30 protein-coding genes (1 of these 30 only partly in view) are annotated in these 40,429 nt (G+C 54.6%); 25 read left to right on the top strand and 5 right to left on the bottom strand.

Annotated elements, in window-relative coordinates; translation table 11 throughout:
* The 11 genes from ACMHLI_RS08060 to ACMHLI_RS08010 form a co-directional block, all read left to right on the top strand.
* Positions 1 to 128 (top strand): IS3 family transposase (locus tag ACMHLI_RS08060; RefSeq protein WP_413529025.1); only part of this gene is annotated, 128 nt, incomplete at its 5' end.
* Between the two features lie 787 nt (positions 129 to 915).
* Positions 916 to 1,986: a porin gene (locus tag ACMHLI_RS08055; protein WP_413529006.1), complete on the top strand. Its 1,071-nt coding sequence runs from the start codon at positions 916 to 918 to the stop codon at positions 1,984 to 1,986.
* 284 nt (positions 1,987 to 2,270) lie between these two features.
* Complete coding sequence (gene dgcN / locus ACMHLI_RS08050) at positions 2,271 to 3,281, top strand: N-acetyltransferase DgcN (RefSeq protein ID WP_413529005.1); 1,011 nt, start codon at positions 2,271 to 2,273, stop codon at positions 3,279 to 3,281.
* Positions 3,281 to 4,246 carry an N-acetyl-D-Glu racemase DgcA gene (dgcA, locus tag ACMHLI_RS08045; RefSeq protein WP_413529004.1) on the top strand — a complete coding sequence of 322 codons (966 nt, stop codon included), beginning with the start codon at positions 3,281 to 3,283 and terminating at the stop codon, positions 4,244 to 4,246. The genes dgcN and dgcA overlap by 1 nt, the downstream gene beginning before the upstream one ends.
* 47 nt (positions 4,247 to 4,293) lie before the next feature.
* The gene (locus ACMHLI_RS08040; protein ID WP_413529003.1) at positions 4,294 to 6,177 is read left to right on the top strand and encodes an ABC transporter ATP-binding protein; all 1,884 of its coding nucleotides are present in this window, start codon (positions 4,294 to 4,296) and stop codon (positions 6,175 to 6,177) included.
* Between the two features lie 45 nt (positions 6,178 to 6,222).
* On the top strand, positions 6,223 to 7,767 hold the full coding sequence (locus ACMHLI_RS08035) for a glutathione ABC transporter substrate-binding protein (RefSeq protein ID WP_413529002.1): 1,545 nt from the start codon (positions 6,223 to 6,225) through the stop codon (positions 7,765 to 7,767).
* Positions 7,768 to 7,918: 151 nt separating this feature from the next.
* Positions 7,919 to 8,839: an ABC transporter permease subunit gene (locus ACMHLI_RS08030; RefSeq protein ID WP_413529001.1), complete on the top strand. Its 921-nt coding sequence runs from the start codon at positions 7,919 to 7,921 to the stop codon at positions 8,837 to 8,839.
* A 9-nt stretch (positions 8,840 to 8,848) separates the two neighbouring features.
* Entirely contained in the window at positions 8,849 to 9,760 is a 912-nt protein-coding gene (locus tag ACMHLI_RS08025; RefSeq protein WP_413529000.1) for an ABC transporter permease subunit, read from the top strand.
* A 32-nt stretch (positions 9,761 to 9,792) separates the two neighbouring features.
* On the top strand, positions 9,793 to 10,902 hold the full coding sequence (locus ACMHLI_RS08020) for a P1 family peptidase (RefSeq protein ID WP_413528999.1): 1,110 nt from the start codon (positions 9,793 to 9,795) through the stop codon (positions 10,900 to 10,902).
* A complete protein-coding gene (locus tag ACMHLI_RS08015; RefSeq protein ID WP_112168928.1) occupies positions 10,899 to 11,720 on the top strand; it encodes a M55 family metallopeptidase in 822 nt (273 codons plus the stop codon). Before ACMHLI_RS08020 ends, ACMHLI_RS08015 begins: the two co-directional genes overlap by 4 nt.
* Positions 11,721 to 11,728: 8 nt before the next feature.
* The gene (locus tag ACMHLI_RS08010; RefSeq protein ID WP_413528998.1) at positions 11,729 to 12,628 is read left to right on the top strand and encodes a LysR family transcriptional regulator; all 900 of its coding nucleotides are present in this window, start codon (positions 11,729 to 11,731) and stop codon (positions 12,626 to 12,628) included.
* Positions 12,629 to 13,335: 707 nt separating this feature from the next.
* On the opposite strand, the gene phoA is transcribed toward ACMHLI_RS08010, so the two are convergent.
* Both phoA and putA read right to left on the bottom strand, forming a co-directional pair.
* Positions 13,336 to 14,760, bottom strand: a complete 1,425-nt coding sequence (phoA, locus tag ACMHLI_RS08005) for an alkaline phosphatase (RefSeq protein ID WP_413528997.1) — start codon at positions 14,758 to 14,760, stop codon at positions 13,336 to 13,338.
* Between the two features lie 843 nt (positions 14,761 to 15,603).
* Entirely contained in the window at positions 15,604 to 19,578 is a 3,975-nt protein-coding gene (gene putA / locus ACMHLI_RS08000; RefSeq protein WP_413528996.1) for a trifunctional transcriptional regulator/proline dehydrogenase/L-glutamate gamma-semialdehyde dehydrogenase, read from the bottom strand.
* Between the two features lie 535 nt (positions 19,579 to 20,113).
* Between putA and putP the strand changes: the two genes are divergently transcribed.
* From putP to efeB, 4 genes are all read left to right on the top strand, one after another.
* The gene (gene putP, locus ACMHLI_RS07995) at positions 20,114 to 21,598 is read left to right on the top strand and encodes a sodium/proline symporter PutP (protein ID WP_413528995.1); all 1,485 of its coding nucleotides are present in this window, start codon (positions 20,114 to 20,116) and stop codon (positions 21,596 to 21,598) included.
* Positions 21,599 to 21,858: 260 nt separating this feature from the next.
* Positions 21,859 to 22,710 (top strand): iron uptake transporter permease EfeU, encoded by an 852-nt coding sequence (gene efeU, locus ACMHLI_RS07990; protein ID WP_413528994.1) that lies wholly within the window; start codon positions 21,859 to 21,861, stop codon positions 22,708 to 22,710.
* Between the two features lie 45 nt (positions 22,711 to 22,755).
* Positions 22,756 to 23,895, top strand: a complete 1,140-nt coding sequence (gene efeO, locus ACMHLI_RS07985; RefSeq protein WP_112168922.1) for an iron uptake system protein EfeO — start codon at positions 22,756 to 22,758, stop codon at positions 23,893 to 23,895.
* Between the two features lie 151 nt (positions 23,896 to 24,046).
* On the top strand, positions 24,047 to 25,342 hold the full coding sequence (gene efeB, locus ACMHLI_RS07980) for an iron uptake transporter deferrochelatase/peroxidase subunit (RefSeq protein ID WP_413528993.1): 1,296 nt from the start codon (positions 24,047 to 24,049) through the stop codon (positions 25,340 to 25,342).
* 34 nt (positions 25,343 to 25,376) lie between these two features.
* On the opposite strand, the gene ACMHLI_RS07975 is transcribed toward efeB, so the two are convergent.
* Both ACMHLI_RS07975 and ACMHLI_RS07970 read right to left on the bottom strand, forming a co-directional pair.
* On the bottom strand, positions 25,377 to 25,706 hold the full coding sequence (locus tag ACMHLI_RS07975) for a HigA family addiction module antitoxin (protein WP_413528992.1): 330 nt from the start codon (positions 25,704 to 25,706) through the stop codon (positions 25,377 to 25,379).
* A gap of 53 nt (positions 25,707 to 25,759) precedes the next feature.
* Positions 25,760 to 26,074 carry a type II toxin-antitoxin system RelE/ParE family toxin gene (locus ACMHLI_RS07970; protein WP_413528991.1) on the bottom strand — a complete coding sequence of 105 codons (315 nt, stop codon included), beginning with the start codon at positions 26,072 to 26,074 and terminating at the stop codon, positions 25,760 to 25,762.
* A 373-nt stretch (positions 26,075 to 26,447) separates the two neighbouring features.
* On the opposite strand from ACMHLI_RS07970, the gene ACMHLI_RS07965 reads away from it, so the two are divergent.
* Together ACMHLI_RS07965 and phoH are read left to right on the top strand one after the other, a co-directional pair.
* Positions 26,448 to 26,690 carry a hypothetical protein gene (locus tag ACMHLI_RS07965; protein WP_413528990.1) on the top strand — a complete coding sequence of 81 codons (243 nt, stop codon included), beginning with the start codon at positions 26,448 to 26,450 and terminating at the stop codon, positions 26,688 to 26,690.
* A gap of 680 nt (positions 26,691 to 27,370) precedes the next feature.
* Positions 27,371 to 28,159, top strand: coding sequence for a phosphate starvation-inducible protein PhoH (gene phoH, locus ACMHLI_RS07960; RefSeq protein WP_112168917.1), 789 nt, complete (start codon positions 27,371 to 27,373; stop codon positions 28,157 to 28,159).
* An 85-nt stretch (positions 28,160 to 28,244) separates the two neighbouring features.
* Here phoH and chaA read toward each other — a convergent pair whose 3' ends face one another.
* Positions 28,245 to 29,345, bottom strand: a complete 1,101-nt coding sequence (gene chaA / locus ACMHLI_RS07955) for a sodium-potassium/proton antiporter ChaA (RefSeq protein WP_413528989.1) — start codon at positions 29,343 to 29,345, stop codon at positions 28,245 to 28,247.
* Positions 29,346 to 30,134: 789 nt separating this feature from the next.
* Between chaA and ACMHLI_RS07950 the strand changes: the two genes are divergently transcribed.
* From ACMHLI_RS07950 to ACMHLI_RS07915, 8 genes are all read left to right on the top strand, one after another.
* Positions 30,135 to 30,824 (top strand): gamma-glutamylcyclotransferase, encoded by a 690-nt coding sequence (locus ACMHLI_RS07950; RefSeq protein WP_413528988.1) that lies wholly within the window; start codon positions 30,135 to 30,137, stop codon positions 30,822 to 30,824.
* 265 nt (positions 30,825 to 31,089) lie between these two features.
* On the top strand, positions 31,090 to 33,336 hold the full coding sequence (locus tag ACMHLI_RS07945; RefSeq protein ID WP_413528987.1) for a TonB-dependent receptor: 2,247 nt from the start codon (positions 31,090 to 31,092) through the stop codon (positions 33,334 to 33,336).
* Positions 33,337 to 33,622: 286 nt separating this feature from the next.
* A complete protein-coding gene (locus ACMHLI_RS07940) occupies positions 33,623 to 35,191 on the top strand; it encodes an ABC transporter substrate-binding protein (RefSeq protein WP_413528986.1) in 1,569 nt (522 codons plus the stop codon).
* Positions 35,191 to 36,243 (top strand): ABC transporter permease, encoded by a 1,053-nt coding sequence (locus tag ACMHLI_RS07935; RefSeq protein ID WP_213050507.1) that lies wholly within the window; start codon positions 35,191 to 35,193, stop codon positions 36,241 to 36,243. Before ACMHLI_RS07940 ends, ACMHLI_RS07935 begins: the two co-directional genes overlap by 1 nt.
* A 10-nt stretch (positions 36,244 to 36,253) precedes the next feature.
* Positions 36,254 to 37,132, top strand: coding sequence for an ABC transporter permease (locus ACMHLI_RS07930; RefSeq protein WP_413528985.1), 879 nt, complete (start codon positions 36,254 to 36,256; stop codon positions 37,130 to 37,132).
* Positions 37,122 to 38,027 carry an ABC transporter ATP-binding protein gene (locus ACMHLI_RS07925; RefSeq protein ID WP_413528984.1) on the top strand — a complete coding sequence of 302 codons (906 nt, stop codon included), beginning with the start codon at positions 37,122 to 37,124 and terminating at the stop codon, positions 38,025 to 38,027. The genes ACMHLI_RS07930 and ACMHLI_RS07925 overlap by 11 nt, the downstream gene beginning before the upstream one ends.
* Positions 38,020 to 38,697: an ABC transporter ATP-binding protein gene (locus ACMHLI_RS07920; RefSeq protein WP_413528983.1), complete on the top strand. Its 678-nt coding sequence runs from the start codon at positions 38,020 to 38,022 to the stop codon at positions 38,695 to 38,697. Before ACMHLI_RS07925 ends, ACMHLI_RS07920 begins: the two co-directional genes overlap by 8 nt.
* Positions 38,698 to 38,956: 259 nt before the next feature.
* Positions 38,957 to 40,429, top strand: partial view of an ABC transporter substrate-binding protein gene (locus tag ACMHLI_RS07915; RefSeq protein WP_413528982.1) — the 5' portion only. 105 nt of this gene lie beyond the right edge of the window; 1,473 of the gene's 1,578 nt are visible here — the first part of the coding sequence; the start codon lies at positions 38,957 to 38,959; the stop codon falls past the right edge of the window.

The following is a 40,429-nucleotide window of genomic DNA, read 5'->3' as shown; positions in this document are numbered from 1 at the left end:
GTTACGCGGGCACAGAAGAACTGGCAGCGTCGATAGAGGAATACATCGGGTACTACAATCACGACAGGATTAAAATGAAACTAGGCGGTATGAGTCCGGTAGAATACCGGACTCATATGTTCCCCTGACGTAAATCTGAAGTCCAACTTTAAGGGTTCAGTTCACAAAGGGGAGGGGTGGGTATCAATAGCCACTCAGAAGGTCAAAAAGTTCTTAAAATCTCTCAGTCGCCCTTCAAAGATTATCTCTCTTTTAATCCTTCGTATTTAATCAAAGCCCGTATCGAATAAAAAACATTCGAATCGGGCAATTGAAATTATGATTCTTCGTTCAATTTAATCACCTGCGTAATTATATTTTCTTTTAATCTGTCTTTATTTTAATCAGCAGCATTATTAAAAATCCTAAACGCAATGAAATTGCGTAGTACAAAAATCTTATGGCTGCTTTTCCTATTTATTAGATAAGGAAGTTCACAGGAAAATAATTACCCTGCTATGCACTATTAAAAGGCAACAGGGGGGTATTTTTCAGATAATTCCTTAACGATTGTTAACGGAAATAATCCCTGGAGAATGGTGATCTGGCTTGCAACTACTTTACAAATCGCAACGCAATTTGCACCAATATAATGCATTGCATCATATTGGTGCAAAACGTTATGCGGAAACCGCATATAATCAGTGGGTTAGCGGCTTATGGTAGAAACATTATGTTACATATCTTTACGTAAAAAAGACTCAGAACGCCGAACTTTTCCATTTTAACTTTTTGTGCGCAGTGTTAAGGTTCAAGTCGTTTTACAGACAGACGCATTTAAAAACATGTACAAATACTCATAGTCCTATATTCCCGTCATATAAAAGAAAGCGGACATGAGAAATCCTTTATAAAAAAATCAAGGAAATTTAAATAATGATGAAGCGCAGTGTGCTGGCCTTAGCGGTCTCTTTAATTGCAGTGGGTTCTACCGCGAATGCAGCCGAGATTTATAATAAAGACGGTAATAAACTGGACCTCTACGGTCGCGTTACTGCTAAGCATTATTTCTCCGATGACACCGGTTCTGACGGCGATATGACCTATGCACGTCTGGGCTTCAAAGGCGAAACTCAAATTAACGACACACTGACCGGTTATGGCCAGTGGGAATATAACATTCAGGCTAACCACGCTGAATCTCAGGGCGACCTGGGCAATAAAACCCGTCTGGGCTTTGCGGGTCTGAAAGTGAAAGATTTCGGTTCTATCGATTACGGCCGCAACTACGGTGTTGTCTATGACGCACTGGGCTTCACCGATATGCTGCCAGAGTTTGGTGGTGATACCGCTAACTCCGATAACTTCATGGTAGGTCGTTCTAACGGTCTGGCCACTTACCGTAACCAGGACTTCTTCGGTCTGGTCACTGGTCTGAACCTTGCCTTGCAGTATCAGGGTAAAAACGAAAACGACGGTCGCGCTTCCAACAAAGCGAACGGCGACGGTTACGGCGCATCCATCGATTATGAAGATATCGCAGGTTCCGGCATCGGCGCGGTTATCGCAGGCTCTTCTTCTGACCGTACTAACGCACAAGCCAACTCCGCTATCGGCGGCGGTGACAAAGCGTCAGCATGGGCAACCGCTCTGAAATATGATGCAAACCAGATTTATCTCTCTGCAATGTATAACGAAACCCGCAACCTGGCGTCAATCCCGGGCGGCTTCGCTAACAAAACTCAGGGTTATGAATTAGTTGCACAGTACCAGTTCGAAAATGGTCTGCGTCCGTCAATCGGTTACGTGCAGTCCAAAGCGAAAGACGTTGAAAACGGCGTGGGCGATGCTGACCTGGTTAAATACTTCGAAATCGGTGCGACTTACTACTTCAACAAAAACATGTACACCTATGTTGACTACATGATCAACCAGATCGACGACAACAACAAACTGGGCGTGAGCTCTGACGACGTTGTTGCTGTAGCGCTGACTTACCGCTTCTAAGTTAGTGTACGAAATTATTACCCCATTCTGTGTCTGAAAAAGGTAATCGCAAAGGCAGAGTTCATTGGCTCTGCCTTTTTTTATGCCTGCTGTTGCGCTGCCCGTCTGATTTACCCTGCCACATTGTCTCTTCAAATAACCACAATAAATTCAATGCGCTAAACCTATAGCTTCAGGTTATACCCCCTCGTTAAACAAGTATTCGTCAGCCGGAACTTCGCATGGAATAGTCTGCGTACGCATTACAACAACGCATTCTAAAAAACCTTTACGGAGAAACTGACATGCAGCAAATACCGAAGCCGTACCTGTTATTCCTGGGCGATGTGATGGATCCGCTCGCAGCCAAAACGGCGCGTGGTATTCACGTCTGGCGTCCTGAATCTTGTGTCGGACAGATTCGTCTGGCGACGGATTCCGTTTCGCTCGGTTTACCGGATCTCGATATCGCCACCGCCAAAACGCAGGGCGCGAAAACTATGGTGCTGGGCACCGCAAACTCCGGCGGCAAACTGCCGAAGCACTGGATCGATTCCATCAAAACCGCCATCCGCGCCGGACTGAACGTCGCCAACGGGTTGCATCAGGGGCTCAATGATATCCCTGAGCTGGTCGAACTGGCCGCAGAACACAACGTTCAGTTGTTCGACGTGCGTCATATGCGCCCGGAGCTGGACACCGGTACCGGTATTAAGCGCAGCGGCAAACGGATTCTGACCGTCGGCACTGACTGCTCGGTCGGCAAAATGTACACCTCACTGGCGCTGGAAGCGGCGATGACGGATCTGGATCTCAACGCTGATTTTCGCGCTACCGGCCAGACCGGCGTGCTGGTTGCCGGTGCGGGTATCGCGATTGATGCGGTGATTGCCGACTTTATCTCCGGCGCGGTGGAGCTGCTCGCGCCCGCCAATGACGACGATCACTGGGACATCATTGAAGGACAGGGCTCGCTTTACCATCCGTCTTTCGCCGGTGTCAGCATGGGGCTGATCCACGGTGCACAGGCGCATTTACTGGTGATGTGTCATGAGCTTGGCCGCCCGCATATGCGCCATCTCCCGCATCAGTTTATGCCGACGCTGCGCCAGTGCCTCGATACCAACCTGGCCGCGGCCAGCCTGACCAGTCCTGACGTTAAAATCGCCGGTTTCTCCCTTAATACCTCCGGCGTGAGTGAAGAAGAAGCCAAAGCGGCGCTGGCTCAAATTAGCGAAGAGTTTGGCGTGCCTGCCACCGATCCGGTGCGTTTTGGCATTAAAAACATTGCGCAATGGATCAAGGACAACGGCTGATGATGCACATGAGTTTCGGCGCCGTCGAATTGCCGCTGGCGAAGCCTTTTGTAATTTCACGCGGAACGCGCACTGCCGTAACGGTGGTGCGGGTGACCCTGACCGACGGCGAGTTTACGGCGACCGGCGAATGTACGCCCACCGCGCATTATCAGGAATCGCCGGAAAGTGTGTGCGAACAGCTCGAACTGATCCGCCCGCAGGTGGAAGCCGGTCTGAACCGCGACGCACTGCAACAGGCCTTGCCGATAGGTTCTGCGCGCAATGCCCTCGATTGTGCAATGTGGCATCTCGATGCGGCAAAACAGGGCAAGACGGTGTGGCAACTGCTTGATATGGCAGCGCCGGTGTCCGTCATTACCGCAGAAACGCTCAGTCTAGATTCGCTGGAAAACATGGCGAAGGCAGCTGAAGTGGCGGTAGCGGGCGGGGCAAAACTGCTGAAAATCAAACTTAACCGTGAGCAGATTATTGAGAAAGTGGCGGCTATCCGCGCAGCCGCGCCGGGCGCAACGCTGGTGGTCGATGCCAACGAATCCTGGCTGGGATTGGATCTCGAAAGCCTGTTCCACGCGCTGCACGAATTCAACGTGGCGATGATCGAACAACCGCTTCCCGCCGGCAATGACCAGGATCTGGTGCGTTGTTTGCATCCTGTTCCTGTCTGCGCCGACGAAAGCTGTCATGAACGCACCGATATCGCCGGGCTGACTGACCGCTACGAGATGATCAACATCAAGCTCGACAAGTGCGGCGGGCTGACCGAAGCGCTGGCGATGACCGCCGAGGCGAGACGGCTCGGTCTGCGGATTATGGTCGGCTGCATGCTCGGTTCGTCGATTGCGATGGAAGCGGCATTGCCGGTGGCGGTGCAGGCGGAACGTGTCGACCTCGATGGCCCAATCTGGCTGGCGCAGGACGCTGAACCCGCGTTGCGCTATGAGCACGGCGAAGTCTGGCTGTAATTGCCCAAATCACACATTACTGACCTCAATAAAGGAGACGTTTTTTGATGAATGAGCCCGTAACCATCTTACAGATTAACGATTTATCGGTGACGTTCTCCGGGCGGCAGGGCAAAACTCAGGCGCTGAAAGGCGTTTCCTTCTCTATTAATAAAGGTGAAGTGGTGGCGGTGGTTGGTGAAAGCGGCTCCGGCAAGTCCGTCACTTCACTGAGCGTGATGGGATTACTGCCCGATTCCGCGCACATTGATGCGGGCAGCATTGATTTCTTCGGGCGCAACGGCACGCGGCATACGCTGAATTCACTGTCGGCAGAGGCGCGTCGTAAGCTGCGCGGCCAGGAAATGTCGATGATTTTTCAGGAGCCGATGACCTCGCTTAACCCGGTGCTGCGCGTCGGTGACCAGCTCACCGAAGGGCTGCTCGATCACGGCATGGCGACCAAAGCTAACGCGTTGATCAAAGCCCGAGAACTGCTGACGCAGGTTCGCATCCCGGACGTTGAACGAATTCTTAAATGTTATCCGCATGAACTTTCTGGCGGGATGCGTCAGCGCGTGATGATAGCGCAGGCGCTGGCCTGCGACCCGGCGCTGTTAATCGCCGACGAGCCGACCACGGCGCTGGACGTCACGGTGCAGGCGCGCATTCTGCAAATCCTGCGCGATCTGCAAAAAGGCACCGACATGTCAGTGCTGTTTATCACGCACGACATGGGCGTGGTGGCGGAAATCGCCGATCGCGTGGTGGTGATGTATCAGGGCAAGGTGGTGGAACAGGGTAGCGTGACCGATATTTTTGCCAACGCGCAGCATCCTTATACCCGCGCATTGCTTGCTGCCGTCCCGAAACTGGGCGATATGCAGGGGCTGAAGTGGCCGCGCCGTTTCCCGCTGCTGAGCACTCAGGCCGGTGCCGCCATGAGCCCAAAAAATGGCGCGGAAAGGCAATCGGTTGCAGGTGATGAGGCTCACATTTTGTTGCCTGATGACGATCAAAAGACCGCGAATTACGATGCACCTCCGCTGCTCGACGTACGCGGGTTGCGGGTCTGTTATCCAATCCGCTCCGGTCTGCTTTCCTGTATCACCAAAGAAGTTCATGCCGTTGAGCAGATCGATTTTTCCATCTGGCCGGGGGAAACGCTGGCGCTGGTCGGCGAGAGCGGTTGTGGCAAATCCACCACTGGCCGGGCGATTTTGCGGCTGGTCGGCAGCGAATCCGAAAGCATTCACCTTAAAGGCAAAGAAATTACGCTGATGCGCGACACGCCGTTTCAGGCCGTGCGTCGTCAGATCCAGATGGTGTTTCAGGATCCGTATGCGTCGCTGAATCCGCGACTGACCGTCGGTTTTTCCATTGCCGAACCTTTATTACTTCACGGCCTGAAAAAGTCGCTGGCCGACGCCACGCCGACCGTTAACCAGCTGCTGAAAAGTGTCGGATTGGATCCGTCCTTCGCCCGCCGTTACCCCCACGAATTTTCCGGCGGTCAGCGTCAGCGCATCGCGATTGCGCGTGCGATGGCATTACAGCCGCAGGTCATTATCGCCGACGAAGCAGTCTCCGCGCTGGATGTATCAGTTCAGGCGCAGGTGGTGAATCTGATGATGGATTTACAGCGGGATACCGGCGTCGCGTGGCTGTTTATCTCGCACGACATGGCGGTGGTGGAACGTATCGCCAACCGCGTGGCGGTGATGTACAGCGGGCAGATCGTGGAAATTGGCCCGCGAGATTCGGTGTTCAGCAACCCGCAGCACCCTTATACCCGACGGCTGCTCAGCTCCGTGCCGGTCGCGGATCCTGCCCGGCGTGCGTTACGCAATTTTGACGAGGCGGAAGTGAAATCGCCGGTGCATCCGGCCGGCGTTCAGATAGAAAAAATTAAATACAGTCAGGTCGCTCCGCACCACTGGGTGTCTGTCTAAGTTATTCATCACTATGTTAATTATTTGAATACACAGGGGAATACTATGCACTCGACGTTTCTACGTAAAAGCCTTATCGCGGCCGGTCTGGCGCTCTGTTTCGCCGCTTCAGCACAGGCCAAAGACCTGCGCATTTCCATGTATGCAGACGTGACCGGTTTCGACCCGCACGACACCACGGATACACTGAGCTATTCCATTCAGAGCGGCATCTTTGAACGCTTATTCCAGTTCGACAGCAAAATGGCTGTGATACCGGTGCTGGCCACCGATTACTCCAGCAACGCCGATGCGACTGAATTCACCCTCAATCTGCGCCACGACGTGACGTTCCAGGACGGCACGCCGTTCAACGCCGAGGCAGTAAAAATCAACCTCGATCGTCTTGCCAATCCGGCCAATAAACTCAAGCGTAATTCGCTGTTTAGCATGATCAAATCCGTGGACGTGCTGACGCCGTATCAGGTCAAAATCACCCTGAACAAACCGTTCGGCGCGATGATCAACACGCTGGCACACCCTTCAGCGGTCATGCACAGCCCGGCCTCGTTAAAACAGTATCCGAACGAGCAGGATCTGAGCGTGCATCCGGTCGGTACCGGTCCGTTCAAATTCGTCGAATGGCAGCAGGGCAAAGACGTCAAGCTGGTGAAGTTCGACAACTACTGGCAGAAAGGCTGGCCGAAAGTCGATTCCGTGACGCTGTACCCGACGCCGGAAGACTCCACGCAGGTGGCGAAACTGAAATCCGGCGGCGTGGAAGCGGTCTATCCGCTGCCGTCTGACCTGGTAGATACCGTGAAAAGCGATCCGAAGCTGGATATTTCGCAAAATCCGGGCATCTATTTGTACTACATCGCGTTTAACACCCAGAAAAAAGAGTTTTCAGACGTGCGCGTCCGACAGGCGATCAACTACGCCGTGGATCGCAATCTGTGGCTGAAAGTCGGTTTCGCCGGGATGGGTTCACCTTCAACGTCGCCGCTGCCGAAAAACGTTCAGTTCTACCAGAAGCAATCCACGCCGGATTACAGCTACAACATCGCCAAAGCTAAAGAGCTGATGAAAGAAGCTGGATACGAGAAGGGCTTCGACGTGGAAATGTGGAGCTCGAACAAAACCGATCGCATCCGCAGCGCGCAGTTCCTCAAACAGCAGCTGTCGCTTATCGGCGTGCGCGTCAAACTGGTGCCGATGGATTCCGGTACGCTCAACCAGCGTCTGTGGAGCACGCCGAAACCGGCTGATGCCAAAGTCGAAATGTACTATGGCGCGTGGTCGGCCTCTACCGGCGACGCCGACTGGGCGCTGCGTCCGCTGTTTGCCACTGAATCCTGGATCCCGTCTGCCTACAACGTCTCTTACTACAGCAACAAACAGGTCGATGCGGCCATTACCGCCGGGCTGCAAACGGCCGATATCGAAAAACGTAAAGCCGCTTATGCCGATGCGCAGAAACTGCTGTGGGCCGATGCCCCGGTCGCCTTCCTCGGCGTGCCGGACAATCTGGTGGGCAAAAGTAAGGATCTGACCGGCGTCTACATGCTGGCGGACGGTTCGCTTGTCTTCAATCAGGCACAGTTTAAGTGATTTTTTTGCTCCTCCCACTGCGAAGGGGGAGGTTGGGAGAGGGTTTAGCAGACAACTTCAGATTCAGAGTTGCCATTAATACCCCACCCCAACACTCCCCTTCGCAGGGGAGGGAGTTAACTGAATTCAGGGAAACCAGGGAAACACATCTATGCTGACCTATTTTATTCGCCGGATACTGGAGATGATCCCGGTTTTACTGGTGGTCTCCTTGCTGGTCTTTGGTTTTATTAAGCTGCTGCCGGGTGACCCTGCGCGTATTTACGCCGGACAGGATGCGCCGATTGAGGCGGTTGAGTCCGCGCGGGAACTGCTTGGCCTCAACGATCCGCTGCCTGCACAGTACTGGCACTGGCTTAATGGCATGGTGCATGGCGATCTGGGGACGACCTATCGCACGCGTCAGCCGGTATCAGGTGTGATCGAAAGCGGATTTATGCCGACGCTTTTGTTAGCGCTGGCGGGTTTCGCATGGTCGGTGGTGCTGGGGCTGGTGATTGGTGTCGTGTCGGCGCTCAAACGCGGAAAATGGCAGGACTGGACGCTGATGAGCATGGCGGTCGGCGGAATTTCCATGCCGCCGTTCTGGCTCGGACTGCTGCTGATTCAGTTTGTCGCGATGCCGTTCGGGCTGTTTGCGGTCAGTGGATTTAATCAGCCTACCGACATCATTTTGCCGGCGATCACCCTCGGTTCCTCGGTAGCGGCCGTCATGGCGCGCTTTACCCGTTCGGCATTTCTCGACGTCGCGCAGGAAGACTATGTGCGCACCGCCAGAGCCAAAGGATTACGCGCCCGGCTGGTGATCTGGAAACACATCATGCGCAACGCACTGATCCCCATCATCACCATGCTGGGCCTGCAGTTTGGTTTCCTCCTCGGCGGGTCGATCATTGTCGAAAGCGTGTTCAGCTGGCCGGGACTGGGCTGGTTGCTGATCGAGTCGATCAAGACACAGGATCAGCCGGTAATTCAGGCGCTGGTGATGCTGTTCGTGTTCGAATTTATTCTGATTAATCTGCTGGTTGATATGCTGTACGCCGTTGTCAATCCTGCTATCCGCCTGCGCTAGGAGCTGCACATGACCGATCCCGTCTCTCCGCTGGGAGAAACCCAACCGGCTGCGGTTGCCGCGCACCACGACGATATCCGTTCGCCGTGGTATGACTTTTTCCACACGTTTTTACGCCATCCGATGGCGCTGGTTTCCGGCGGATTTATTTTGCTGCTGGTTCTGGTGGCGGTGTTCGCACCCTGGCTGGCACCCTATGACCCGATGACGCCTGACTGGATGGCGCTCGGCGTCGGTCCGACGGCAGAACACTGGTTTGGCACCGATGATTTAGGCCGTGACGTGCTCAGCCGCATTATCTTTGGCGCCAGGATTTCTCTGTATGTCGGCATTTTTTCGGTGACGCTCGGTATGATTGCCGGTGTGCTGCTCGGCTTGCTGGCTGGCTATTACGGCAAATGGCTGGATATGCTGATCATGCGCGGCTCCGACGTGCTGTTCGCATTTCCCGGCATGTTGCTGGCGATTGCGGTGGTGGCGATCCTCGGCCCTGGCCTGAACAACGTGATTATTGCCGTCGCCGTGTTCAGCGTGCCGGTCTTCGCCCGCATCGTGCGCGCCGCGACGCTTTCCATTAAACAAAGTGCCTACGTGGAAGCTGTGCGCTGCGTCGGTGCGCCGGATCGCGTGGTGATTTTGCGCCACATCCTGCCGGGCACGTTGTCGAACGTGATTGTCTATTTCACCATGCGCATCGGCACCAGTATTCTGACCGCCGCCAGCCTGAGCTTTATCGGCCTCGGCCCGGAACCGGACGTCCCGGAGTGGGGCAATATTCTGGCGATGAGCCGTAATATGATGATGGCGGGCAAATGGAACGTCAGCGTTTTTCCGGGGCTGGCGATATTTCTCACGGTTTTGGCATTTAATTTACTTGGCGACGCGCTGCGCGACACGTTGGATCCTAAACTGAAGAAATAGCCTGATGACTAACCCGCTGAAATGGAAGAGAGATGCATCCGCAATACCCAGAACCCGATGAATTCACGCAGCAGGCACTGGCCGCGCTGCTGCAACGCTGGCGCTCGACGCGTCAGATCTTTCGCCCACGCTTTCCGTGCGGGGCGACTAACTCGATAACTGACGTCGCCGGTGTCACCGTCGGTCACAGCACGCTGGCGGCGGGGGACGTACAGACCGGCGTTACGGCAATCGTGCCGCCCGGCGACAATCTCTATCAGCAGCCTTTACCGTGCGGCGTGGCAGTGCTTAACGGCTTTGCCAAACCAATGGGGCTGATTCAGGTGATGGAGCTGGGGCAGCTGCAAACGCCGGTTCTGCTCAGTAATACCTTTGCTACCGGCGCGTTGTTTAATGCCATGATAAAACGCAGTTGCCATCAGTTTCCGCAGATTGGCCGCCCAGATGCGACTATCAACCCGGTGATCCTCGAATGTAACGACTTCTGGCTCAACGATATTCAGGCCATGGCGGTGAGCGAAGATGATGCACTCACCGCACTCGACGGCGCGACAAATACATTCGCCCGTGGCAGCGTGGGAGCAGGGCGCGGCATGAGCAGCTTCGGCCTGAAAGGCGGCATCGGCACCGCGTCGCGCTGGTGCGAAGAGCTCAATGCCACGCTTGGCGTACTGGTACTGGCCAACTTCGGTACACTCTCTGAACTGACGCTCGACGGCGTGCGTGCCGGTGATGCTATCGCCGATGTCTTGTCAAAGATCGCGCCAGTGATTTCGCCGCAAACCGCGCCGCCGATTGATGCCGGTTCAGTCATCATCATTATGGCCTGCGATCGTCATCTCAACAGTCGCCAGCTCGGCCGCATCGCCAAACGCGCCGGTGCCGGGCTCGGGCGTCTGGGCAGCTACTGGGGGCATGGTTCAGGTGATATCGCGCTGGCATTTTCCACGCAGCGTGACGGTGTCACGCTCACCGATGATAAGCTCGAGCCTTTACTGGCGCTGGCCGCCGACGCCACCGAGCATGCAGTTATTGACGCCATGCTCAGCGCCGAAACCGTCTGCGGCTTCGACGGACATTTCCGGCTGGGGCTGAGTGACGTCCTCGACAACCTGGCCAATTTAAAAGGGAACCTATCATGAAAATTTTTATCTCTGCTGACATCGAAGGTATTGCGGGCGTGATGCGCCCTGAACAATGCAGCCCCGGCAATGCCGATTACGACGCAGCGCGGGCGCTGATGGAACAGGAAGTGAACGCGGCGATTGACGGCGCGTTTGCCGGTGGCGCGACGGAAGTCACGGTAGCCGACAGCCATGCGATGATGCAAAACCTGCGCGCTGACAAAATCGACCCGCGCGCCCGTCTGGTGCAGGGCAAACCGCGCGGTCTCTCGATGGTGGAAGGGTTGCAGCAACAGCAGTACGACGGCCTGATGTTCGTCGGTTTTCATACTGCCGCGGGTGAAAATGGCGTGCTGGCGCATACCATTAATGGCCGCGCTTTTTACCGCGTCAAACTCAACGGTAACGTGGTCGGCGAAAGCGATTTGTACGCTGCCGCAGGTGCTGAACTGAACGTCCCGCTGTGGCTGGTGACCGGCGATGATCATCTCGAAACCTGGATCCGTCGCCATTATCCTGAATCGCAATATGTCTGCGTTAAACGCGCGATTTCCGCCAACGCTGCCGAATCCGACAGCCCGGCAATCGCACGTGCGAAAATCCGCAAACACGCCACGCTGGCGGTCAGTAAGCCCGCGCCGCTCACCGCCGGAAGATTCAGCCCGCCGTATCATCTCGAACTGATGACCGCCCGACCGGTGCTGGCCGATTTGTTCTGCCTGATCCCCGGGGTTGAGCGTCTGGATGCGGTCACCGTCGGCTATCACAGCCCGAACGTGGCGAACATCATCAGCTTGCTGAGTGCGTTTTCGTATCTGGCGACGACTCAGAAATAAGGCAACACATGCGCTTACGTCACATTGAAGTGTTTCAGGCGGTTTTGCAGGCGGGCAGCGTCAGCGGCGCGGCGCGCTTGCTGAATGTGTCGCAACCGAACGTCAGCCGTGTTCTCAATCACGCCGAGCAGCAGCTGGGTTTCACGCTGTTTGACCGCACGCCGCAGGGGTTAATCGTGACGCCGGAAGGGCGCAGGCTGATGCCGGAAGTCGAGGCGTTGTTCAGCCATATTCAGGCGATCGGTGCGCTGGCGGAGCAGTTGCGGCAGGGCGAAGGCCAGCATGTGCGCATCGGTTCCGCTCACGCGCTGGGTCACAGCGTGATGGCGCCGGTACTGGTCGATTTCCGCCGTCAGACCCCCGGCGGCAGCGTGGAACTGGTGACCGGACACTTCAACACGCTGAGTCAGGATTTACTGCAATACAAAATGGATTTCGCACTGGCCTTCGGTGAGCCCGCCACGCAGGAGCTGGTTTCGGAGTCCATCTATCAGGGCAATATGGTCGCATTGTTACCGAAGGATTGCCCGGTCGAAGGCCCGGTGTCGCTGGCGTGGCTCTGTGAAAACGACCTGATGATGCTACAGCAGCAGGATCCGCTCGGACTGGTGCTCAACCGCGTCCTGCGGGAAAACGGCCTGACCCCGCAGTCTTCTTTGCATATCAAAACCTATTCCGTCATCGCCGATATGGTGCTGGCCGGAGGTGGCGTTGGCGTAGTCGACACGTTTACTGCCCAGCGGTATGTCGGTCAGCTTAAAATTTGTGAGGTGACAGAGCCGTTACCCTTTGAGGTGATTTTGCTGAACAGGCGTGACCAGCCGGTATCCCAGGCGGCGCTCAAGCTTAAGCAACTGATAAGGCGGAAATTATGGGCGCTGGGGGAGGGGCAAAGGGGGGGCGCTTAAAACCACTTCAATTTCAACTTCAACGTCAAGGTCGTGGGTTGCCACCCACACTGGCCTTAAGGGCGGCTTATCGCCGCCGGCCTTAAGAATCCCTGGCTCTTTAAAACACGTGCCGTGCAGACGGGCTATGTTTCAGCAACCACCGCTATTGCCGCAAAATCCCGCCGCTGCGCGGTGCCCTCCGGTCGGGTTACAACCCGCGCAAAAAAAAGCGCGGTTTTCCACCGCTCCCTACGGCGTGATTTTTGAACGCGGCCAGAGCTATTAGGTCACAACTTCACCGGCTCAGGATGAGAAAAGAAAAGGGACAACTAAAAAATTAAAGACGACTCGTTTCTGTTTTTAAAAATGGTGAAATGGCGCGATTAAAAAATCCTGCCGAACGGAGCGGCCTGAAGACCATAGGCTTCAGGACCGAGAGAGGGCACCGCGAAGCGGCAGGGTTTTGTGCCACACGCTGGAGTACCAGAACACGTCCATCGTTCCAGCGAAAGCGCGTGTTTTAAAAAGCGGGGAGGAATCCAAAGGAGGGAAAGTACTTCCCTCCTTTGGGCGGTTTCGGCACAGTGAGTTAAGAGATCGCTGCAATTGAGAAACCGAAACTTACTCGATCCGTCTTAAACCCAACCTAATGCAATTGAGAAACCGAAACTTTCACGGTCCGATATAAACGCCGCCATTGCAATGGGTCCTCCCTGCATTAAAAACTATTCGATCCCCATTGCCCCTTTCATCGTAAAGAAGAGATCAGTCTGATCTGTCAGACCCACCACATTCCCCGCGTGTGGCCCAAATGCCGCAATGCGCAGCTGGGTTCCGGTGTGCCCCTGTGAATCGTCCTCGGAGTTACCATAGCTGATGGTCATTGGCGCGCCGTCTTTGGTGGTCAGCGTCTGCGTCAGGCCGGGAGCTTTGGCGTCGGCTTCGATGATTTGGCTGGAATGTGCGTGGTCGGCGGTCACGATCACCAGCGTGTTGCCGTCCTTGCGGGCGAACTCCAGCGCTTTCTGCACAGCTTCATCCAGGTCGACCGTTTCACCGAACTGTCCGCATGGATTGGCGGCATGATCCTGCTTATCAATTGACGCACCTTCTACCTGCAGGAAGAAGCCTTTTTCATTGGTTTTCAGCAGGTCGATGGCTTTTTCAGTCATAGCGGCAAGGGTCGGAATGTCCGCCGTGCGCTGTGGATTGGCTTCGCAGGTAACAGCGGGTTTGTCAATGTTGCCGTGATAAGAGGCTTTCGGCCCCTGCCAGCGCACCGGCATATTGCCTTCTGAGAACAGGCCCAAAACGGGTTTTTGCTGACCGGCCTGGGTAATGGCAGCGAGCTGGTCGGCGTTTTCAATCCACTGATAGCCCTGTGCCAGCGCCTGATCTTTCAGAGATTTGCCTGAGAACTCGCCGCTTTTCGCCAGCTGGCTGAACGATTTTCTGCCGCCGCCGAGCGTGACATCGGCGCGGGCGTGCAGCAACTGTTCGGTGATCGAGCCGCGTCCGCCATTTTCCAGCGCATTGGTGGCGCATTTTTCAGAGGTTTCTTCCGGGCCGTAGCATTTACGGGACGTAACGTGCGCGATTTGTGCCGCGGGCGTTGCATCCTGTAATTCAGCCGTCGAGACGTTGCCGGTGGCTCTGCCTGCGGCTTTGGCGATTTCGAGGATCGTCTGATGGTCCTTCCCGTTCACATCCACGCCGATTGCGCCGTTATAGCTTTTCACACCGGTGCTCCAGGCGGTGGCAGAGGCGGCAGAATCGGTGACGTAGTTAGGTTTTTGTGTTTTCTTATCGAGAGAATAGTGTGTGTACTGGCCAGTCAGCGGCAGGGCATCGATGCCTTTGAAATAGCCGCCCGCGCCTTCGGCATAATTTCGCGCGGAGGTGATTTCGGAATCACCCATGCCGTCGCCGATAAGCAGGATCACGTTCTTCACCGTTTTGTCAGAGAGCGATGCCTTAAGCGCGGCTGTCTGGTCACCGCTCAGACGGCGAGCGCCACCTTGTTCGGTCAGGACACCTTTTGCTGCGCGGTCAGACAACGCATTTTCTTCAGCGGCGTAGGAACCGGCAGAGGCGGAAAGCAGCAAAGCGGCAGCGATGGCGCGAGCGAGCAGAGATACAGGTTGTTGCATTGTCAAAACTCCTTTTTATAAAGCATCAGAAATAAAAATACACAGTTTGAGTTATTTTGTTACTGGGAGGGTAAATCAGGAGGATGACGGATTTATGACAAAGGGATCTGGGGGGCGGGGCAAAAATGGGGGCTTTAAAATCAACATCAACATCAATATCAACTTCAAGGTCGTGGGTTGCCACCCACACTGGCCTTAAGGGCGGCTTATCGCCGCCGCCCTTAAGAATCCCTGGCTCTTTAAAACACGTGCCGTGCAGACGGGCTATGTTTCAGCAACTACCGCTATTGCCGCAAAATCCCGCCGCTGCGCGGTGCCCTCCGGTCGGGTTACAACCCGCGAAAAAAAAAGCGCGGTTTTCCACCGCTCCCTACGGCGTGATTTTTGAACGCGGCCAGAGCTATTAGGTCACAACTTCACCGGCTCAGGATGAGAAAAGAAAAGGGAAAACTAAAAAATTAAAGACGACTCGTTTCTGTTTTTAAAAATGGTGAAATGGCGCGATTAAAAAATCCTGCCGAACGGAGCGGCCTGAAGACCTAAGGCTTCAGGACCGAGAGAGGGCACCGCGAAGCGGCAGGGTTTTGTGCCACACGCGGGAGTCACAGAACATGTCTATCGTTTTCGCGATAGCGCGTGTTTGGAAAAGCGTGGGAGATCAAAGAGGGAGGCGCTTTCCTCCCTCTTTGGCGGTTTCGGCACAGAGAGTTAAGAGATCGCTGCAATTGAGAAACCGAAACTTACTCAATCCGTCTTAAACCCAACCTAATGCAATCGAGAAACCGAAACTTCCTCGATCAGATACAAAAGCCGCCATTGCGACAGCCTCCGCCCTTAAGAAACTTACCCGATGGTCATCAAACTCGCATTTCCTCCCGCCGCCGCGGTATTCACGCTCAAAGAGCGCTCGTGAAGCAGGCGTTCGAGCAAGATATTGTCTTCGCCGCGGGCGAACCCTTGTACGGAGACAATCGGGCCTGGACGGTTGGCGATCAGCTGGCAGAGTTCACGTAACTGATCGGCATCACCGTGATAAATCACCGCATCGAAGACCGGCGCATCGTTCTGCCAATCTTTGGCGAAGTCCACGCGAGCCTGTACAGCTTTCGGCAACTGATTGAACAACTCGCGCTGCAACGGTGCTTCCGGCCACAGAATGCGGCAACCGGTCGCCGTGACGGCGGCCAGCTGAGTCAGCGCATCGTCCTGATTGTCGGCTAATGCCAGTACGCGTTCGCGCGGCAGGAGCGCGTAGGTGTTTCGCTCGCCGGTTGGCCCCGGCAGAGTGCGCAGAGTGCCACCCTGGCTGCTTTCTGCGAAACGTTCGCAGACCCCAATCAAGGCCGCACTTTGCTTCTGTCCGGTGGCCCATTGTTGCAGGGCGCGGTGCGGTGCGAGCAGTGCTTCACGCACGGAGGCATCGAGCGGAAGTTCGCGATCCTGACGCAGCAGCGTCTGCTGTACGGCAAATTGCGGACGGCTGCTCAGCAGACGATATAAGTACAGCGGACCACCGGCTTTCGGGCCCGTGCCGGACAGACCTTCGCCGCCGAACGGCTGAACGCCGACCACCGCGCCGACCATGTTGCGGTTCACGTACATGTTGCCAACGTGCGCCTGCTGCGTGACGCGGTGAATCGTTTCGTCGATACGGGTGTGAATCCCCAGCGTCAGACCGTAGCCGGCGGCATTAATCTGACCGATCAGCTTATCCAGATCCTGACGGGCATAACGCACCACGTGCAGCACCGGGCCAAAAATCTCTTTCTTCATTTCGTCGAAGCTGTCGAGTTCAATCAGCGTCGGTTTAACGAACGTCCCGCGTACCCATTCGCTCTGGTCAGCTGCGAAAGTTTGTGTTGCCTGATATACCGTGCGGCCCTTGGCGCGCATGGCGTCGATGTGTTTCTCGATGCCTTCTTTGGCTTCGCTGTCAATGACCGGCCCGATGTCCGTAGACAGACGTTCCGGGTTGCCCATCCGGCATTCGGCCATGGCGCCGCGCAGCATCTGCAAGGTATGGTCGGCGACGTCATCCTGAATGCACAGCACGCGCAGGGCGGAACAACGCTGACCGGCGCTGTCGAACGCCGAAGCTACCACGTCCATCACTACCTGTTCGGTCAGGGCGGAAGAATCGACGATCATCGCGTTCAGACCGCCGGTTTCAGCGATAAGCGGCGTCGGACGCCCCTGCGGATCGAGTCTGCCTGCGATGTTACGTTGCAAAATACCCGCCACGTCGGTGGAACCGGTGAACAGCACGCCGCGAACGCGTTCGTCATTCACCAGCTGCGAGCCGACGGTTTCGCCTTTGCCCGGCAGAAGTTGCAGAACGCCCGCCGGAACACCGGCTTCATGCAGAATACCGACGGCCAGCGCGGCGATAAGCGGCGTCTGTTCGGCAGGTTTCGCCAGCACGCTGTTACCCGCCGCCAGTGCAGCAGCAATCTGACCGGTGAAGATTGCCAGCGGGAAGTTCCACGGGCTGATGCACACCACCGGTCCGAGCGGACGATGCGTGTCGTTGGTGAAATCTTCGCGGATCTGCCCGGCGTAGTAGTGCAGGAAATCGACCGCTTCGCGCACTTCGGCGATGGCGTTATTAAAGGTTTTTCCGGCTTCGCGCACCAGCACGCCAAGCAGACTTTGCAACTGCGCTTCCATCAATTCTGCTGCGCGTTGCAAGATTGCTGCGCGCTCTTCGGGAGGCGTAGCAAACCAGATGGCGCCGGCTGCGGCGGAGGCGTCCAGCGCGCGGCTGATTTCCGCTTCTGTCGCTTCGCGCACGTGGCCGACGATATCGGAATTTTCAGACGGGTTGATGACCGGCATGAACTCGCCGTCATCCGTTGGTGCATCAATCATCGGTTGCGCGGTGATCGGATGGCTGGCGCTTTGCAACAGAGCGCTGGACAGGGAGGCCAGACGATGCTCGCTGGACATATCCAGACCGGCGGAGTTCACGCGTTTGCTGCCGTACAGATTGCGTGGCAGGGCGATGCGCGGATGTGGCAAGCCGACCTGTCCTTCGCTGGCGGCCAGCGCTTCAACCGCCAGTACCGGATCGGCGACCAGCTCTGCAATTGGCAGTGTGGCGTCGGCGATGCGGTTGACGAAAGAGGTGTTCGCGCCATTTTCCAGCAGACGTCGCACCAGATACGCCAGCAGGGTTTCGTGCGTCCCCACCGGGGCGTAAATGCGGCAAGGGCGGTTCAGTTTGCCTTCGGCAATTTTTCCGACTACCTGCTCGTACAGCGGTTCACCCATGCCATGCAGGCACTGGAACTCATACTGTCCCGGATAATAGTTGTTGCCCGCCAGCTGATAAATCGCCGCCACGGTATGGGCATTGTGGGTGGCGAACTGCGGATAAATCAGGTTCGGAACCGCCAGCAGTTTGCGGGCGCAGGCCAGATAGGAAACGTCGGTGTAAACCTTGCGGGTATAGACCGGATAATCTTCCAGACCTTCGACCTGCGCGCGTTTGATTTCGCTGTCCCAGTACGCGCCTTTCACCAGACGGATCATCAAACGACGACGGCTGCGCTGCGCCAGGTTAGTCAGGTAATCGATCACCATCGGGCAGCGTTTCTGATACGCCTGAATGACAAAGCCGATGCCGTTCCAGCCCGCCAGTTCCGGCTCAAAGCAGAGTTTTTCCAGCAAATCGAGGGAGATTTCCAGGCGATCGGCTTCTTCGGCATCAATATTAATGCCGATGTCATAGCTGCGTGCCAGCAAGGTCAGCGACAGCAGGCGCGGATAAAGTTCTTCCATCACACGCTCGTACTGCGCACGGCTGTAACGTGGGTGCAGGGCGGAAAGCTTGATGGAAATCCCCGGCCCTTCATAGATGCCGCGACCGTTCGAGGCTTTACCGATGGCGTTGATCGCTTGCTGATACGACTGCAAATAGGCCTGCGCATCTTTCTCGGTCAGTGCCGCTTCACCCAGCATATCGTAGGAATAGCGGAACCCTTTCTCTTCGTGCTTGCGGGCATTAGCCAGTGCTTCGGCAATGGTTTCGCCGGTGACAAACTGCTCGCCCATCAGGCGCATCGCCATGTCCACGCCTTTGCGGATCAGCGGTTCACCGCCTTTACCGATAATGCGGCTCAGCGATTTCGACAGGCTGGCTTCGTTGTGCGTTGCCACCAGTTTGCCGGTGAACAACAAACCCCAGGTCGCGGCGTTGACGAACAGCGACGGGCTGCGGCCAAGATGGGAATGCCAGTTACCGTTGCTGATTTTGTCGCGGATCAACGCATCGCGCGTTGGTTTGTCGGGAATACGCAGCAGCGCTTCGGCCAGACACATCAGCGCCACGCCTTCCTGCGACGAAAGGGAGAACTCTTGCAACAGGCTTTGCACCATTCCGGCGCGGCCATTTGCACTCTTCTGGTTACGCAGTTTGGTGGCGATGTCGGCGGCGAGCTTCTGCGCAGCGTCATTTAACGACGCGGGTAAACGTGCCTGTTCAAGCAGCATCGAAACCGCCTCCGGCTCCGGGCGGCGATAGGCGGCGGTGATGGCGGAACGACTGACGGACTGCGGCTGAATTTGCTCGGCAAAATCCAGGAATGGCTGATGTGATTCCTGCAACAGCGGCGCAGCGGCCTCTTCAGCGCTTTCAGTCACAGCGCCGTTCAGCGCCGGAATTTCCGGTAGGGCGTCGCCATTTTCCAGACGTTCCAGATAGGAAAATATCGCCTGCTTAATCAGCCAGTGCGGGGTGCGGTCAATCTGTTGTGCCGCCACTTTCAGCCGGTCGCGTGTGCCTTCGTCCAGTTTCACGCCCATCGTCGTCATACCCATGCGCAAACACTCCATATAAAAAAAGTTCAGGTGATTTCATTATGTTTGTGGCAAGCAATATCTTCTATGTTGCAACCTTGTGCAACCCTGTTAATGCAGGAAGTGTGCCTGATGTGATTTGGCTGGCATTTTTAACATATGAATAACCGTTTTTTCACTGTGGTAACGGATGTTGCGCCGGATTCGCTTAAGGGTATCGGGTACAACCTTTGGGTTTGCAACGTGCAACCCTTCGACAAGATAAGTGTGATGCGGCGTGAATTTTGTGTATCTGGATTGTTAAATCTCTTGAAATCGACCTTTCGCTAAACCAGTATCCGCCCGACAAGAAATTTGAATAAAAGCCGTATTAACTGCCTGTATAAAGAAAAAATATGGAGAGTCATGCTGCATCCTTCGCGGGTTTCAGCCATCATCTCGCCCCGGCATGATTTTGAACGCCTCTCACCAGAGGGACGTCAGGACAGACAGGTGCCGGCCTGCATAAACATGCATCGCTAATAAGTACGACAAATAACAAGAAGTGGAGACGGACATGACAATGAACACACCGATGCTGGTGACGTTTTGTGTTTATATTTTCGGGATGATTTTGATCGGCCTCATCGCGTATTTACGGACCAAAAACTTTGATGATTACATTCTGGGCGGCCGCAGTTTAGGCAGCCTAGTGACCGCACTTTCCGCCGGAGCCTCAGACATGAGTGGCTGGCTGCTGATGGGGTTACCGGGGGCGATTTTTATTTCCGGTATTTCTGAAAGCTGGATCGCCATCGGCCTGACCATAGGCGCGTATCTGAACTGGAAGCTGGTGGCGGGGCGCCTGCGCGTTCACACCGAAGCCAACAACAATGCGCTGACCCTGCCGGATTACTTCACCCATCGTTTTGAAGATTCCAGCAAACTGCTGCGGATTATCTCGGCGCTGGTGATTCTGGTGTTCTTCACCATCTATTGTGCTTCCGGCATCGTGGCCGGTGCGCGACTGTTTGAAAGCACCTTCGGCATGACTTACCAGACCGCCCTGTGGGCGGGTGCGGCGGCAACCATCGTTTATACCTTTATCGGCGGTTTTCTGGCGGTAAGCTGGACCGATACCGTGCAGGCCAGCCTGATGATTTTCGCGCTGATCCTCACCCCGGTGATCGTCATCCTCGCGGTCGGCGGTATTGATACTTCGATGATGGTGATCAACGCCAAAAACCCGGAATACACCGACATGTTCAAGAACATGAATCTGGTGGCGATCTTGTCATTGCTGGGCTGGGGGCTGGGCTATTTCGGCCAGCCGCACATTCTGGCGCGCTTTATGGCGGCGGATTCCCATCGCACCATTCGCAGCGCACGCCGCATCAGTATGACGTGGATGATTCTGTGTCTGGCGGGCACCATCGCGGTGGGCTTCTTTGGTATTGCCTACTTCAGCAATAATCCGGGCGAAGCGGGTAACGTGACCCAGAACGGCGAGCGCGTGTTTATCGAGCTGGCGAAAATCCTCTTTAACCCGTGGATCGCCGGTATCCTGCTGTCGGCTATTCTGGCGGCGGTGATGAGTACCCTGAGTTGCCAGCTGCTGGTGTGTTCCAGTGCGATCACCGAAGACCTGTACAAAGCGTTTCTGCGTAAAGGTGCGAGTCAGCGCGAGCTGGTGTGGATCGGTCGCCTGATGGTACTGGTTGTGGCGCTGGTGGCGATTGCGCTGGCTGCGAACCCTGAAAACCGCGTGCTGGGCTTAGTGAGCTACGCGTGGGCAGGCTTTGGTGCGGCGTTTGGTCCGGTTATCCTGATCTCGGTGATGTGGAAACGCATGACCCGCAACGGCGCGCTGGCCGGGATGATCGTTGGTGCGGCGACGGTGATTTTGTGGAAACAGTACGGCTGGGCCGAACTGTATGAAATTATCCCCGGCTTTATCTTCGCCTGCGCAGCTATCTGGATTGTCAGCCTGATGGGCAGCAAACCGTCGAAAGCTGTAGAAGAACGCTTCAATACGGCTGAAGCCGAGTACAACACTATCTGATCTCATTGTGACTCATTGAAATTACGGTAGTTTTAACGGAGCCTCAGGGCTCCGTTTGCAATTCCTTTCCTGCGTATTTTTTCCTCTGAAACAACCGGCAATATTTTTTCGTGCTCAATTCCCCTTTAACGCTCAAAAAACAGCGTGCCGCCTCTTGCAATTCTTTGGCCAAGAATGATAATCACTATCGTTTCGATTTTACTTTTCTTTACAGAGTGTTTGCACAATCTGTAGGTTCATTGCTTTACGGGAGTTCCGCTATGTTCGTTCCGTTTCTTATCATGTTCCGCGAAGGGCTGGAAGCCGCGCTGATCGTCAGCCTGATCGCCAGTTATCTGAAACGTACGCAGCGCGGGCAGTGGCTTGGCGTGGTCTGGATTGGCGTTATCGTCGCGGCAGCCTTGTGCCTGGCGCTGGGTATTTTTATCAATGAAACCACCGGCGAATTTCCGCAGAAGCAGCAGGAGCTGTTCGAGGGCATCGTGGCCGTGATTGCGGTCTGTATTCTGACTTACATGGTGTTCTGGATGCGCAAAGTGTCGCGTTCGATCAAAGTACATCTGGAAGGTGCGATTGATAACGCGCTGAATTCAAGCCGCGGGCAGGGCTGGGCGCTGGTCGCGATGGTGTTCTTTGCCGTGGCGCGCGAAGGGCTGGAATCGGTATTCTTTCTGCTGGCTGCGTTCCAGCAGGATGTGGGGATCGCAGCACCGATCGGTGCGTTGCTGGGCTTAGGCGCGGCAATCGTGCTCGGTTTCCTCATCTATTACGGTGGCGTGAAGCTGCATCTGGCGAAGTTCTTCAAGTGGACCAGTCTGTTTATTCTGTTCGTCGCCGCCGGTCTGGCAGCGGGGGCTATCCGCGCCTTCCACGAAGCGGGTCTGTGGAACCGTATGCAGGATATCGCTTTTGATCTGAGCGGCACGCTCTCCACGCACTCATTATTCGGAACTCTGCTCGAAGGCATGTTTGGTTATCAGGAAGCCCCGACCGTCAGCGAAGTCTCGGTCTATTTCCTGTATCTGATACCAGCGCTGTTCCTGTTCTTTATGCCACAGGGCAAATCGCCCGTGGCCGCGCCGGCTTCGGCCGGGCAAAAACCACAACGCTGATTTTACGTTAATTTTCTCTTCACACAGTTTGTCATGGAGTTGTACATGTCATATTCATCCCCGCTGTTTCGCCGTAAAGCTTTACAGATTGCACTGTTGTCCCTGCCAGCGTTTGCGCTGAGCGCCAACGTGCTGGCTGCTGATGTTCGTCAGGTTAAAATTACCGTCAACGATAAACAATGTGACCCAATGGCACTGACCGTGCCGGCCGGTAAAACGCAGTTTGTGGTGCACAACGCCAGCCAGAAAGGGCTGGAGTGGGAAATTCTGAAAGGCGTGATGGTGGTTGAAGAGCGCGAAAACATCGCACCGGGCTTTACCCAGAAAATGACCGCCAATCTGGAACCGGGCGAATACGACATGACCTGCGGCTTGCTGAGCAATCCAAAAGGGAAACTGACCGTGACCGCAGAAGGCGCAGCGACGGCAACCAAGCCTGATGCAATGGCGCTGGTCGGCCCGATTGCCGAATACAAAGTGTATGTGACGCAACAGGTTGGCGAACTGGTTTCCCATACCAAAGCCTTTACTGATGCGATCAAAAAGGGCGACCTGAAAAAAGCGCAATCCCTGTACGCATCAACCCGCGTTTACTACGAGCGCATTGAGCCGATCGCTGAACTGTTCTCCGATCTGGACGGCAGCATCGACGCCCGTGAAGACGATTTCGAGAAGAAAGCCGAAGACCCGAACTTCACCGGTTTCCATCGTCTGGAGAAAATCCTCTTCGCCGACAAAACCACTAAAGGCACCGAGCAGTTTGCTGACAAACTGTATGCCGACACCGTGGATCTGCAAAAACGCATCACCGATCTGACCTTCCCGCCAAGCAAAGTGGTCGGCGGTGCTGCCGGGCTTATCGAGGAAGTGGCCTCAAGCAAAATCAGCGGTGAAGAAGACCGTTACAGCCGCACTGATCTGTGGGATTTCCGTGCCAATCTCGACGGCGCACAGAAAATCGTTAACCTTTTGCGTCCGCTGTTGGAAAAAGCTGACAAGCCACTGCTGGATAAAATTGACGCGAACTTCAAAACCGTCGATACGTTGCTCGACAAATACAAAACCAAAGACGGTTATGAGAACTATGAAAAACTGTCCGATGCTGACCGCAATGCAATGAAAGGGCCGATCACGACACTGGCAGAAGATTTAGCCAAACTGCGTGGCGTATTAGGTCTGGATTAATCTCCTCCCCCAGCGAAGGGGGAGGCCGGGAGGGGGTTTTAAAGGCTAACCGTTTGTCAAAGCACGCTTTAACTTTTTTTTTGACCTTAATACCCCATCCCAACTCTCCCCTTCGCAGGGGAGGGAGCGTTTAAATTCCTGAGGCATAGCAATGAGTTACAAAAATAATAATCAAGATAACGTTTCTTCTTCCCGCCGCCGTTTGTTAAAAGGCGTGGGATTGTTAGGCGGGGCATTTGCCCTGGGCGGCGCAGACGGTGCGCAGGCCGAGAAAACACCTGGTGCAAAAAAAGAATACACCCCCGGAACCGTTTCCCCCGATGAGCGCTGGGGCAAACAGCCTTATTACGGCGAACATCAGGCTGGTATTCTGACGCCGCAACAGGCCGCGATGATGCTGGTGGCTTTTGACGTGCTGGCCACAAACAAAGCCGATCTGGAGCGTCTGTTCCGTCTGCTTGATACCCGTTTCGCCTTCCTGACCACCGGTGGCACCGCGCCTTCTGTGGATCCGAAATTCCCGCCGATGGATTCCGGCGTCATGGGCGCAGAGATTTATCCTGACAACCTGACCATGACGCTCTCCGCTGGTGATTCCCTGTTTGATGAACGTTTTGGTCTCGCGCCGCACAAACCGCTGAAGTTGCAGCGTATGGCACGTTTCCCCAACGATTCCCTTGATGCCAAGCTTTGCCACGGCGATCTGCTGTTGCAGATTTGTGCCAATAACAGCGATACCGTGGTTCACGCACTGCGCGACATTATCAAGTACACCCCGGATTTGCTCAGCGTGCGCTGGCGTCGCGACGGCTTCATTTCATCTCACGCTGCGCGCAGTCAGGGCAAAGAAACGCCGATCAACCTGCTGGGCTTCAAAGACGGTACGGCGAATCCTGACAGCAAAGACAAACAGCTGATGGATAAAGCCATCTGGGTGACCGCCGATCAGGGCGAACCCGCGTGGACGGTCGGCGGCAGCTATCAGGCCACGCGCATTATTCCTTTCCACGTCGAATTTTGGGACCGCACGCCGTTGCAGGAGCAGCAGACGATCTTTGGCCGTCACAAAGCCACTGGCGCGCCGCTCGGTATGGAAAAAGAGCACGACGTGCCGGATTACACCAAAGACCCGGAAGGCAAGGTGATCCCGCTGGATGCGCATATCCGCTTAGCGAATCCGCGCACCAAAGAAACCGACGACAACCTGATGCTGCGTCGCGGCTACAGCTATTCGCTGGGCGTCACCAATTCCGGTCAGCTGGAAATGGGGCTGCTGTTTGTCTGCTTCCAGCATGATCTCGAAAAGGGTTTTCTGACCGTGCAAAAACGCCTGAACGGCGAGCCGCTGGAAGAGTACATCCGCCCGGTTGGTGGGGGTTTCTTCTTCACGCTGCCGGGGGTGAAAGATCAAAGTCATTATCTGGGGCAAGCGTTGATTGAGGCGTAAGGCCCGACCCCGCCCGCGATGACGATACTGTTAGCTAGGGATGGCTTTCAGGCCGCTCGAGAAAGGTTTTCAGGGTGACAACATGGTTGATATCAGCCATTAAACGCGGATTATTTTGCACTTCCCAGATATCGACATTTTTCTGCAGGTTCAGCCAAAATTCAACGGACGTCTCAAAGGCTTTTGCCAGCCGGAAAGCGATATCAATGGTCAGCTTACGGTTGTTGTTGACCAGTGCGCTGATGGTATTGCGGTGTACATTCAGTATGACGGCCAGGTCATTAATTCTCAGACCGGTTGGTTCAAGGTATTCATACTGCAAAATATCCCCGACGGTTGCGGGCTTACGTGTTGTCACATCCATACGACTTTCCTTCTGGTCTGCCTTCATTAACATTGCAACGATAATGCCTGTCGTTATCGATGGTTTCTGTAACCGTGAGGATCCAGAAATAAGCCATGTGACTTACCTTCACGCCAGTAAAAAATGAGGCGATACTGGTCATTCACCCGTATTGACGAAAAGCCCTTGAGCGGCGGGGCTAATTCTTCATAACGGTTGCCGGGGGGCCAGAGCAAATCCCTGTAATCCATCGCAGCATTAATCATATCCAGCTTTCTTTCCAGAACACCCGCAAGCACCCACGGGATTTTCCGATGTGGTGTGGCGAAATGAAAAAAGTCTTCCAGCCACTGATCGCGAAAGCTGCTGATCCTGAGCATATCGTTCATCTGATGAACCCATCCTGGTTTCAAGGTTGGGCACCGAAGCACTACTGCACTGTGCTTCGGTGCATAAATTAACAGAGTTGTTCGGCACTGTATAGGGATTGTTCCGCTAAAAGCGCAGATGACATTACGCTTCATCTCGTAAAGGCACAGCGCGGATTGACGATATCGCGCCACGTTTTCCAGAGTTTGTCGGCAACCTACATTGAGTGACGTAATAAATGCGCAATGCTACGCAAGAAAGGGGTAGCGCCAATCAAAGTACGAACAGAAAAATCTTCGTTCTTGAGATAAAAATCCCTCCCGCTGAACCACGGTTTAACTCTCTTTGTGTAATCTGTTTACTCATCAACAACAGAATCAGTGAAATCGTGACATGGCAGAATTGAAGGGTCCCGGACTATCCAGCCCGTTATGGCGGCTGACGGTAGTGACATACTGCACCGGCATTCTGGCCTGGCTGGGTGGCATGATGCTGGCGCTGCTCCTGCATTTTATCCAGCGCCTCGCGTTCGGCTACAGCCCGGATTTCATCATCAGCAGTGAAAGCTTTTTGCAGGGCGTCAGCGGCTCGGTCGCCTGCTTCACGTTATGCGATAAGTTGGCGGTTAAAAAATAATCCGAAGGAGGATCCTGAAAAGATCCTGAAGATCTTGTTGACGGCGACTACAAATTTTTTTACATTTTGGTAACGCAATTATTTCAGCTGTCATTATACTGAAATCATAGACAGGTAGTTTTTCAAGATGAACGGCAAGTGCCGTTATTAATAGAAGAACTCATACTGCGGGGAGTGCGAATGGTAAAGTCCTTGTTTGGGCTGGTGAACGAAAATAACAAGCTTCACACATTTACTCGTTGTTGTTGCATAAATGCCAACGAGGGCAAAGCTCCCGACACTTTATTATTTACCACCTCATTTTCAGTTTATTCTTATCTATTTTTAAAGATGTCCCCATCCACACAACAACCCTGTTCTTTAACTGACTCTTCTTCTCCTAAATCCGGGAGGCTCTTAAACACTTCGGCGAAATGCACTGGTTTCAATTCTGGTAATTTTATTGTGCGGGTCAGCGGTTTGTCATTTTCGACGTTAATATCCGAAAGAGTGACAATGCCTCCACGTGAAAAGAAAACATCCGGCCGATTATTGAATAATCCTCCGGGGCGATTTTCCTCTTCACGTTATTCATTGGCTTCAATTGGTCTAAAAGGAGACCAAAACCTCATTTGTGCGTGAAACATAACCGTGCGGGCAACCGCCTTAGCGTTAAGTGAATCAAACTGTAAGGTGCCACTATGGGAAGACAGAAAGCAGTGATCAAAGCTCGCCGTGAAGCAAAACGAGTCATTCGTAGCGACTCACGCAGTCACCGCCAGCGCGAGGAAGAATCTGTGACTTCATTAGTACAGATGGGCGGTTTAGAATCGATTGGAATGGCACGGGATACCCGCGACCACTCTGTTATCGAAGCACGTACCGAAGCTCAAGGTCATTACTTATCAGCCATAGAGAATAAGCAGTTAATTTTTGCCACCGGTGAAGCGGGCTGTGGTAAAACATTTATCAGCGCTGCGAAAGCGGCAGAGGCATTAATTCACAAAGAAATCGACAGGATTATTGTGACACGTCCGGTATTGCAGGCCGATGAAGATCTCGGTTTTCTGCCAGGCGATATTTCTGAGAAGTTTGCGCCTTATTTCCGCCCGGTCTACGACATTCTATTACGTCGCCTGGGTTCTTCATTCCTGCAATATTGTTTACGGCCGGAAATTGGGAAAGTTGAAATTGCGCCATTCGCCTACATGCGTGGACGTACTTTCGAGAATGCCGTGGTTATTCTGGATGAAGCCCAGAATGTCACCGCCAGTCAGATGAAAATGTTCCTGACCCGTCTCGGTGAAAATGTGACGGTCATTGTTAACGGTGATATTACCCAGTGCGATTTACCACGTGGGGTAGTATCGGGTCTCAGCGATGCATTATCCCGCTTCGAAGAAGACGAGATGGTCGGCATCATTAAGTTTGATAAACAGGACTGCGTGCGCTCTGAGCTGTGTCAGAAAACGCTGAATGCTTACTCGTAATTAACTCAAACTGATTGCAATAAAAAGGCCGCTCGTGATGAGCGGCCTTTCTTGTTATGGCTTTTATAAATGTGATGCGCTGTATTTAAAGCATAATAATCATCATATACGCACAGAATAAGGCCAGATGGGCAGTACCGTTCAGGACATTGGTACGGCCTGTCGAGAACGAAATCTGGCACAGGATCAGCACGGACAGCATCACCACAATGTTAGCCGGATCAAGACCGAATATCAGGTTCTGCCCGGTCAGGGTTGCAATCACCGTCACTGCCGGAACGGTCAGTGAAATCGTCGCCAGCACCGAACCGAAGAATAAATTCATGGCGCGCTGTACCTGATTCTTCAGTACGGCTTTCAGCGCACCCAAACCTTCAGGAGACAAAATCAGCAGTGCCACCAGGAAACCGGTGAACTGTGCGGGCGCATTCAGCTCGGTCAGCAGGCTTTCCAGCGGGTTGGCGTTGAACTTGGTGACCGCAATAACCAGTACCAGATGCACGATAAGCCACAGGGTATGCGTCAGATTACTTTTCGAAGAGGGCTTTCCGTGGCCACTTTCTTCGTCTTCGTCTTCATGCTCGTAGATAAACAGGCTCTGGTGCGTCTTGGTCTGGATCAGCAGGAAGACGCCGTACATTGCAGCTGAAATCACGGCCACAAACAGCGCCTGCGTAGTGGTAAAGTTACCGCCGGGCAGCGCCGCCGGCAGGACCAGGACGATGACCGCCAGCGGAAAAATCGCCATCAGGTACTGTTTGATACCACCAAGATTTACATACTGTGTCGCAAATTTACGACCACCGAGCAGCAGGGCAACGCCTACCAGACCGGCGGTGACGATCATAATGATCGAGAATAGGGTGTCACGCATCAGCGCGGGTGCGGCATCGCCCGTCGCCATCAGGGCCGAAATCAGACTGACTTCGAGGATGACCACTGAAAGGCTGAGGATAAGCGACCCGTAAGGTTCGCCTAAACGGTGTGCCAGCACGTCCGCATGTCGGACGACACTAAAGGCACTGGCGAGAATACCGACCAGTGCGATTAAATTGATGCCGACGACGGAAGCGAAATTACTGCTGTTACCCCACATGACGAGGACTATCAGTGCGGCAATGGGAAAAATCAGGGAATACTCCTGATGGCGGGTTTTGATTTTTGGATGTTCCTGAGACGACACCATGATGATTTTTCTCCTTATAAGCATGCACGAACCTGCATAGCAGATCCGCGAAAAACAATAACCGCCTGTCCGTCGGTTATCAGTAAAAACGCACAGGTGCGTAATGGTGTAACCTGTTAAGTATAGTAGATAAATTAATCTATTAACAGAATTTTATCATGCTTAAGGATAAAAATACGCTGTGCTGACCATTTGTCAGTAATCAATGTAATTTATTACGGTTTTATATCGCAGTTAACTTTGATTGTTAAAAATAAAAGTCATTATATTTCAATTAATTATTGGTCACTATTTTTCTTATGGAGCTTGTGCGTCAATTTATGTAAATCAACCTCATACCCACGTAACTATCAGGGCGAAATGCGTTGTATTGTTTCGATTGAGCGTGAGAGCGGGGCGATTCTGACCTGATCCTTTGAGGGTAGCAGCCAGACTTACTGTTCACCCGTAACATCATGTAAAAGGAGCCAGGGGTATCTTACGAAAATTGATCTGTCGTTAACCCGAATGACACACCGTTTTTCCCCATTTTTCTCAATCACCTTCCTAAAAACTCAACATTCATGCAATGTTCATAAAATAATCACTTTATTTTCGTTTTGTGATCGCTCTCAACCTTGATTGCAACGAGAGAAACGAATAAGGTTTCTAAGTGCAGGGGTATACGAAATTTCCTAGACCATCCCCAACGCTTCGCACCGCACGCCTAATCACTCATCGCGATAACGGAGAACACAGCGTCAACAGCATGGCATGTTCAAAAGTACGTCGTATTAAAGGAGGGAATGAATGTTAACTCGAGATTTTCTGCGAAACGCAGATTGTAAAACAGCATTCGGCAGCATCGACGAATCGATGTTATTAACCTCCGAACAACGCGCCGCCTCACTCGATTGCACGCTGGCGCGACGCCCTGACAACAGTCCCGTGTGGATTTTTGGTTACGGTTCGCTGATGTGGAACCCGGTCTTTGACTCAGAAGAGGCACGGCCTGCGACTCTGCGCGGTTACCATCGTGCTTTCTGTTTACGTCTGACCTCAGGACGCGGCACGCATGCACAGCCAGGTCGAATGCTGGCGCTGCGCGACGGCGGGCAAACTACCGGTCTGGCTTTCCGTCTGCCGGAAGATAAGTTGCACGAAGAGCTGGAACTGCTGTGGAAGCGCGAAATGCTGACCGGCTGCTATCGCCCGACGTGGTGCGAACTGGATCTCGACGACGGGCGTAAGGTCACCGCGCTGGTGTTCATTATGGATCCTTCGCATCCACAATACGAAGCCGACACTGATTACCAGATTATCGCGCCGCTGATCGCACAGGCCAGCGGGCCCCTCGGCACCAACGCGCAGTATCTGTTTGCCCTCGAAAAAGAGCTGGAAAGTTACGGGATGCGCGATGACTGCATGAGCGAACTGGTCAAGCAGGTGCGGATGCTGCTTTCTGTTTCTCCTGGTTTCGATGTTCCCGGTCTGAGCTAAAAATCTGACCCGATTCTTTCAGGCTGTGAGGGTCTTCCGCGCAGCCATTTACCCTGGCTGCGTTATTTAACCCCCTAAATTCAGCCAATTAGCTTCTATCCCCAGACGAAAAATCCGAAGCTACTTTCAAATACCCTTATTAACATCCTGTTTACCTTGCATTTAATCCTGAAAGGCCGGTTGCAATTGCGCGTGCGATCAGCATAATTCAAATCGTTTTGATAATTATTACTATTACCATTTGAACTTTTTCAGGGAACTAAAAATGCACACTGAAAGTGAAATTTTTCACTCTTCTGTTTCACCACGCACGCCTGTTTTCAAACGCAAATTGCTGCCGGCAGTGATTTCTGCGGCATTGGGGATGCTGGCCTTGCCTGCGCTTTGTGCGACTACGGCTGCGCCAACCAATGCAAAAGACGGCGATACTATTACCGTCAGCGCAGCCCCACAAACTTTCACCTCCGGTGGCAATGACACCGTACCCGCCTATCTCGACGGACAAATCGCTAACGGCGGACGTTTAGGGATCCTGGGCGAGCAGGACGCGATGAATGTTCCGTTCAACGTGGTCAGCTTCACCGATAAATTGATGCAGGATCAGCAAACCCGCACGCTGGGCGATGTGCTTAACAACGATGCCGCCGTGCAAACCGGTTACGGCTACGGCAACTATTCAGAAACATTTGTCATTCGTGGCTTCGAGCTGTCTGGCGATGACATCTCTTACGGCGGATTGTACGGCGTGCTGCCGCGTCAGCTGTTACCAACGGAGTTTGCCGAACGCGTGGAGCTGCTTAAAGGTTCCAGCGCTTTCCTCAATGGCGTACCGCCGGGCGGAACCGGTGTTGGCGGTAACGTAAATATCGAACCGAAACGCGCAACTGATACGGCGATTAACCGCGTGTCGGTGGATTACACGTCGGCTTCGCAGGTCGGGGGTGCCGTGGACGTTGGCCGTCGCTTTGGCAATAACAATCAGTGGGGCGTGCGCGTCAATGCCGTTCATCGCGAAGGGGAAAGTGCGATTGATGATGAAAAACGTCGCCTGACGCTCGGCTCTGTCGGGCTGGATTATCGCGGCGATCGCTTTCGTTCATCCCTGGATTTTGGCATGAGCAAAACCAGCGTTCACGGCGGCCGCCCGGTGGTGTATCTGGGTAAAGCCACCCAAATCCCTGATGTGCCGTCGGCGACTGGCAACTACGGTCAGCAGTACGCCTCGACCGATATGGAAAACGAATTCGGCATGCTGAAGGGCGAGTATGACGTGGCCGATAACTGGACCGTTTACGCTGCCGCCGGTGCTAACCACACGCATGAATTCGGCAAATACAGTTCTCCGACGTTACAGGATAACGACGGCAACGCCACGATGAGCCGCATGACAGTGCCATATTTTGCCGACAGCTTCTCCTCGCAGGCTGGCGTTCGCGGCAAATTCGACACCGGTGTTGTCAGCCACAACGTGAACCTCGGCATGTCCTCGCTGTATCGTAAATACAAAACCGCGTACACCATGACCGCGGCGTCGATCAAAACCAATATTTACAATCCGGTGGATTACAGCGAGCCGCTGACCAATCTCTACAGCGGCGGCGACATGAGCGATCCGCTGGTGCGCAACCGCACCCGTTCTTATGGGGTATCGCTGTCTGACACCCTGTCCGTGCTCGACGACCGTCTGCAATTTATCGCCGGTCTGCGCCGTCAGAATGTCGAAGTGAAAAACTATAACTATGACGGTTCAGAAAATACCTCGTTCGACGAAATGAAAGTTACCCCGGCGTTCGGTCTGGTGGTGAAGCCGTGGGAACATTATTCCTTCTACGCCAATCACATCGAAGCGTTGCAGGCCGGTGAAACCTCCGGGACGACCTACAACGGCGCCATTGTGTCAAATGGCGGGCAGGTCTCCGGCATCGAAACCTCGAAGCAAAACGAAGTGGGCGTGAAAGCCGATTTTGGCCGCGTGGCCGGATCGCTGGCGTTGTACGAAATCAAAAAACCGATTGGCATGTACCGCGCTACCGGCGACGGTTACACCTATGGCAACTACGGCGAAGTGCGTAACCGCGGCGTTGAGCTGAATGTGTTCGGTGAGCCGGTGCTGGGCGTTCGTGTCAACAGCAGCGTGACGTGGATGGATCCTGAGATGACGAAAACCCAGAGCGGCACCTACGACGGCAACGACGCCGTAGGCGTTCCGCGTTATCAGTGGGTAGTCGGCGGCGAATGGGATATTCCTGGCGGCAGCGGTGTCACGGCAACGGGTAAAGTTATCCGTTCCGGTTCGCAGTACGCAGACGAGGCCAATAAGATGAAAGTCGATGGCTGGACGCGTCTGGACCTGGGTATGCGCTACGCGATGCCCGTCGGCCAGAGCACGCTGACCTGGCGCGCCAATCTGGAAAACGTCACCAACGAGAAATATTGGGCATCAGCAACCGGCGGTTATCTGACGCAGGGCGACCCGCGTGAGTTTAAGCTTTCCGCGACCTACGACTTTTGATTTAACTCCCTCCCCTGCAAAGGGGAGGGTGGGTATGGGGTATAAATGGCAACTCAGAAGTCGTCTGTCATACCCTCCTGCTCTCCCCCGGCGAAAGGGGGTATTTCTTGCAATTTGTACAGTAACAATACCCCGCCAGCCCGCATTCCGCCGCTTTAATAACCAATCAGATAACGTTATGCAAAATTCGCATAACGATAGTATTTATCAGACTTTCTGGTAGGTTGAAGAAACTTTACACTCAATAAAATTTTAGCAATTTCGCTACTTTGGAGAGTCTGTTTTGATGAAAGCTTTATTACCGTCCGTCCTGTTTACGGCTATTGCGGCTACTTTCTCTGTTCAGGCTGCCACACCGCCGGATACGCTGGTCATCGCACAGTCTATTGATGATACCTCCAGCTTCGACCCGGCGCAGGGTTTTGAGCTGACGACGGTTCAGGCTTTCAATAATCTTTATCAGCGTCTGGTGCAGTCTGACGCCAATAATCCGATCGACCTGAAACCCACGCTGGCGACCTCATGGGAAGCGGCGAAAGACAACCGTAGCCTGACGTTCACGCTGTCACCCAAAGCGACCTTTGCCAGCGGCAATCCGCTGACTGCCGATGACGTGATCTTCTCTCTGTCGCGCGTGGTGAAGCTGAATCTCGAACCCTCATTTATCCTGACGCAGCTGGGCTGGAACGACAAAAACGTCGATACATTCCTGACCAAAATCGATGACCAGCACGTTAAAATCAGCTGGACCGCAGATGTCAGCCCGTCTTTCGTGTTGAGCCTGCTGTCTGCACCGGTCTCTTCTATCGTCGACAGCAAACTGGTGAAAGCCAATGCCGCCGGTGATGACCTCGGTCACCAGTGGCTGAGCAACCATTCAGCCGGTTCCGGCCCGTACCAGATCCGCAACTACATTCCGCATGAAGTGGTGATTCTGGCTGCTAACCCGACGTCGCCGGAAGGCGCGCCGAAGCTGAAAACGATTCTGATTAAAAACGTGCCGGATCCGGCTGCCCGCCGTCTGCTGATCGAGCAAGGTGATGCCGATATGGCGCGTAACCTCGGTTCTGACCAGATGGCCGCGCTCGAGGGCAAGAAAGGTGTGAAACCGCTGGCGATCCCTTATGCGTCACTGTATTTCATGCAGTTCAACGCCAAAGCTTCTCCTGCGCTGGGCAATCCGGCCTTTTGGGAAGCCGCGCGCTACCTGTTCGATTACAACCACATTGCGCACGATCTGATGAAAAATCAGTTCCAGGTGCATCAGTCATTCCTGCCTGAAGGTTACCTCGGCGCGCTCAATGACACGCCTTACACCTATGACCCGGCCAAAGCCAAAGCGATTCTGGCGAAGGCCGGTCTGACTAACGTCAGCTTCACGCTTTCAACCTCTAATCAGCCGCCGTATCTGGACATTGCCCAGGCCTTGCAGGCCAGCTTCGCGCAGGGCGGCGTGACCGTGAAACTGGATCCGGGCTTAAGCCAGCAGATCTCTACCAAAATCAAATCACACGACTACGATGCGTATATGTCCTCATGGGGACCGGATTACTTTGATCCGAACACTAACGCCTCTGCGTTTGCGTTCAACCCGGAAGACGGCAGTAAAACGCTGGCGTGGCGTGCCAACTGGTCGATTCCTGCTCTGAACAAACTGACGCTGGCGGCGATTGCTGAACCGGACCAGGCCAAACGCGTGGCGGATTACCGTCAGTTGCAGCTGGAAGTGCAGAAGAATTCACCGTTCGTCATCGGTCTGCAGGCCAAGAGCCTGATCGCCGTGCGTGACAACGTCAAAGGGTACGTGCAGGGCATCAACCCTGACATGGTCTTCTACAGCAAGGTCACCAAGTAATGACAGACAGTTCAACACCCGCCGGATTCGTCCGGCAGGGTTGGCGCTGGTCAGGCCGTCTGCTGACCGGCGTGATTTCGCTGGCGCTGACGTTGCTCGGCCTGCTGGCGTTTACCTTTACGCTTTCTCATCTGGCACCAATCGATCCGACGTTGCAGGTTGCGGGCGATCACGCCAGCGAAGCCACGTACGCGCAGGTGCGCCGCGATTTAGGTCTCGACCAGTCAGTGCCGGTGCAGTTCGCCCGTTATCTGGATCACCTCGCGCACGGCGATATGGGGATTTCCCGTATCACCGCGCAACCGGTGGCCAGCGATTTAATGCGTACTTTCCCGGCAACGGTGGAACTGGCGACCTGTGCGATTTTGCTCGGCGGCAGCATGGGCATCCTGCTGGCGTTGCTGGCAGTGTGGAAGCCGGGCAGCTGGCTGGATAACATCGCGCGGCTGGTTTCCCTGCTTGGTTATTCTGTGCCGATCTTCTGGCTGAGCCTGCTCGGCCTGTTGCTGTTTTACGCCGTGCTGCACTGGGCGGGCGGGCCGGGACGTCTTGACGATTTGTACATGTACACCATGACGCCGCGCACCGGTTTTGTGCTGATCGATACCTGGCTGTCGGGCGATCGCGAGATGTTCTACAACGCCATCAGCCACCTGTGGCTGCCGGTCACGGTGCTGGCGATGCTGTCGATGGCGGGGATTACGCGCCTGCTGCGCGCCTCGATGCTCGGCGAAATGAATAAAGAGTACGTGATTCTGGCCCGCTCAAAAGGCGCGGGCAGGGTGCGCGTGTTGCTGTGCCACGTCTTCCCGAACGTGCTTGGCACACTGATCACCGTGCTGACGCTTTCCTACGCCAGCCTGCTTGAAGGCGCCGTACTCACCGAAACGGTCTTTGCCTGGCCAGGCGTCGGACGCTATCTGACCACCGCTCTGTTCGCCGCGGATACCCCGGCAATTCTTGGCGCTACGCTGCTGATCGGCACCTGTTTTGTGCTGCTGAACGCGCTGGCTGACGCCCTTACTTATTTGCTCGATCCGCGAACCCGCTAGTGGCCTGACTATGACCCAAATGATCCCTGAACAAACCACGCAGGTTGAGGCCGAAACTGAGACCCGCGTCTGGAAGCCTGCGCGACGTATTACCGCCCTGACCATCGGCACGGTGCTGGTGGCGATTCTGGTACTGACCGCGCTGCTGGCACCCTGGCTGGCGCCGTTTGACCCAAACATTCAGCACATCGAAATGCGCCTGCTGCCGCCTTCACAGGCGCACTGGCTGGGGACTGACGGCTTTGGCCGCGATCTGTTTTCCCGTGTGGTCTATGGTGCGCGTCCGACGCTGCTGCTGGTGTCGCTGATTCTGATCCTGACCATTCCGGTCGGTATGCTGATCGGCATCAGCGCGGGATATATTGGCGGCTGGTATGAACGTATTGTGATGCGTCTGACGGATATCGTGATGTCATTGCCGAGTCTGGTGATGGCGCTGGCGTTAGTTGCCATCCTCGGTCCCGGCCTGATGAACGGCGCACTGGCGCTGGCTTTCACCAGCTGGCCGCCGTTTGCGCGTCAGGCACGGGCGGAAACACTGGCGCTGCGTCGCAGTGACTATCTGGCGGCGGCGCGGATGCAGGGCATCGGCGGTTTTCGCCTGATGTTCGGCCACATTCTGCCGCTGTGCCTGCCAAGCGCTGTAGTCCGTGCGGCGCTCAGCCTCGGTGGCATCATTCTGGCGTCTGCCGGTCTGGGCTTCCTCGGCATGGGCATTCAGCCACCGACCGCCGAATGGGGCTCGATGGTTGCCGAGGGCAGTAAAGTGATTTTCGATCAGTGGTGGGTCGCCGCCGCACCAGGCGGAGCGATTCTGTTCGCCAGCCTGGCTTTCAACCTGCTGGGCGATGGCCTGCGTGACAAAATGGATCCACGACATGGCAACTGATGCGCAATCTCTCCATCAACAGCAGAACCATCAAAAAACGCTGCAAACTGACCGGCTGATTGCCAAAGACCTGACCATCTATCTGCCGGGCGACCGCCCGCTGGAGCTGGTGAAGTCGCTGTCACTCAATGTGGGACAGGAACGCGTGGCACTGGTGGGGGAATCTGGTTCAGGTAAATCGCTGACCGCCCGCGCCCTGATGGGACTTCTGCCACCCCCTTGCCAGATGCGCGCGACGCAACTGACGCTGGGCGATAATGATCTGACGACCCTGAAAGAGCGCGAGTGGAGCCGTCTGCGCGGTAACCGTGTCTCCATGGTGATGCAGGATCCGAAACACGCGCTGAATCCAACGCAGAAAATCGGCAAGCAGGTGGAAGAACCACTGCGCCTGCACACGCGCCTCGGGCGCAAAGAGCGTCAGGAAAAAGTGACAGACATGCTTAACGCCGTCGGTCTGCCAAATCCGGCGTTTTTGCAACAGCAATATCCGCATCAGTTGTCCGGTGGGATGGGGCAGCGCGTGATGCTGGCGATTGCGTTGATCAACGATCCGCAATGGCTGATTGCCGATGAACCCACGTCGGCGCTGGATTTCGACATGCGCGAACAGGTGCTGGGTTTAATCGAACGTCTGGTAGAACAGCGCAATATGGGGCTGATTCTGATCAGCCACGATTTGCAGCAGGTGGCACATTACTGCGAGCGCGTGCTGGTGATGTATAAAGGCGAACTGCTCGATGAACTTCCGGCAGATCAACTGGCGCACGCCACACATCCGTATACGCATACTCTCTGGTCTTGCCGCCCGAGTAAATTCACCCATGGCGAACGCCTGCCGGTGCTGGATCGTGAGCTTCTGGCTTCACTTAAAAAGGAGCCTCGCCATGAGTGAAGCTATCGCGCAACTGCATCAGCTCAGTGTGTCGCACCGCATGGGGCATGAAGTCCGCACCGTGGTACATAACGTCAATCTGACCATTAACAAGGGCGAATGCTTCGGGTTGGTCGGGCCGTCGGGCTGCGGGAAATCATCGCTTCTATGGGTGCTGGCCGGTCTTAACGGGCAGTGGGAAGGCGGCCTGAAGTTGCTCGGTCACGATGTTAACCCCGGCAAACCGTTCACCGGTAGCCTGCGCCGTGACGTGCAGATGGTGTTTCAGGATCCGTATGCGTCACTGCACCCGAAACACAAGCTGCTGCGCACCCTGGCGGAGCCGCTGAAAATCATCAAAGAGCAGGATATTGAACAGAAAATTGCCGAAGGTTTCCGGCAGGTCGGGCTTGATCCGGCGCTGATGAACCGTTATCCGCACCAGCTTTCCGGCGGGCAGCGTCAGCGCGTGGCGATCGTCCGCGCGCTGCTGCTCAAGCCAAAGCTGTTGTTGCTCGATGAGCCGACTTCTGCGCTGGATATGTCAGTGCAGGCAGAAATCCTCAATCTGCTCAACGACCTGAAAGCGGGTGGTGACCTGACTATGCTGCTGGTGAGCCATGACGCGGATGTGATTGATCACATGTGCGACAGGGCAGTGCATATGGCGAAGGGGTATGTGTTGAGCTAAACGCGGGTGGGGTTTGCCTTTAGCTCCTCCCCTGCGAAGGGGGAGGTTGGATCGGGGTATTGCTGACGACTCCGCAGATAAAACCAACACCCCATCCCGGCCTTCCCCTCGCAAGAGGGCAAGAAGCGATCGCGGCAACTCACCCTTTATTCCTTAATCTATTTTATTAAAATACAAAGCTTTATTTCATTGTTCTGGCCTTGGCGCTGCACCTCTACACTTGGAAAAACTGGCTTTTCACCTGTGGAGATCGACCTCAATGAAAGTACGTGTTCCTTCCCTGTTATTTCTGCTCATGATGGCGGTAACCCGCGTGGATGCGGCGACGTCGGCGGATACGCTGGTGGTGGCCGGTTCGCTTGAAGGGATTATCAGCCTGGATCCGGCGGAAAGTTTTGAAACCGTCAGTTCCGGAAATCTGGTCAACCTCTATCAGCAACTGGTGCAATCGAATCGTCAACACCCTGATCAGCTCGATCCAGATGCCGCCGCCAGCTGGCAGCCGGGGCCGGACGGGCATAGCCTGATCTTCACGTTAAAAAGCGGACAGAAATTTGCCAGCGGCAATCCTCTCACCGCCGACGATGTGATTTATTCGTTTACCCGCGTGGTGAAACTCAATAAAAGCCCGTCGTTTATTCTGGGTGAACTGGGCTGGACGCCGGAAAACGTCGACGGCAATCTGAAAAAACTGAGCGACGATAAAGTTCAGCTCAGCTGGCCAGCAGACATCGGCAGCGGTCTGGTGCTGAGCATTCTGTCTGCACCGGTGGCGGGAATTGTTGACAGCAAATTACTGAAAGAAAACGTCAATCAGGATGATTTCGGCAACAGCTGGCTGCGTTCACGTTCGGCGGGCAGCGGCGCGTTTGAAGTGCGTAACTATGTGCCGCATGAAGCACTGATTTTCAAACGTAACCCGAATGCTAAACCGCTGGCGAAGCTGGAAAACGTGCTGTTTAAAAACGTCGGCGATCCGTCCACCCGTCGTCTGCTGGTGCTTAATGGCGATGCAGATGTGGCCTACGATTTAGGTGCCGATCAGTTCAGCTCGCTGCAAAAAGAGAAGGGCGTACACGTTGCCCAGTTCCCGGCAGCCAAGGTGTTCTATCTGGCATTTAATGTCGGCGACAAAACCCAACCCGCGCTGGCGAATCCTGCACTGTGGGAAGCGGCGCGCTGGCTGGTGGATTATCAGGGGATTTCGACCGAACTGCTGAAAGGGCAGTACGGCATTCATCAGACGTTCCTGCCGGACGGTCTGGCGGGGGCGATTGACGATCAGCCATTCAAATATGACGTGAAGAAAGCGAAGGAAATTCTCAGTAAAGGCGGTATCGCGCCGGGTACGAAGATCGATTTGATTGTTATTAATCAGCCACCGTATTCCGATATTGCACAGGCACTTCAGGCCAGCTTTGCGAAAGCGGATATTAACTTAGTGGTGCATCCGCTGGTGGAAAGCGACGTACTGACCCGTATGCGCGCACATAAATTCCAGTCGATCTTCACCTACTGGGGCGCGGATTATCTTGATCCCAATACCAACGCCAGCACCTTTGCGTATAACGTGCCCGACGGACCGAAAACTCTGGCGCAGCGCATCCAGTGGGTGATCCCGGAGATCAGCATACGGACGCGTGCGGCAGCGGCTGAGTCCGATCCGACAAAACGTAAAGCACTCTATGCAGACTTACAGCGCGAGTTGCAACGCAGTTCACCGTTTGTGGTG

The sequence above is a fragment of the Rahnella inusitata genome (genome assembly GCF_965118895.1).
Classification (GTDB): domain Bacteria; phylum Pseudomonadota; class Gammaproteobacteria; order Enterobacterales; family Enterobacteriaceae; genus Rahnella; species Rahnella inusitata_A.
The sequence above is the reverse complement of the archived record's forward strand: the minus strand, read 5'-3'. Positions and strand labels throughout refer to the sequence as shown.

Bases quoted from the DNA above. Each gene is read 5' to 3' on its own strand.
- ACMHLI_RS08035 (WP_413529002.1), top strand. From the start codon at position 6,223: ATGCACTCGACGTTTCTACGTAAAAGCCTTATCGCGGCCGGTCTGGCG.
- ACMHLI_RS08025 (WP_413529000.1), top strand. From the start codon at position 8,849: ATGACCGATCCCGTCTCTCCGCTGGGAGAAACCCAACCGGCTGCGGTT.
- ACMHLI_RS07965 (WP_413528990.1), top strand. From the start codon at position 26,448: ATGGCAGAATTGAAGGGTCCCGGACTATCCAGCCCGTTATGGCGGCTG.
- ACMHLI_RS08015 (WP_112168928.1), top strand. From the start codon at position 10,899: ATGAAAATTTTTATCTCTGCTGACATCGAAGGTATTGCGGGCGTGATG.
- ACMHLI_RS07935 (WP_213050507.1), top strand. From the start codon at position 35,191: ATGACAGACAGTTCAACACCCGCCGGATTCGTCCGGCAGGGTTGGCGC.
- ACMHLI_RS07930 (WP_413528985.1), top strand. From the start codon at position 36,254: ATGACCCAAATGATCCCTGAACAAACCACGCAGGTTGAGGCCGAAACT.
- efeU (WP_413528994.1), top strand. From the start codon at position 21,859: ATGTTCGTTCCGTTTCTTATCATGTTCCGCGAAGGGCTGGAAGCCGCG.
- putA (WP_413528996.1), bottom strand. From the start codon at position 19,578: ATGGGTATGACGACGATGGGCGTGAAACTGGACGAAGGCACACGCGAC.
- phoA (WP_413528997.1), bottom strand. From the start codon at position 14,760: ATGCAACAACCTGTATCTCTGCTCGCTCGCGCCATCGCTGCCGCTTTG.
- ACMHLI_RS07920 (WP_413528983.1), top strand. From the start codon at position 38,020: ATGAGTGAAGCTATCGCGCAACTGCATCAGCTCAGTGTGTCGCACCGC.
- ACMHLI_RS07940 (WP_413528986.1), top strand. From the start codon at position 33,623: ATGAAAGCTTTATTACCGTCCGTCCTGTTTACGGCTATTGCGGCTACT.
- efeB (WP_413528993.1), top strand. From the start codon at position 24,047: ATGAGTTACAAAAATAATAATCAAGATAACGTTTCTTCTTCCCGCCGC.
- phoH (WP_112168917.1), top strand. From the start codon at position 27,371: ATGGGAAGACAGAAAGCAGTGATCAAAGCTCGCCGTGAAGCAAAACGA.
- ACMHLI_RS08010 (WP_413528998.1), top strand. From the start codon at position 11,729: ATGCGCTTACGTCACATTGAAGTGTTTCAGGCGGTTTTGCAGGCGGGC.
- ACMHLI_RS08040 (WP_413529003.1), top strand. From the start codon at position 4,294: ATGAATGAGCCCGTAACCATCTTACAGATTAACGATTTATCGGTGACG.
- ACMHLI_RS08030 (WP_413529001.1), top strand. From the start codon at position 7,919: ATGCTGACCTATTTTATTCGCCGGATACTGGAGATGATCCCGGTTTTA.
- dgcA (WP_413529004.1), top strand. From the start codon at position 3,281: ATGATGCACATGAGTTTCGGCGCCGTCGAATTGCCGCTGGCGAAGCCT.
- ACMHLI_RS08020 (WP_413528999.1), top strand. From the start codon at position 9,793: ATGCATCCGCAATACCCAGAACCCGATGAATTCACGCAGCAGGCACTG.
- ACMHLI_RS07950 (WP_413528988.1), top strand. From the start codon at position 30,135: ATGTTAACTCGAGATTTTCTGCGAAACGCAGATTGTAAAACAGCATTC.
- ACMHLI_RS08055 (WP_413529006.1), top strand. From the start codon at position 916: ATGATGAAGCGCAGTGTGCTGGCCTTAGCGGTCTCTTTAATTGCAGTG.
- ACMHLI_RS07970 (WP_413528991.1), bottom strand. From the start codon at position 26,074: ATGAACGATATGCTCAGGATCAGCAGCTTTCGCGATCAGTGGCTGGAA.
- dgcN (WP_413529005.1), top strand. From the start codon at position 2,271: ATGCAGCAAATACCGAAGCCGTACCTGTTATTCCTGGGCGATGTGATG.
- efeO (WP_112168922.1), top strand. From the start codon at position 22,756: ATGTCATATTCATCCCCGCTGTTTCGCCGTAAAGCTTTACAGATTGCA.
- putP (WP_413528995.1), top strand. From the start codon at position 20,114: ATGACAATGAACACACCGATGCTGGTGACGTTTTGTGTTTATATTTTC.
- ACMHLI_RS07945 (WP_413528987.1), top strand. From the start codon at position 31,090: ATGCACACTGAAAGTGAAATTTTTCACTCTTCTGTTTCACCACGCACG.
- chaA (WP_413528989.1), bottom strand. From the start codon at position 29,345: ATGGTGTCGTCTCAGGAACATCCAAAAATCAAAACCCGCCATCAGGAG.
- ACMHLI_RS07975 (WP_413528992.1), bottom strand. From the start codon at position 25,706: ATGGATGTGACAACACGTAAGCCCGCAACCGTCGGGGATATTTTGCAG.
- ACMHLI_RS07925 (WP_413528984.1), top strand. From the start codon at position 37,122: ATGGCAACTGATGCGCAATCTCTCCATCAACAGCAGAACCATCAAAAA.